Annotated in this window: 53 protein-coding genes and 2 pseudogenes (2 of these 55 only partly in view); 31 read left to right on the top strand and 24 right to left on the bottom strand. The window is 64.5% G+C overall.

The genetic code is table 11. The features are described 5' to 3' along the window. Positions 1-274 carry the start of a formyltetrahydrofolate deformylase gene (purU, locus tag AWY79_RS15365; RefSeq protein WP_066805897.1) on the bottom strand. 608 nt of this gene lie to the left of the window's left edge, so the window shows 274 of its 882 coding nt (coding positions 1-274); its start codon is at positions 272-274; its stop codon lies beyond the left edge, outside the window. 215 nt (positions 275-489) lie between these two features. Here purU and AWY79_RS15360 point away from each other — a divergent pair, with 215 nt between their 5' ends. Next, positions 490-1,113 (top strand): D-sedoheptulose 7-phosphate isomerase, encoded by a 624-nt coding sequence (locus tag AWY79_RS15360; protein WP_066805895.1) that lies wholly within the window; start codon positions 490-492, stop codon positions 1,111-1,113. A 76-nt stretch (positions 1,114-1,189) separates the two neighbouring features. Here AWY79_RS15360 and AWY79_RS15355 read toward each other — a convergent pair whose 3' ends face one another. Beyond that, the gene (locus AWY79_RS15355) at positions 1,190-1,549 is read right to left on the bottom strand and encodes a hypothetical protein (protein ID WP_233490938.1); all 360 of its coding nucleotides are present in this window, start codon (positions 1,547-1,549) and stop codon (positions 1,190-1,192) included. A gap of 167 nt (positions 1,550-1,716) precedes the next feature. Here AWY79_RS15355 and AWY79_RS15350 point away from each other — a divergent pair, with 167 nt between their 5' ends. Next, entirely contained in the window at positions 1,717-2,136 is a 420-nt protein-coding gene (locus tag AWY79_RS15350) for a hypothetical protein (protein WP_066805893.1), read from the top strand. Between the two features lie 3 nt (positions 2,137-2,139). Here the strand turns inward: AWY79_RS15350 and AWY79_RS15345 are convergent, their stop codons facing one another. The 4 genes from AWY79_RS15345 to AWY79_RS15330 form a co-directional block, all read right to left on the bottom strand. Then, positions 2,140-2,739, bottom strand: coding sequence for a hypothetical protein (locus tag AWY79_RS15345; protein ID WP_066805891.1), 600 nt, complete (start codon positions 2,737-2,739; stop codon positions 2,140-2,142). Positions 2,740-3,094: 355 nt separating this feature from the next. Then, the gene (locus AWY79_RS15340; RefSeq protein WP_066805887.1) at positions 3,095-5,155 is read right to left on the bottom strand and encodes a ribonucleoside triphosphate reductase; all 2,061 of its coding nucleotides are present in this window, start codon (positions 5,153-5,155) and stop codon (positions 3,095-3,097) included. After that, positions 5,103-5,786 carry an anaerobic ribonucleoside-triphosphate reductase activating protein gene (locus AWY79_RS15335; protein ID WP_066807300.1) on the bottom strand — a complete coding sequence of 228 codons (684 nt, stop codon included), beginning with the start codon at positions 5,784-5,786 and terminating at the stop codon, positions 5,103-5,105. Before AWY79_RS15335 ends, AWY79_RS15340 begins: the two co-directional genes overlap by 53 nt. Positions 5,787-6,396: 610 nt before the next feature. Continuing rightward, a complete protein-coding gene (locus tag AWY79_RS15330; protein ID WP_066805885.1) occupies positions 6,397-7,611 on the bottom strand; it encodes a mechanosensitive ion channel family protein in 1,215 nt (404 codons plus the stop codon). Positions 7,612-7,755: 144 nt separating this feature from the next. Here AWY79_RS15330 and AWY79_RS15325 point away from each other — a divergent pair, with 144 nt between their 5' ends. After that, positions 7,756-8,949, top strand: a complete 1,194-nt coding sequence (locus AWY79_RS15325; protein WP_066805882.1) for a metallophosphoesterase — start codon at positions 7,756-7,758, stop codon at positions 8,947-8,949. Positions 8,950-9,020: 71 nt separating this feature from the next. On the opposite strand, the gene AWY79_RS15320 is transcribed toward AWY79_RS15325, so the two are convergent. After that, the gene (locus AWY79_RS15320) at positions 9,021-10,361 is read right to left on the bottom strand and encodes an APC family permease (RefSeq protein WP_066807298.1); all 1,341 of its coding nucleotides are present in this window, start codon (positions 10,359-10,361) and stop codon (positions 9,021-9,023) included. A gap of 263 nt (positions 10,362-10,624) precedes the next feature. Between AWY79_RS15320 and AWY79_RS15315 the strand changes: the two genes are divergently transcribed. Genes AWY79_RS15315 through AWY79_RS15305 form a run of 3 tightly spaced genes read left to right on the top strand, consistent with a single transcriptional unit; the run spans position 10,625 to position 13,158 of the window. Then, on the top strand, positions 10,625-11,329 hold the full coding sequence (locus AWY79_RS15315) for a FadR/GntR family transcriptional regulator (RefSeq protein ID WP_233490937.1): 705 nt from the start codon (positions 10,625-10,627) through the stop codon (positions 11,327-11,329). A gap of 2 nt (positions 11,330-11,331) precedes the next feature. Next, positions 11,332-12,348, top strand: coding sequence for an alpha-hydroxy-acid oxidizing protein (locus tag AWY79_RS15310; protein WP_066805876.1), 1,017 nt, complete (start codon positions 11,332-11,334; stop codon positions 12,346-12,348). Positions 12,349-12,357: 9 nt separating this feature from the next. Then, positions 12,358-13,158, top strand: a complete 801-nt coding sequence (locus AWY79_RS15305) for a sulfite exporter TauE/SafE family protein (protein ID WP_066805873.1) — start codon at positions 12,358-12,360, stop codon at positions 13,156-13,158. A gap of 198 nt (positions 13,159-13,356) precedes the next feature. Here the strand turns inward: AWY79_RS15305 and AWY79_RS15300 are convergent, their stop codons facing one another. From AWY79_RS15300 to lpxB, 3 genes are read right to left on the bottom strand one after another with little or no spacing between them, the layout of a single operon-like run. Then, entirely contained in the window at positions 13,357-13,680 is a 324-nt protein-coding gene (locus tag AWY79_RS15300) for a hypothetical protein (RefSeq protein ID WP_066805870.1), read from the bottom strand. 41 nt (positions 13,681-13,721) lie between these two features. Then, positions 13,722-15,416: a glycosyltransferase family 2 protein gene (locus AWY79_RS15295; RefSeq protein WP_066805867.1), complete on the bottom strand. Its 1,695-nt coding sequence runs from the start codon at positions 15,414-15,416 to the stop codon at positions 13,722-13,724. Between the two features lie 38 nt (positions 15,417-15,454). Continuing rightward, positions 15,455-16,594 carry a lipid-A-disaccharide synthase gene (gene lpxB / locus AWY79_RS15290; RefSeq protein ID WP_066805865.1) on the bottom strand — a complete coding sequence of 380 codons (1,140 nt, stop codon included), beginning with the start codon at positions 16,592-16,594 and terminating at the stop codon, positions 15,455-15,457. A gap of 131 nt (positions 16,595-16,725) precedes the next feature. On the opposite strand from lpxB, the gene AWY79_RS15285 reads away from it, so the two are divergent. After that, positions 16,726-17,646: a Gfo/Idh/MocA family protein gene (locus AWY79_RS15285; protein ID WP_078063806.1), complete on the top strand. Its 921-nt coding sequence runs from the start codon at positions 16,726-16,728 to the stop codon at positions 17,644-17,646. 325 nt (positions 17,647-17,971) lie between these two features. Here the strand turns inward: AWY79_RS15285 and AWY79_RS15280 are convergent, their stop codons facing one another. The 5 genes from AWY79_RS15280 to AWY79_RS15260 form a co-directional block, all read right to left on the bottom strand. Next, positions 17,972-18,616 (bottom strand): BON domain-containing protein, encoded by a 645-nt coding sequence (locus AWY79_RS15280; RefSeq protein ID WP_066807294.1) that lies wholly within the window; start codon positions 18,614-18,616, stop codon positions 17,972-17,974. 65 nt (positions 18,617-18,681) lie between these two features. Next, a complete protein-coding gene (locus AWY79_RS15275; protein WP_066805862.1) occupies positions 18,682-20,301 on the bottom strand; it encodes an ArnT family glycosyltransferase in 1,620 nt (539 codons plus the stop codon). A 1-nt stretch (position 20,302) separates the two neighbouring features. Then, positions 20,303-20,923, bottom strand: coding sequence for a phosphatase PAP2 family protein (locus tag AWY79_RS15270; protein WP_066805859.1), 621 nt, complete (start codon positions 20,921-20,923; stop codon positions 20,303-20,305). Between the two features lie 49 nt (positions 20,924-20,972). Further along, entirely contained in the window at positions 20,973-21,164 is a 192-nt protein-coding gene (locus tag AWY79_RS15265) for a hypothetical protein (protein WP_066805856.1), read from the bottom strand. A gap of 95 nt (positions 21,165-21,259) precedes the next feature. Further along, on the bottom strand, positions 21,260-23,029 hold the full coding sequence (locus AWY79_RS15260; RefSeq protein ID WP_066805852.1) for a motility associated factor glycosyltransferase family protein: 1,770 nt from the start codon (positions 23,027-23,029) through the stop codon (positions 21,260-21,262). Positions 23,030-23,166: 137 nt separating this feature from the next. On the opposite strand from AWY79_RS15260, the gene AWY79_RS15255 reads away from it, so the two are divergent. Next, the gene (locus AWY79_RS15255; protein WP_066805849.1) at positions 23,167-25,446 is read left to right on the top strand and encodes a cysteine synthase; all 2,280 of its coding nucleotides are present in this window, start codon (positions 23,167-23,169) and stop codon (positions 25,444-25,446) included. A 41-nt stretch (positions 25,447-25,487) separates the two neighbouring features. Next, positions 25,488-26,123, top strand: a complete 636-nt coding sequence (locus AWY79_RS15250) for a hypothetical protein (RefSeq protein ID WP_199533823.1) — start codon at positions 25,488-25,490, stop codon at positions 26,121-26,123. Between the two features lie 25 nt (positions 26,124-26,148). On the opposite strand, the gene AWY79_RS19650 is transcribed toward AWY79_RS15250, so the two are convergent. From AWY79_RS19650 to msrB, 4 genes and pseudogenes are all read right to left on the bottom strand, one after another. After that, complete coding sequence (locus AWY79_RS19650; RefSeq protein ID WP_066805843.1) at positions 26,149-26,367, bottom strand: DUF6790 family protein; 219 nt, start codon at positions 26,365-26,367, stop codon at positions 26,149-26,151. Continuing rightward, positions 26,352-26,609 (bottom strand): annotated as a pseudogene (locus tag AWY79_RS19645) (DUF6790 family protein); the annotation flags it as partial. The gene AWY79_RS19650 and the pseudogene AWY79_RS19645, both read right to left, overlap by 16 nt. Before the next feature lie 107 nt (positions 26,610-26,716). Continuing rightward, entirely contained in the window at positions 26,717-27,472 is a 756-nt protein-coding gene (locus tag AWY79_RS15235) for a substrate-binding periplasmic protein (protein ID WP_066805834.1), read from the bottom strand. Positions 27,473-27,614: 142 nt separating this feature from the next. Continuing rightward, positions 27,615-28,658 carry a peptide-methionine (R)-S-oxide reductase MsrB gene (gene msrB, locus AWY79_RS15230; RefSeq protein WP_233490936.1) on the bottom strand — a complete coding sequence of 348 codons (1,044 nt, stop codon included), beginning with the start codon at positions 28,656-28,658 and terminating at the stop codon, positions 27,615-27,617. A gap of 352 nt (positions 28,659-29,010) precedes the next feature. Between msrB and AWY79_RS15225 the strand changes: the two genes are divergently transcribed. Next, complete coding sequence (locus AWY79_RS15225; protein WP_066805830.1) at positions 29,011-29,559, top strand: hypothetical protein; 549 nt, start codon at positions 29,011-29,013, stop codon at positions 29,557-29,559. Positions 29,560-29,743: 184 nt separating this feature from the next. On the opposite strand, the gene AWY79_RS15220 is transcribed toward AWY79_RS15225, so the two are convergent. Genes AWY79_RS15220 through AWY79_RS15205 form a run of 4 tightly spaced genes read right to left on the bottom strand, consistent with a single transcriptional unit; the run spans position 29,744 to position 34,475 of the window. Further along, positions 29,744-31,324 (bottom strand): sigma-54-dependent Fis family transcriptional regulator, encoded by a 1,581-nt coding sequence (locus tag AWY79_RS15220; protein ID WP_066805828.1) that lies wholly within the window; start codon positions 31,322-31,324, stop codon positions 29,744-29,746. A 10-nt stretch (positions 31,325-31,334) separates the two neighbouring features. Next, positions 31,335-31,931 carry an indolepyruvate oxidoreductase subunit beta gene (locus AWY79_RS15215; RefSeq protein ID WP_066805825.1) on the bottom strand — a complete coding sequence of 199 codons (597 nt, stop codon included), beginning with the start codon at positions 31,929-31,931 and terminating at the stop codon, positions 31,335-31,337. Between the two features lie 2 nt (positions 31,932-31,933). Further along, positions 31,934-33,769, bottom strand: a complete 1,836-nt coding sequence (gene iorA, locus AWY79_RS15210; RefSeq protein WP_066805822.1) for an indolepyruvate ferredoxin oxidoreductase subunit alpha — start codon at positions 33,767-33,769, stop codon at positions 31,934-31,936. Between the two features lie 52 nt (positions 33,770-33,821). Further along, positions 33,822-34,475 carry a tetratricopeptide repeat protein gene (locus tag AWY79_RS15205; RefSeq protein ID WP_078063805.1) on the bottom strand — a complete coding sequence of 218 codons (654 nt, stop codon included), beginning with the start codon at positions 34,473-34,475 and terminating at the stop codon, positions 33,822-33,824. 333 nt (positions 34,476-34,808) lie between these two features. On the opposite strand from AWY79_RS15205, the gene AWY79_RS15200 reads away from it, so the two are divergent. Both AWY79_RS15200 and nadD read left to right on the top strand, forming a co-directional pair. Beyond that, positions 34,809-36,068, top strand: coding sequence for a glutamate-5-semialdehyde dehydrogenase (locus tag AWY79_RS15200; protein WP_066805819.1), 1,260 nt, complete (start codon positions 34,809-34,811; stop codon positions 36,066-36,068). A 380-nt stretch (positions 36,069-36,448) separates the two neighbouring features. Next, a complete protein-coding gene (gene nadD / locus AWY79_RS15195) occupies positions 36,449-37,111 on the top strand; it encodes a nicotinate (nicotinamide) nucleotide adenylyltransferase (protein WP_078063804.1) in 663 nt (220 codons plus the stop codon). Positions 37,112-37,183: 72 nt separating this feature from the next. Here the strand turns inward: nadD and AWY79_RS15190 are convergent, their stop codons facing one another. Beyond that, positions 37,184-38,194 carry a glycosyltransferase family 9 protein gene (locus tag AWY79_RS15190; protein WP_066805816.1) on the bottom strand — a complete coding sequence of 337 codons (1,011 nt, stop codon included), beginning with the start codon at positions 38,192-38,194 and terminating at the stop codon, positions 37,184-37,186. A gap of 132 nt (positions 38,195-38,326) precedes the next feature. Here AWY79_RS15190 and AWY79_RS15185 point away from each other — a divergent pair, with 132 nt between their 5' ends. From AWY79_RS15185 to AWY79_RS15100, 19 genes and pseudogenes are all read left to right on the top strand, one after another. After that, positions 38,327-39,382, top strand: coding sequence for a hemolysin family protein (locus AWY79_RS15185; protein ID WP_066805813.1), 1,056 nt, complete (start codon positions 38,327-38,329; stop codon positions 39,380-39,382). A 28-nt stretch (positions 39,383-39,410) separates the two neighbouring features. Next, entirely contained in the window at positions 39,411-39,851 is a 441-nt protein-coding gene (locus tag AWY79_RS15180) for a cytochrome c maturation protein CcmE (protein WP_066805810.1), read from the top strand. A 131-nt stretch (positions 39,852-39,982) separates the two neighbouring features. After that, positions 39,983-41,881, top strand: coding sequence for a heme lyase CcmF/NrfE family subunit (locus AWY79_RS15175; protein WP_066805808.1), 1,899 nt, complete (start codon positions 39,983-39,985; stop codon positions 41,879-41,881). Continuing rightward, positions 41,882-42,547, top strand: coding sequence for an ABC transporter ATP-binding protein (locus AWY79_RS15170; protein ID WP_066805805.1), 666 nt, complete (start codon positions 41,882-41,884; stop codon positions 42,545-42,547). It abuts the gene before it with no gap. Continuing rightward, positions 42,541-43,217: pseudogene (locus tag AWY79_RS15165) on the top strand (heme exporter protein CcmB). Before AWY79_RS15170 ends, AWY79_RS15165 begins: the two are co-directional and overlap by 7 nt. 2 nt (positions 43,218-43,219) lie before the next feature. Beyond that, the gene (ccsA, locus tag AWY79_RS15160) at positions 43,220-43,882 is read left to right on the top strand and encodes a cytochrome c biogenesis protein CcsA (protein WP_066805802.1); all 663 of its coding nucleotides are present in this window, start codon (positions 43,220-43,222) and stop codon (positions 43,880-43,882) included. A 26-nt stretch (positions 43,883-43,908) separates the two neighbouring features. Next, entirely contained in the window at positions 43,909-44,055 is a 147-nt protein-coding gene (locus AWY79_RS18420; RefSeq protein ID WP_078063803.1) for a CcmD family protein, read from the top strand. Beyond that, positions 44,045-44,644: a tetratricopeptide repeat protein gene (locus tag AWY79_RS15155; protein WP_066805799.1), complete on the top strand. Its 600-nt coding sequence runs from the start codon at positions 44,045-44,047 to the stop codon at positions 44,642-44,644. The genes AWY79_RS18420 and AWY79_RS15155 overlap by 11 nt, the downstream gene beginning before the upstream one ends. A 187-nt stretch (positions 44,645-44,831) precedes the next feature. Then, positions 44,832-46,007: a branched-chain amino acid ABC transporter substrate-binding protein gene (locus AWY79_RS15150; RefSeq protein ID WP_066805796.1), complete on the top strand. Its 1,176-nt coding sequence runs from the start codon at positions 44,832-44,834 to the stop codon at positions 46,005-46,007. Between the two features lie 82 nt (positions 46,008-46,089). Next, positions 46,090-46,992, top strand: coding sequence for a branched-chain amino acid ABC transporter permease (locus AWY79_RS15145; protein WP_066805793.1), 903 nt, complete (start codon positions 46,090-46,092; stop codon positions 46,990-46,992). A 71-nt stretch (positions 46,993-47,063) separates the two neighbouring features. Further along, positions 47,064-48,332 (top strand): ABC transporter permease subunit, encoded by a 1,269-nt coding sequence (locus AWY79_RS15140; protein WP_066805790.1) that lies wholly within the window; start codon positions 47,064-47,066, stop codon positions 48,330-48,332. Beyond that, positions 48,325-49,119 carry an ABC transporter ATP-binding protein gene (locus AWY79_RS15135; protein ID WP_066805787.1) on the top strand — a complete coding sequence of 265 codons (795 nt, stop codon included), beginning with the start codon at positions 48,325-48,327 and terminating at the stop codon, positions 49,117-49,119. Before AWY79_RS15140 ends, AWY79_RS15135 begins: the two co-directional genes overlap by 8 nt. Position 49,120: 1 nt before the next feature. After that, positions 49,121-49,828, top strand: a complete 708-nt coding sequence (locus tag AWY79_RS15130; protein ID WP_066805784.1) for an ABC transporter ATP-binding protein — start codon at positions 49,121-49,123, stop codon at positions 49,826-49,828. A gap of 72 nt (positions 49,829-49,900) precedes the next feature. Next, positions 49,901-51,355: an IMP dehydrogenase gene (gene guaB / locus AWY79_RS15125; protein ID WP_066805781.1), complete on the top strand. Its 1,455-nt coding sequence runs from the start codon at positions 49,901-49,903 to the stop codon at positions 51,353-51,355. A 70-nt stretch (positions 51,356-51,425) separates the two neighbouring features. Beyond that, complete coding sequence (gene guaA, locus AWY79_RS15120; RefSeq protein ID WP_066805779.1) at positions 51,426-52,970, top strand: glutamine-hydrolyzing GMP synthase; 1,545 nt, start codon at positions 51,426-51,428, stop codon at positions 52,968-52,970. A gap of 181 nt (positions 52,971-53,151) precedes the next feature. After that, a complete protein-coding gene (gene tatB, locus AWY79_RS15115; RefSeq protein ID WP_066805777.1) occupies positions 53,152-53,502 on the top strand; it encodes a Sec-independent protein translocase protein TatB in 351 nt (116 codons plus the stop codon). A gap of 6 nt (positions 53,503-53,508) precedes the next feature. Then, entirely contained in the window at positions 53,509-54,777 is a 1,269-nt protein-coding gene (gene tatC, locus AWY79_RS15110; protein WP_066805765.1) for a twin-arginine translocase subunit TatC, read from the top strand. Positions 54,778-54,889: 112 nt separating this feature from the next. Continuing rightward, the gene (gene hisB / locus AWY79_RS15105; RefSeq protein ID WP_066805763.1) at positions 54,890-55,471 is read left to right on the top strand and encodes an imidazoleglycerol-phosphate dehydratase HisB; all 582 of its coding nucleotides are present in this window, start codon (positions 54,890-54,892) and stop codon (positions 55,469-55,471) included. Further along, on the top strand, positions 55,471-55,690 hold the 5' end (the start) of the coding sequence (locus AWY79_RS15100) for a hypothetical protein (protein WP_066805761.1). The gene runs 434 nt beyond the window's last position; the window shows 220 of its 654 coding nt (coding positions 1-220); it begins with the start codon at positions 55,471-55,473; its stop codon lies beyond the right edge, outside the window. Before hisB ends, AWY79_RS15100 begins: the two co-directional genes overlap by 1 nt.

Here is a 55,690-nt window from a genome sequence, read left to right as displayed (position 1 = left end):
AGACCGGGTTCAGGGACCAGTCCATGACGAAGCCGTTGGTGACCTCTTCGGCGAACTCGCGGCGCAGGTCATCCAGGCCGTCCATGTCCAGGCCGGGCAGGAAGAACTCGTTGCGCATGAAGAACCGGCCGCCTTCGGGGTCGGTGGAGTGCTGGTCGGAGTGGATGATGTTGGCGTTCTTGCGGTGCAGGTATCCGGAGACGGCGGCCACGATGCCCGGCTGGTCCGGGCAGGTGATCAGCAGCCTGACGGTGCTTTCCTTGGATTCGGTCATGGTCTTGTCAGCCTTGGTGCGTTCTGAATGATGTTCGGCCCGGCTCTCCCCGGCCCGTTCGCGCGTTGCGCAGAGTTGTGGCTGTAACGCAAAAGACGATCGAATAAAAGCCTTTTCCCCCGCAGCATCCCGGTAGTACTTGGCAAGCCGGTGATTCGGCATTATATGCAGCTCTGGACGACGCGTCGTCGCCAACTCGCAACAATGGGGAATACATGTCCGAAAACGCTCTGAGAAAAGTGATGGATCACGCCTCTGCCGGACTCGCGGCCCGCAAGGCGTTCTTCGATACCAAGGCGGAACTGGTGGTCGAGATCGGCCGGGCCATGGCCGTGTGCCTGGCCGGGGGCGGCAAGGTCATGTTCTGCGGCAACGGCGGTTCCGCGGCCGACAGCCAGCACCTGGCCGCCGAGTTCACCAACCGGTTCAGGATGGAGCGGCCGCCCCTGCCCGGGCTGGCCCTGACCACCGATACCTCGGCCCTGACCGCCATCGGCAACGACTACAGTTTCGACGAGGTCTTTTCCAAGCAGCTCCTGGCCCTGGGCCGACCCGGCGACATGCTGGTGGGATTTTCCACCTCCGGGACCAGCACCAACGTCATCCGCGCCATGCGCGAGGCCAAGCGCAACAACATCGTCACCGTGGGCATGACCGGACAGAGCGGAGCCGAGATGGCCGGAGTGTCCGACTTCCTGGTTACCGTGCCGTCCGGCGACACCGCGATCATCCAGGAAATCCACATCGCCGCCGGGCACATGTTCTGCCACCTGGTGGATCACTTCCTGTTCGAGGCCGTGTCGGAACTGACCCCGTACCTGCCGGTTTCCAAAGGCTAGCCTCTCCTGTCCGGCCAACGAAAAAGCCCCCGCGAGCGGTCGCGGGGGCTTTTTCGTTCATGAATCCGTTTGCGGACTAAAATTCCTCGCGCTTGATGCGGATGGTCAGCCCCTTTTCGCGCAGCTTCTGGGCCAGGATGTTGGCCCGCTGGATGGAGGGGACCGTGCTCACGACCAGCTGGGCCGTGCCGCGTTCGTCCCAGACCCAGATGTTCTCGGGCAGGACCAGCCCGGCCAGCCGGGTGGCCTGCAACAGCCGCTCCCGGGCTTTCTCCCGCTGGTCGAAGGAGTCTCCGTCGAGTTCGTCGCCGCAGGCCAGCACCCACCAGCCCCGGGGCCGCAGCTTGGGGTTGGGCTCCTCGCCGAAGCTCTTGGCTGTCAGGGCAGCCTGCTTGGCGCGGACCACGGCGGTCATGCGCAGTATGCTTTCTTCCACTTGGCTGATATTATTCGGCATCTTCGATATTCCCTCAAATTCGGCACAACGCGCCTTTGTCTCTTCATTCTTACTCCCGGCTCTGATCGATGGCAAGCGGAAGACCGTGTCGGCGGTCGATCATTCGCCCCTTGCGCGGTCGGGGACGCCGGGGTATCGTGTGCAATATGGTCTACTTGTCCGATCCACCCCGCCGCACCCCGGCCCAGCGGATGCTGCGATACCTCCTGGGTATCGGTGCTGTGGCGCTCATCGTCTGGGGACTGGCGTCGCTGCCCTACGAAATCCTTCGCGCCGAGCGGTCGCGGCTGTTCGGCGAGGAGATCACCTCCGGCCTGGTGCTCAAGGTGCGCACGGACGAGAATCCCGACCATCCCGACGCCAGCCTGGTCATCGAGTACAAGTACGTGGACCCGGACGGCTACGCCCGGCGCGCCGAGGCCCGGATGCCCGACAGCGAGTGGAGCCGATGCCGGCCCGGCGCGGTGATCACCGTGCTGCTGGTCCGGGGACGGCCCGACATGGCCCGCGTCCCGAACGAGGTGGAGCCCGCGTTTCAGGTCTGGCTCAGGGATTTGATGAACTGATCGTTACGACTTGCCGTACTGCTTGGGGAATTTCTCGCCCATGAGGTATTCCATGGCCTCGCGGTCGATGGTCTCCGAGGCGATGAAGAATTCCAGCCCCACGATCATGGGATGGTAGGCGATCCCGTGGCCCAGCTCGTCCGCCGGGCCATACAGGTACCGCTCGGCGGGAACGGCCTCGTTCACGTCCAGCAGCCCGTCGCCCGCCAGGGCCGACGGCAGGACGTGGTCCAGGATGACCCCGCCCGGCAGGGTGGTCCACAGATGATAGGACCCCAGCGCGTCCTCGCCGGACCCGGTCTCGATCATCTTCCGGAAATGCGCCGGAGTGACCGGGAACCGCATCTCGCCGTTCACGGACACGTTGCCCAGGGTCATGATGCCCCCGGGGATGTGAAATTTCTTGGCCAGCATGTGGAACATGCCGAAGTTCACGGACAGGGACTGCACCGCCCGCTGCTTGAACGGGATATGGCCGGTCTCCTCCACCGCGTTCAACACTGCCTGGTCCAGGGGCATGGGCGACTCGTTGACCGTGAAATCCCCCAGGTCCAGCTTCGCGGTCCGCGCCACAGCACTCTTGAATTCCTTGAGATACGACATGGCCGGTCATCTACCACTTCCGCCGTGCGCGGGCAAGGGGCGAGGGAGAAGAAGCCTCCGGCGGCCAGGGGAGAAGGGCCCTTTTGCAAAAGGGCCCTTCCCCCCTGGCCCCCCCATCCTCCAAAACCCTTTGGGTCGCTGCGCGAGGGTATGGGGTGAGCGTTAGTGCGTGCGGTTTGACGGGACGAATGAAGGACGGCGCCTCGCGGCGATAAAAGAGTTCGGGAAAAGGAGGGGATGGGGGCCGGGGAAGAGGAGGCTTCTTCTTCCCCAAAATGCGTAATGCCCGCTGCTTTCGCAGCGGGCATTACATTCCACTATCCTCGGGCCCCATTCCTCAAGGGGGCCTTCAGAACTATTGATCGCACAGGCAGTCGCTGAACACCAATCGGTCGGTGTATTCGGCCTGTTTGCCCTTGTTCCAGCGGGAGACGGGGCGGTAGTAGCCCACGATCCGGGTGTAGACCTCGGCTTCCTCGCCGCAGGTGGGGCATTCGAAGTGTTCGCCAAGGATGTAGCCGTGCTCCTTGCAGATGGAGAAGGTCGGCGTGATCGAGATGTACGGGATCTTGGTCTTGGTGAACGCCTTGAGGATGAAGCTCTTGAGTGACTTCGGGTCCGTGACCGCCTCGCCCAGGAAGGTGTGGAACACGGTTCCGCCGGTGTACAGGGGCTGGAGCTGGTTCTGGTGTTCCAGGGCGTAGAGCACGTCCTCGGAGATGCCCACGGGCAGGGCGGTGGAGTTGGTGTAGTACGGGGTGCCGTTGCCCTGGGTCTTGATGTCGGCGTAGAGCGCCTTGTCGATCTTGGCCAAGCGGTAGCTGGTGCCCTCGGCGGGCGTGGCTTCGAGGTTGTACAGGGAGCCGGTCTCCTCCTGGAAGCGGGAGGTCAGGCGGCGCAGGTGGTTCAGGGTGCGGCGCATGAGGCGCACGCCGCCCTCGGTCTGGATGCCCTTGCCGATGAGGTTCAGGCACGCCTCGTGCCCGCCCAGCAGGCCGATGGTGGAGAAGTGGCCTTTATAGCCGTTCTTCAGGTACCGGCGGGAGTAGGGGAACATGCCCGCGTCGAGGTTGGCGTTGATGACCTTGCGCTTGTATTCCAGGGAGTCCTTGGCCAGCTCGGCGTATTCCTCGACCAGGTCGAGGAAGTCGTCCTCGGATTGGGCCAGGTAGGCGAGCTTGGGCAGGTTCAGGGTGACCACGCCGATGGAGCCGGTCAGGTCGCCAGCGCCGAACAGGCCGCCGGTCTTGTTGCGCAGCTCGCGCAGGTCCATCTGGAGGCGGCAGCACATGGAGCGCACGTCCTCGGGGTTGAGGTCCGAGCTGATGAAGTTCTGGAAGTAGGGCACGCCGTACTTGGCGGTCAGCTTCATGAGCTGCTCGCCGATCTCGGATTCCCAGGGGAAGTCCTCGGTGACGTTGTAGGTCGGGATGGGGAAGGAGAAGATGCGATCGTTGTAGTCGCCCTCGAGCATGACCTCGATGTACGCCCGGTTGATCATGTCCATCTCTTCCTGGAAGTCCCCGTAGGTCAGCTCATCGTCGTACTTGCCGCCGATGATGATGGGCTCGGACGAGATGTGCTTGGGCGCCACCAGGTCGAAGGAGAGGTTGGTGAACGGCGACTGGCCGCCCCAGCGCGAGGTGGTGTTCAGGTTGAACACGAATTTCTGCATGCACTGGCGGACCTGCTCGTAGCTCAGGGCGTCGAAGCGCACGAACGGGGCGAGGTAGGTGTCCACGTTGTTGAACGCCTGCGCTCCGGCCCATTCGTTCTGGAGCGTGCCCAGGAAATTGTTCATCTGGCCGAGCGCGGTGTCGAAGTGCTTGGCCGGACCGGCGGAGGCGCGGTCCTTGAGGTTGAACCCTTCGAGGAGCAGGTCGCGCAGGGACCAGCCCGCGCAGTATCCGGCCAGTCCGAAGGACAGGTCGTGGATATGGAAATAGCCGTGCTCGTGGGCCAGGCGGATCTCCTCCGGGTACTTCTCAAGGGCGTAGCGGGCCTGGACCGTGCCGGAGAGGTGCAGCATGAGACCCTGGAAGGAGTGGGTCATGTTGGCGTTCTCGTTCACGCGCCAGTCGGCCTGGTCGAGATAGGTGTCGATGACGTCCTTGATGTCGAGGTACGCGGCTTTCTGGGAGCGGAGCTGACGGCGCTTCTCGCGGTACAGGATGTACTTCTTGGCGATGTCGTACTGACGCCCTTCCATGAGCACCTGCTCGACCATGTTCTGGACGTGCTCCTGCTCGGGGATGTCCATGCCGTCGAGCTTCTTCTCGACCTTGCGGGCGAGGCGTTTCGAGAGAATGGGGTCTTTGATTCCACTGGCGCTGAGCGCCTTGAAAATGGCCTGGGCGATGCGGTCAGTTGACCACGTTTCCAGCCGGCCGTCTCTCTTCATGATTTGGCTTGGCATGCTCCGGCGTCCTCCTTGGGGGCACATAATTCTGAACGGTCAATTCGTATTCCAGGGGAAGATAGTCCTGTGCGGCGGCGAGGTCCGCCTCGGTCAGGCCGGGGACCCTCGTGATGCGGAAGTAGAACGCCTCGGGCCTGGCCAGCGCCAGCTCGAAGATGCGGGTCAGGTTCGCCCTGGCCGCGATCTCGGACACCCCGTTGCCGGTCAGGGCGGGGTACTTGGCGTAGGGGCCCTTGACGTCCACGGCAAAGGTGTCCACCAGGTTGTACTGGAGGAGGTCCCGCACCACTTCGGGGCGCATGCCGTTGGTGTCCATCTTGATGGGCAGTCCGGATTTCCTGATCTCGTAGAGGAGTTCGCCGACGCCGGGCACGGTGGTGGGCTCGCCGCCGGTGATGGTCACGCCGTCCAGCCAGCCCGCCCGGTCCCGGAGGTAGGACTTGATCCGCTGCGGGTCGATGACCGGCAGGGAGTGCATGTCCCAGGCAAGCTGGTGGTTGTGACAGGTGGGGCAGTGCAGGTTGCACCCGCCCAGAAAGATGATGCAAGAGGTCCTGCCGGGCCAGTCGCACAGGCTCAAATTTTCAAAGCCCCGGACGTAGTCCCAGACCCCTGCGATATCCTTCATCCGTTCTCCTCGACGTTCGGGCGGCAATGAAGCCGTCGCACATGACTACAATTATTCGGTATGTCCTGGGACGCTGGTTGCTGTCACATATCCCGGGGCAGGCGCGGGCCGGTTTTTCAGGATGAAAAAGGCGTGAGCGCGTGATTTCGAGACTATCCCAGGGGTGGGGTTTTGTACAGGGGGGTTATTAAATTTTTTTGAGTAATCGAGCCTGTTTCGACGATTATCTGCATTTATCTGCGATTATCTCATTATTACAAAAGTTTTCCACAGTTGCGCATTTGTTTAAGTACGAATATATTTAACTTTTTTCTAGAGTAAGTTTAGAAAAAAGTTTTTTCGATTTCGGCGGGATTGGTTTTCGACAGAAGGGGGGAGAGTCGGGTCGGGCCGGAGTGGCCGCGACGTGATGAAACGTACTTACCACAAGGGCTGTCACAAGGGAACAAAAAACCTGGGGTATTCCACAACGAAATGAACAATCTAGCCGGGACTTTTTCCCGTCCGGGCCCAAACCCCCGGCCCGCAAGGGACGCCGCCTGTCAACAGGGTTATTGTCCGTTTCGGGTAACGTGCGCGCCTTTGCGGAGGGTGTTTCGGGGCGGTGCTTCTAATCCCGGTCCCGGGCGTCCACCAGGGCGTTGCGCTGGTAGGCGCGGAGGTGGAATTCCGGCAGCGCGGCCAGGAGGTGGTCCATGATGTCGGATTTGATGTCCTCGTGCAGGGCCCAGGCGGTCTCGTTGGTAAAGCAGTATATCTCGAGCGGCAGCCCGTCATCGGCCTGGGGCTGGAGCTGGCGCACGAGCAGGGTCATGTCCTGCCTGATCTTGGGGTGGGAGCGCAGGTATTCCAGGGCGTAGCGCCGGAACAGGCCGATGTTGGTCATGCGGCGGCCGTTGAGCGGGGAGGCCGGGTCCGCGTCCGACCGGGCGTTGGCCTCGTCGATCTCCTTCTGGCGCTGCTCGATGTACGGGGCCAGGTGCTGGACCTTCTTGAGCCGTTCCTTGAGGGCATCGTCCGCGAACCGGATGGACGACTGGTCGATCATGATCGCGCGCTTCACGCGGCGGCCGCCGGATTGGGCCATGCTCTCCCAGTTCTTGAACGGGGTGTCCATGAACTTGTAGGTGGGTATGGCCGTGATGGTCATGTCCCAGTTCTGGATCTTGACCGTGTTCAGGGCGATGTCCACCACGCTGCCGTCCGCGCCCATGGCGGGCATCTCGATCCAGTCCCCGGTGTGCAGCAGGTCGTTGGCGGATATCTGGATGCTGGCCACCAGGGACAGGATGGTGTCGCGGAAGACCAGCATGAGAACCGCGGTCATGGCCCCGATGCCGGAGATGAGGCCCCAGGGCGACTGGCCCAGGAGGACGGCCACCACCGAGATGGCGCCGAGGATGTAGATGAACAGCTTGACCAGCTGGACGTACCCCTTGATGGGGCGGCGGTTGGACACGTCGAAGGTTTGGTAGAGCTGCGACAGGGCGTCCAGGACCTTGGTCAGGATCATGACCACGCTCACGGCGATGTAGGCGTAGATGGCGTTGTCCAGAACCCCCTTGAGCCCGGCGAAGATCTCCAGCCCCCAGAAGAGGACGGGGGCCGGGGCGAGCAGGGCCGCCCGCGAGAACACCCCTGCCTCCATGAGCATGTCGTCGAACCCGCCCCTGGTGTGCCGGGCGAAGGCATGGGCCGCGCGGACCAGCAGCGTCCGGGTCAGGACGTAGGCGAGCAGTCCGGCCAGCAGCAGGACGCCGGTCTTGGCCGCCAGGTCGAGGACCTGGTTGGAGGGGATCAGGGTGACGGGAAGGGTGAGGTCCATGGTTGCTCCTTGGCGTGTGCTTCGAGATTGTCTATCAGATACGGGCGGGCTTGAGAACCGCCGCCAGTGGTGCATCCCCTTGCACCGGTTTGACAACGCCGACGTTGTATCCCATGCTTCCCGAATATCCTTTCAGGGGGAAGAATGGGATACTGGTTCATCATCGTCATGGCGGTCTCCAGCCTGCTGGTCCTGTACCTGGGGTGGCGGCTCATCGAGCCTTTGCCCTTGGGGCGAAAACGCAAGCTGCTGCTCTGGTTTCTGCTCGCGCTGCTCCTGTTCGGCCACCGGCTGACCTGGGTGCTCCACCGGACCAACAAGTACGAACTGACCGCCTGCGACACCATAGACTGGGTCGGGTTCACCTTTCTGGGGTTCATCTCCATCCTGGTGGTCTTCATGCTCGCCCGCGACGTGCCGAGCCTGCTGGGCAAGGTCGGGGCCCTGCTGAAGCGGCCCTTCTCGCACCGCCTGAGCCGACCGCTGTTCGCCGGGCCGGACCGCAACCGGCGGCGGTTCCTGGTCAACCTGTCCAACGGCGTGTTTCTGGCCGCGGCCGTACCCATGGCCGGGTTCGGGGTGTTCAACGCCCGGCGCACGCCCACGGTCCTGTCCAATGAAATCCCGCTTCCCGGCCTGCCCGACGGGCTGGACGGATTCACCATCGCCCAGATCTCCGACACCCACATCGGGCCGACCATCCGGGCCGAGTGGGCGCGCCGGGTGACGGACGCGGTCAATGCGCTCTCGCCCGACCTGATCGTGCACACCGGCGACCTGGTGGACGGGTCCGTGGACGGCCTCAAGACGGACATCCTCCCCCTGGGCGATCTCTCGGCCCCGCACGGCGTCTGGTTCTGCACCGGCAACCACGAGTACTATTCCGGGGTCTTCGAGTGGCTGGAGGAGGCCCGGCGGCTGGGCATGCGCCCGCTCAACAACGAGCACGCGGTCATCGACACCGGCGGGGGGCGCATCCTGCTCGGCGGGGTCACGGACCTGCGCATGGGCCACACCGTTCCCGGCCAGGCGTCCTCGCCGCGAAAGGCCATGGAGGGCGCGCCGGACCACGACGTGTCCGTGCTCCTGGCCCACGAGCCGGACTCGGTGTACGAGGCGGCCGAGGCCGGGTTCGACGTCCAGCTCTCCGGCCACACCCACGGTGGCCAGTATTTCCCGTACAACCTGGTCATCCACCTGTTCCAGACCTTCGTGCGCGGCCCCTACGTCCACCGGGGAACCCAGCTCTACGTGAACATGGGTACCGGCTACTGGGGACCGCCCATGCGCATCGGGACCGTGCCGGAGATCACCCTGCACACCCTGCGCAGGGCATAGCCCGGAGACGGGCCGTGAAAAAGGGCCGGTGCGATCCGCACCGGCCCTTTTTTTGTCGCATGGTCGGCCTGCTACCGCCGCTTGGTGTTGCGGGGCCTGCGGCCGTGCATCAGGAACACGCCCGCGCCGAGGATGAGCAGCGAGAGGATCAGGAAGTGGAGGAACATGGCCTTCTGCACCGCGCCCCAGATGATGTACACCGAGCCCGCGCCCGCCAGGCCCGGGCAGACGTAGCGGCTGAACGAGCCGAGGTCGGTGAAGGTCTTCATGACCCAGAGGTAGAGCGAGATGTAGATGACGTAGAGGAAGGCGATGGGCAGCTCGGAGATGTCCATGAAGTCGCCCCACCAGCCCGCGAAGTTGCCGTACCAGACCATGAGCCACAGGCAGGACAGCACGTAGCCCATCATGGCCGAGTGGGTGGTGCAGTTGTTCACCGGGTTGATGCGCCGGAACAGGTCGGGCCGGGGGCCGAGGTCGCGGGAGGCGATGGAGAACATGCCGCGCGCCGAGCCCATGATCAGCCCGTTCAGGGTGCCCAGGCAGGAGATGATGACGAAGACCGTCAGCAGGGTGCCGCCCAGCCGTCCGAAGATCAGGGAGATGACCCGCACCGGGGCGGCGTCGCCCTCGGCCAGGACCTGGTCGTTGGTCAGCACGCCGGAGATGCCCAGGTAATAGAGCATGTAGATGACCACCACGGCGATGGTCCCGACCACCAGTGCGCGGGGCAGGGTCCGCTTGGCGTCCTTCAGCTCCGCGTTGATGACCGTGGCGATGATCCAGCCCTCGTAGGCGAACGCCGTGGACAGGGTGGCCATGGCCAGGCCGCCCCCGCCGGACACGGTCTTGGCGGCTGTGGCGAAGTTCTCCATGGTCAGCCCGTTGGACAGGCCGGTGACCGTGCCCACGGCGGCCACCAGGATCAGGGGGATGAGCTTGACCGCGGTGGAGGTCACCTGCCAGCGCCCGGCCAGGACCGGGGAGAAGAAGTTGAGCAGGAAGAAGGCGGTCAGGTAGACGAAGGAGATGGGCCAGACCGCGTTGTCGAGGCCGAGCAGCCCCTGGGTGTAGTTGGCCGAGACCCAGGCCAGAACCGCCACCAGGGTGGGGTAGTAGATGAAGGTCATGAACCAGGCCACGTAGTAACCGGCCTTCTGCCCGTAGGCCTGTTCGAAATAGTCCACCACACCGTTGATCCGCTCCACGCGGGTGGCGATGCGCGAGAACACGTAGGCGGTCACGACCATGATCGCGCCGCCGATGAGCCAGGCCAGGAGCGCCGTGGGCAGGGAGCCGCCCGAGGCCTCCAGCACGTTGTCCGCCTTGAAGAAAACGCCCGAGCCGATGACGATGCCCACGACCATGGCGGTCGCGGTCCAGAAGCCGTATTTTTTTTGTAGGTTGTCCATGATGATATGTGTTTCGCCGTAAAATCGGCTGAATTTGAGGTGAAAACCGTATTCCGGGGACCGCAATTCCCTATTTTGCCGCAAAAAAGCATCCTCTGCGGCCCGCGTCCCCTTAACGCCGTCCAACGTCAAAAGTCCAGCCCTTTCCCGTTTTTCATGCATTCACCTTCCGGGCGTATCGAAATTTTTCGGTTGACTACCGGATCAACGTGGGCTAGTCGGGATTGGTCCAACCAATTTGCGAGGGACGGATTATGGAAGCAATGCCGATACAGAGAAAGACCATGTCCGGCGAAGTCGTCAGCCAGATCAAGGAGATGATCGAGCGCGGACGGCTGCGGCCCGGTGACCGGCTGCCCGCCGAGCGCAAGCTCGCCGAGCAGTTCGGCGTGTCCCGGACCACGGTCCGGGAGGGGATCAAGATTTTGTCCGAGTCCGGGCTGCTGGCCAGCCGCCAGGGGGCGGGGACCTTTGTCAGCGAGCGGGACGGCGGGTCCAGGGAAGGTTCCCTGATCGAGGCCGTGCTGGCGGGCAACTACGGCCTGCACGACGTGTTCGAGGTGCGCAAGATGCTGGAGCCGGAGATCGCGGCCCTGGCCGCGCGCAACGGGTCGCCCGACGCCAAGACGCGGCTGGAGGCGATCCTCATGGAGCAGGAGCAGGCCATCCTGACCGGAGGGACCGGGGCCGGATTCGACCACCAGTTCCATCAGGCCCTGGCCGAGGCGTCCGGCAATCCGGTGCTGCGCGAGATGGTCACGGCGCTGCACGAGGGCTTTTCCAGGAGCCGGGCCGAGGGGGTCCAGTCCTCCCAGCGGCAGAAGGCCTCCCTGGCCGCCCACCGGGCCATCGTGGAGGCGGTCAAGCACGGCCACGCCATGCAGGCCGAGCGCGCCATGCGGGAACATCTGGATGAAGTTGAACGAATTATATTCGATAATCAAAGAGGAATACTTTCAAGGAGATAGAGATGAAGGAAATTAAAGACAAAGCGCGTGAGATGATGAAGGGTTTCTGCCGGGTCTGCAAGGTCTGCGACGGTCGCGCCTGTGCGGGCGAAGTGCCGGGCATGGGCGGTCTGGGGACCGGCGCGTCCTTCAAGGCCAATCTGGAGGCCCTGGAGGGCTACCGGCTGAACATGCGGCTGCTCCACGACGCCGCCGAGCCGGACACCTCCGTCTCCCTGCTCGGATACGACCTCTCCATGCCGGTCCTGGCCGCGCCCATCGGCGGCGTGTCCTTCAACATGGGCGGCGGCGTGTCCGAGGAGGACTACGCCGGCGCCGTGGTCACGGGTTGCGCCAAGGCCGGTGTCATCGGCTGCACCGGCGACGGCGTGCCGCCCGTCATCCACGAGTCCGGGTTCTCGGCCATCGCCGAAAACGGCGGTCGGGGCATCCCGTTCATCAAGCCCTGGGAAGGGGCGGAGCTGGACGAGAAGCTGGAGAAGGCGCGCGCCACCGGCTGCACCGTGTTCGGCATGGACGTGGACGCCGCCGGGCTCATCACGCTGCGCCAGATGGGCCGCCCCGTGGCCCCCAAGCCCGCCGCAGAGCTGAAGAAGATCATCGACAAGGTTCACTCCTGGGACGCCAAGTTCATCCTCAAGGGGGTCATGACCCCGGATGAGGCCGAGCTGGCCGCCGAGGTGGGCGCGGACGCCATCGTGGTCTCCAACCACGGCGGGCGCGTGCTCGACCACACCCCCGGCACCGCCGAGGTCCTGCCCGAGGTCGTGGAGCACGCCCACGGCAAGATCGTCATCCTGGTGGACGGCGGCATCCGCACCGGCGCGGACGTGCTCAAGATGCTGGCGCTGGGCGCCAACGGCGTGCTCATCGGCCGCCCGGTGTCCGTGGCCGCCGTGGGCGGGCTGACAGAAGGCGTGGCCAAGTACTTCGAGACCCTCCGGGCGCAGCTCTCCGGGGCCATGGTCCTGACCGGCTGCAAGGACATCGCGTCCATCGACACCAACGTCCTGTTCTAGGAGGACTCTGTGATCACCACGTATCTTCTGTACATCGTCCTCGGCGCAGTGGCCGGGGTCCTGGCCGGTCTTCTGGGCATCGGCGGCGGACTGGTCATCGTGCCCATGCTCAACTTCGCCTTCGAGTGGCAGAACTTCCCCATGGAGCACATCCAGCATGTGGCGCTCGGCACCTCCATGGCGACCATCATCTTCACCTCCCTCTCCAGCATGCGCGCCCACCACAAGCGCGGGGCCATCAACTACACCGCCTTCTGGCGGCTGACCCCGGGCATCATCGTCGGCACCTACCTCGGCTCCTGGGTGGCGTCCCTGCTCTCCACCCTGTTCCTGAAGGTGTTCTTCGGCCTGTTCCTCTATTACGTGGCCACCCAGATGCTGCTGAACATCAAGCCCAAGGGATCCCATGAGCTGCCCGGCAATGCGGGCACCTTCGCGGCGGGCAGCGGTATCGGCATCTTCTCGGCCCTGGTCGGCATCGGCGGCGGCACCCTGACCGTGCCGTTCCTGTCCTGGTGCAACCTGACCATGCACGCGGCCATCGCCACTGCCGCCGCCGTGGGGCTGCCCATCGCCCTGGCCGGAACCGCCGGATACGTCATCAACGGCTGGTCCGTGGCCGGTATCCCCGGCCCGCACATCGGCTACGTGTATATCCCGGCCCTGCTCGGCATCATCGTCACCAGCATGCTGACAGCGCCCTACGGGGCCAAGCTGGCCCACTCCCTGCCGGTGGCGAAGCTCAAGAAGATCTTCGCCATCCTGCTCTATCTGGTCGGCACGCGCATGCTCTGGAACGCCCTTATGTAGGGTGTGCGTCGGCTTCCGATAGCGGGCCGCCTGCGCCGCTTTCGCGGTTACGCCCTGTCCTCGCCGTACTGGGGTACGGCTGCGGTAGGCGCACACCGCGAAATCGACACATTCGACCCACTCTCGAAAGCCTATTTTGGGTAAAATGAAAGGGACCGTCCTGGGACGGTCCCTTTTTTGCGGGCTTGGGGGAGAGGGCTAGAGGCCGTGGTCGCGCTGGTGGGCGTCGAGGACGTTGTCGACCTTGACGACCTTGGACTCGATCTTGCCGGGCTTGATGGTGTAGCGGGTGACCTCCCATTCCAGCTGGTCGATGAACTCCACGTGGCCGTAGCCGTTCTCTGGCAGGAGGTTGCTGACGGCCTCGATGAAGTCGTCGATGAGGATGTAGTGGCCCTCGTGATCCAGGCGCAGGACGTCGCCGTCGTAGTCCACCTGGTCAAAGGGGATCATCCCCTTGAGCTGTTCGTATATCTCCGGCGTGATGCGGTGAAAGTCGCAGTAGATGCGGACGTCTTCCATGTGCGGGCTCCCTTGTTTTCGTGAAGGGATGAAGTAGGCACTCAGCCGCGCCGGGTCAAGCCCAGGCGGTCCATGAGGAAGCGGGATTTCTCCGTCAGGTCCGTCCACAGCAGGTCGCGGTTCCCGCGCGCCAGTCGGGCCAGCTCCTCGTCGGAATACTTGGTGTCGAGCTTGAGCTTGTTGCCCATGACCTGGCCGATCTGTCCTGCGGTCCTGGACTTGGCCAGGGAGGAGTGCTGGACGTGGCGGATGGCCAGTCCCCCGACGTACAGGGCGGGCGTCCCGTTCAGCGAGGCGCGCAGGTCGCGGTCCAGGTCGTCGAATTGCGACGGGGTGTAGCGCAGGTCGAACCCGCCGGTCCGCTCGATGGAGCGCAGGTTGACCAGATGGCAGCAGCCGGACACGGACAGGCAGGGGCGGGAGTAGGTGAACAGCCCCGAGTCCAGGGCTCCGGCGCAGTTGTCGTAGACCAGCACCCGGTTGGGCAGCGCCCCCGGAGCGGTCTCCACGGGCGGGGTGGGAAAGAGGTTGTAGTCCGCGGATTGCAGCCCGTAGGGGGGCCTGGCAGCCGTGATCCGGCAGCCCACGGCCCCGATGTCGTCGCGCCCCTTCACCGGGCCGAGGAGGCGCAGGAGCCAGTCTTCGGGCAGCACGATGTCGTCGTCCAGGAAGGCCGCCCATTTTACGGCCCGAACCTCCGGAAGGGAGAGCAGCCAGTTGCGCGCGCCCGGCGCGCCCACGTTGATCGGCAGGGTCTCCACATGCATCCGGTCCGCGCCGAACCGCTGCACGGCCTCGGCCAGCACCCTCGCGGTGTGGTCCGTGGACCCGTTGTTCAGGGCGAAGACCTTTGCCGCGCCGATGTCGCTCTTGAGCAGCGAATCCAGGGTGTCGGCCAGCAGGTCCGCCTTGTTCCAGGAATAGACCAGAATGGCCGCGTCCCCGGTGTCGGCGCTGTCGGCCAGGGGCGCGGGGCGGAAAATATCGTGCACCTTCAGGGTCAGGTTGACGTGCCAGGGGATGGCCTGCCACAGCCCGGCCAGGGCCGCCTTGGCCTCGCCCCTGCGGCCCATGCGCAGGAGCGCCTCGCCCGCCGCATAGGCCCGCCACAGCCCCCAGACGTTCGGGTCCAGCCCCTCGATGGTTTCCAGCGCCTCGTCCGGCTCCAGGCAGTGAAGGGCGAACTCCGCCTCCATGCGCGTCTTGAGCGGCAGGGTGTCGCCGGTCCAGCGGACCAGGTCCAGGGCGGCCTTGGGAATCTCCGGCCTGCCCAGATGGATGAGGTCTTGCCAGACGCGGCCGAGCCAGCCCGGACCGCGCGCCGGATCGGCCAGAACCGCCGCCAGGAAGCGGAGGATCAGCCCCCGGTCGTCCTGGCGCGCCAGCTCGTACCAGGTGTCCGTGGCCTCGCCCTCCTCGGGGTGCTCCAGCTTCGAGGCCGCGACCATGAGCCGGGCCAGGGCCGTGTCCGCCTTGAGCCCCAGGTTGACGGCCTTGATCCCCCACTGAGGCATGGCGTTGGCCAGCGGGTACGCCTGCATTCCCCACAGGGCCATGCCCATGGCCGCGCTGCGGCAGCCGGGGTTCTCCTCGCTCAGCAGGAACAGGCCGGGCAACAGACCGGCAACGGCTTCGACCGAGCCCATGCCCAGGGGCCAGCCGGAAAAATGGCGCTGGAATTCGGGCAGGACGGGCGCGCAGTCCGGCAGGATATTAGGGAGGGCGAAGCGGTTCATGGCATTACCGGTTAGCAGAAATTACGGGGCCGAGCCAGTCAGCCGTTCAGGGACAGGAGGTCGTCGAGGATAATCCGCGCCGCGCGTCCGGGCGCGCCCGGCTCGCCGACCATGGACCGCAGCCCGCCGAGGCCCGCCTTGACCGCCGCGTAAGCCTTCGGGTCGTCCAGCCACTTGCGGGCGGTCGCGGCCAGGTTCTCCGGGGTGGCTTCCTTGCCGATGAATTCCGGGTACAGCTCTCGGTCCACGATGAGGTTGGGCAGGGAGATGTACTTGACGTTGACCAGCAGCCGCCCGATCAGCTCGGACAGGGGCGAGACCTTATAGGCCACGGCCACCGGGGTGCCGATGAGCGCGGTCTCCAGGGTCACGGTGCCGGACGCGGCCAGGATCAGCTTGCACGACCGGAAGGTCTCGTAGCGCGTGTCCGGCTCGACGAAGGAGACCGGGATTTCGGCGGGCCACAGCGAGCGGAGCAGGGACTCGTCCATGCCCGGCGCGCGGACCAGGACGTACTCCAGGTCCGGGTGGTCCCCGGCCAGCAGCCGGGCCGCCCGGGCAAAGACCGGGAGCAGGGCGGTGACCTCCTTTCTCCGGCTGCCGGGCAGCAGTCCGATGCGGTTTCCGTGCACCGCCATCCGGTCCAGCCGGTCCAGCGGCAGCACGTCCATGAGCGGACTGCCCACGTACTCCACGTCCATGCCGTATTTGGCGTAAAACGCCTTCTCGAACGGCAGGATGCAGATGACCTTGCGGGTGAACTCGCGCAGGAAATTGGCCCGGCCCGAGCGCCAGGCCCAGATCTGCGGGCTGATGTAGTAATAGACCGGGATGCCCAGCTTCTTGGCCATCTTCGCGATGCGGAAATTGAACTCGGGACAGTCCACCAGGATGATGGCGCGCGGCCTGATCTCGGCCAGCTCGCCCTTGATGACCCCGAGCAGCTTGAGGATGCGCGGCAGGCCGCCGAGGATTTCGGTGATCCCCACCAGGGAGATTTCGCGCATGGAGTGCCGGGATTCAAGCCCCTCACCCTCCATGGCCGGGCCGCCCATGCCGGTGAACGTCAAGGCGGGATCGGCCGCCTTGAGCGCCTTCATCAACTCCGCGCCGTGCAGGTCGCCGGAGGCCTCGCCCACGCTGAACCAGATGGGACCGGATGGATTGCCAGTGTGCATGGACAGTTAGTAGCCCATGTGCGGACCGGCGGCAAGACGCACGGCGTGAAATGGGGGCGCGGGGTTGCCATGGCCGGGTTTGCCCTGTACTAAGCAGTCGCAAACACGAACTCCAGAACGAGGGTACATATATGTTGAAAGTCGGCGTTGTCGGCCTGGGCCGCATGGGTGGAATCCATCTGCGCAACTACACCGAGATGCCCGGTGTCGAGGTGGTCGGCGTGGTCGACCCCGTGGAGCAGGCGCGCAAGGCGGCCGAGGAACGGTTCGGCATTCCCGCCTTCGCCACCCTGGACGAACTGCTGGCCCTCAAGCCGGTGGCCGTGTCCGTGTGCGTGCCCACCTTCCTGCACCACGAGGCGGGCATGCGGCTCCTGGAAAACGGGGTGAACATCGTCATCGAGAAACCGCTGGCCTCCACCTCCGCCGAGGGCGAGGCGCTGGTGGCCATGGCCCGCGACAAGGGCGCGGCACTCATGGTCGGCCACGTGGAGCGGTTCAACCCGGCCGTGGAACGGCTCAAGTCCCTGCTCGGCGACGACCTCATCTCCGTGAACATCGAGCGCGTCAGCCCCTACCCGGTGCGCATCCAGGACGTGGGCGTCATCAAGGACCTCGGGTCCCACGACCTCGACCTGCTGCGCTATCTCACGGGCTCCGATTTCGCGGACCTCCACGCCGTGGCATCCGCCACCTTCGGCGAGCACGAGGACTCGGCGGTGATCACCGCCAAGATGGAGAGCGGCGTCCTGGCCCAGATCACCACCAACTGGGTCACCCCCTACCGCGTGCGCAAGATCACCGCGGCCTGCAAGTCCCGGTTCATCGTCGCGGACCTCATCGCCCAGTCCGTGACTGAATATTCGCCCTTCTCCGAAGAGCACAAGAACTACTCCGTGCGCGAATGGCCCGTCATCGCCCGCGAGACCATCAAAGAAGAACTCACCCAGTTCCTCAAGGCCGTCACCGAACATACCCCGACGCCCATCACCGGCGAAGACGGCCTCGAAGTCCTCAAGGCCTTCGACCGCATCTTTGCGGGATTGAAGTAGGCGGCCTCCGGCGGCCAGGGGGGAAGGGGAGAGAGGGGACCCTTTGAGAAAAGGGTCCCCTCTCTCCCCTTCCCCCTGGACCCCCCAACCCCTCTCTCCCCCCGAAACTTTTTGTGTCGCTTCGCGAGGTGCGGGGCGGCTTTTTTTTTTGCGTGGTTCGGAAGGGGCTTCCGAGCGGGAGACAACTTCCCGCTTTCTCGCGGACCTGCCGAAGGCACCCAAAAAGTTTGGAAGGGGATAGGGAAGGGGGTACGGGGGAAGGGAAAGGGGAAACTTTTCTCAAAAGTTTCCCCTTTCCCTTCCCCCGATTCGTCTTTCCTCTTTTCTACTTGCTGGCCACCGCGCCGTCGTCGGGCGGTTCGGGAACGGTGATGTAGTCCACCACGTCGGCCACGCCGGAGGTCTCGGCGGCAATGGCCAGGGCGGCGGTCTTTTGGCCGTAGTCGCGCGCCCGGCCCACCAGGATGGCGTGGGCGCTGACGACTTCCACGCGCAGGTCCGCGCCGTGGAGCCGCCGGGTCTTGCCGAACCGGCCGGTCACCTCCCTGAGCAGCAGGGCGTCGTTGGCCGCGTTGCGCGCGGCGTCGTCCGGCCTTGCCTGGGGGTAGAATTTACAGGTGATGCTCTTCAGCCCCTCCACCGTAGCGGCGGTGCGCACGGCGTAGTCGGCCTGGTTGCGGTCGCTGACCTGGCCGATGAGGTACGCCTTGGCGTCGATGACGTGGGCCGAGAGATGGATGTCGTTCAGCGCCAGCCGTTCGCGCAGCCTGCGTTGCATCTGGGAGTCCGGGATCACGTCCACGGAGCCGCCTTCCACCTTGTCGCGCGGCATGTACTCGTCGGCGAGGCGGGCCGCGTCGTAGCCGGTCATGGCGCCTCCGGCCACCTGGACGGCGGGGTAGAGAGCGCATCCGGCGAGGAGCGCGGAAAGGATGGCGGCCAGGACCGCCCGGCAGGTTTTGTCGGACATCATTGACCCGAAAGTATAGTCGAGTATCTAGACTTTGTCTAATACATTCGCGTGGCTTCCGGAGGTCAACCCTTGATGACCAACAGGTGGGGAAGCCCGGCGATGGACTGGCGGTCGATGACGTGGAAGCCGGGGAGCAGCTTGGAGAGGTCCTTCCAGTGGGGTTCGCGCACGGCCAGGATGACCTTGTCGTGACCGGCCAGTTCCCGGGCCAGGGCCTCGTAGTCGTCGTATTCCGGGTATTCGTGGTCCGCATACCAGGTGTAGATGCCGGAGTAGACCCGGACCGCGTACGGCTCGTATCCCTTGGCGATGTAGTCCTTGAGGATCAGCGCCTGATGTTTGGGGCTCATGGCGTCGTCCAGGGACGGGATGGCCAGCAGCCCGACCGGGTATATCCAGACGGTCAGGGCCAGGGCGGCGGTCAGCAGCCCGGCGCGGAAGTCCTCGCCGCGCATGCGCAGGATGGCCGCGCCGCCGAGGATGAGCACGCCCGCGCAGATGCCCATGCCCCGGATGGGGACCGGCACCGGGATCAGGTCGCCGACGAGCAGCAGGGCCGCGCCCAGGACGATCCACACCCCGCCCGCCAGGGTCCACAGCCGCTTGGCGCGCGCCGGGTCCAGGGTCCGCATCCAGTCCGCGGTCAGGATGGCCAGGGGCGGGAACATGGGCAGCACGTAGATGAACACCTTGCCGCTCAGGCTGGACAGGAACGCGAAGGTGGCCGCGAACATGATCCACAGGAAGGCGCGCGGCCCGGCCTGGCGTCGCCCGCCCCACAGCTCGCCCCAGAAGGACAGGGAGAAGAGGGATTTCACGGGCGCGGCGAACAGGGTCAGGGACCACGGCAGCCACGCGATGGGGAAGGCCACGAAATACCAGTAGAACGGTTCCCGGTGGTGGAAGGTGTGCGTGGCGCGCTCCAGAATCTGGTGGCCGAGCACGGTGTTGATCAGGAAGTCCGGTCCCTCGGCCAGGATGACGCCCACGATCCAGGCGGCGAGCAGGGCGAGCATGGCCAGCAGCCCGAGCAGGGTGCGCCGGGAGAGCATGCGCCTGGCCTCGCCCTTGTAGAGCAGGAACAGGAACACGTTGACCAGCGGGAAGAGGAAGCCGAGCGGTCCCTTGATCAGGGTGGCCAGCCCGGCCAGGAGAAAGCCCCGGACGGGCCAGGTCCCCTGGTTGTCGGCGGTGTAGGCGCGGTAAAGGCAGGCGTGGGCCAGGATGATGCACGCGCCGAAGAGCAGGTCCATGCGCGAGTAATGGAACAGGGCGGCCAGCACGAAGGTGGACAGCAGGATCAGGACCCCGCCCAGCGAGGTGGTCCGGTCGAAGCGCAGCGTCCGGGCCAGGGCGTAGGCCGCGAACAGGAAGAACAGGCCGGAAAGGGCCGCGCCCAGGAAGAAGACCGCGGGCGGGTCAAACGGCGTGAGCTTGTCGAGCAGCCACAGGAACCAGAAATAGACCGGGGGCTTGTCCGGGTAGGGCTGGCCGTTCAGGGCCAGGACCATCCATTTTCCGTTCAGGGCCAGGTTGCGGTAGGCGTCGGCGTAGCGCACCTCGTCCGAGAACCACAGGGCGCGGTTGCCCAGGGTGAACCAGGTCTGGGCCAGGACGGCCACGGTCATGGTCAGCCAGGGGTGGTTTTCGAGGCGGGTCCAGAGGGAACGGAAAACGGGCATGTCAGGATCTCCTGAAAAGGGCGGACCGGGCGATGACGGTGGTGGCGATGCCGGACACGCAGCCGAGCAGCCAGCCGAAAAAGACGTCGGTCGGGTGGTGCCAGCCGAGGTAGATGCGCGAGAATCCCACCCCGGCCAGGAACAGGCCGAGCAGCAGGGACACGGCGTAGCTGCCGACCCGCAGGGCCAGGGGCAGGGTCCAGCCGGTGATCTCGGCGGTGTGGCCCGAGGGCAGGGACTGGTAGGCGGCCTTGGTGCCGATGGGCGAGAACAGCTCGCCCTCGCCGGGGCGCGGCCTGCCGATGATCATCTTGAGCAGGTGCACGGCCAGCCCGGCCACCACGGCCTGGACCGCCAGCAGGATGAGCACGAAGCGCAACCGGTCGCGGTTGCCGGAACGCCAGGCGGTGAAGAGCATGATTGCGTAGACCGCGTAGAAGAGCGGGTTGCTCCAGTCGGTCAACAGCTTCATGCCCAGCTTGAGGGCGGGATGGGCGGCCCGGTGGTCCTTGAAGAACAGGGCCACTTCCCGCTCCGACCCGAAGCCGACCCAGATGGCGATCAGGACGAGCAGCAGGGGGGCGGAAACAAGAGCCCAGTGTTTCAGGGAAAGGGTGCGCATGCGGATGTATTAAGTCATAGTGCCGACCTGAGCAAGTCAGGGGCGGGGCTTACTCGGCGTCGTCCGTGGGGTAGGGCTCGTGGGTGTACTTGGCCCAGACCTCGGGGGAAACGTTCAGCTCCTTGAGAATCTCGGTCATGGCCTTGCCTTCCTGCTTCCAGTACTTGTAGGCGTTGTCCGAACACTCGAAGGGGATGACCAGGGTGCCGTCCTCGGTCAGGAAGGGTTTGTTGTCGTCCATGGCGGGGGACTATTTCACTAAACCGCGCGGAAGACAACCCCCCGGCGCGGATGGGGAATCCGCCCGGCGCGGGGACGGGCTCGGGACGGCGGGGATCAGGCCACGGCCTGCTCGGCGCAGTCCAGGCAGACCTTGCGGTCGATCTCCCGGACCTTCCTGAGCATGCCCTTGGCGATCCGCTTGAATTCCGGCAAATCCTTGGGTTCATAGGCCGACTTGGCCTTGGTCAGCCCGGCCAGGTCCACGATCTCGTTGAACAGGTAGGGCGAGTAGAGCGGGTCCTGCTTCACGAACAGCTCCACGCGGTTCAGGGTCTCGTGGACCGCCTGCTGGTTGGTGCCCAGGTTCTTGAAGAGCTTGGCCAGGTGTTTTTCCGCGTTGCGCATGGAGGTGCTCCACATGGGAGAGCGCGGCTCAAGGCGCAGGGGCGCGGCGTTGTTGCGGCAGCGCGCGAGGTCGGACAGGAACCGTTCCACCGCGCCGGGGGCCGAGGCCAGGATGCCTTCGCGGTAGGCCTGGTCCACCTCCACGTTCTTCGTGCCTTCGATGACCGCGCCGCCGCCGTAGAGGTTGAACACCGGGAAGGACGACTGCTTGAGGTCCTCCTCCAGCTCGCGCTTGGCGGTCATGTACTGGACGGTGGTCAGGATCTCCTCGCCGTCGCGGTTTTTCGTGGTCTGGTGGTAGGAGCGCCGCACTATCTCGGTGGTGTGGTTGTGGTGGCCGCCGGAGTGGGACTTGCCGTTGATCCAGGCGTAGTCCTGGCCCGCCAGGAGCAGGTGGCTCACTCCGCAGTGGCGCAGGAAGCGGGACAGGGTGACCGAGACGTTGCCGCCCGCGTCGATGACCAGGTCGCGGTCCTTGAGCACGTAGGTGCCCATGCCGCCCACGGTCCACAGGGGCAGGGTCGGTCCGGGATAGCGCTTGAGGATCATGGGATCGATCTTGGTGGAGTAGACCAGGGGCACGTCCTGGACGAAATCCGGGTCCAGCCGCTCGAAGACCTTGAGCATGGACTTGTCGTAGTCGATGGCCGCGCAGAGGTGGGGCTTGATGCCGAGCCTCTGGAGCGAGGGGACGGTCTGGAGCGCGCAGGTGTAGAGGACGTGGCCGGTCTTCTCCTTGAGCAGCGGGGCCATGTGCTCCAGGGACGGACCAGCGCCGAGGATGACCGCGCCCACGCCCGCGCCCCTTCCCTCCATGGGTTTCAGGCTGCCGTCGCGCATGGCCTTGGAGAAGTTGTCCAGCTCGTTCCTGACCATGACGTCCTGGCGGTGGCGCAGGGTGGACAGCTCCAGGGAGAAGTTCTCCAGCTTGTTCTTGAGCCAGGTGGTCCACCGGGCGTATTCCGGCCCCAGCTGGCGGCTGGGCAGGTCCCCCTTGAGGTGGATCTGGCCGTACACGAACTGGAGGTCCAGGTTGCGGACCACCTCGGACAGGAACCGCTCGTCCGGGACCAGGAGGTGAAATTTCTTGCGTTCCAGGAACGGCCGGTAGTCGGTCTGGCTGAGGCAGGCCAGGAGCATCTCGGAGCGCGGCTCCAGGAGCATGACCTTGTGGGTGTCCGGGGTGTTGGTCAGCAGGTGGTTGATCCCGTAGCCGAGGTTGGCGCCGACCACGAAGGTGGCCGAGGTCCCGGCCTTTTCCGGGTGCAGCCAGTTGCCGTAGAGCCCCTCGGGCGGCAGGGACTCGAACATGCCCTTGCCGTCGTCCATGCGCCAGTCGTGCAGCCCGAACTCGTTGACGAACAGCCGTCCCATGAGCTTGTCCTCGTTGAACGGGCGGGTGGAGAGCCACTGGAAGATGGGATTTCCGGTGCGGCTCAGGTATTCGATGTTGTCTTTCAGGAACGGAAACGGGTTCATGGCATGCCTCTCGTGCTCAAAAAATGGACGGTCTCAGCCGTGGTTTGCACGTTGCATGCCAGTTGCGCGCCGGGGGAATTTGCCCTAGGGTGCGGGCATCGATCCCAACCCAACCCGCATGATTCCAGGGCGCTACGATGAATAAAGACCTGCTTGAACTGATCGGCAACACGCCGCTGGTGGAAATTCGCCATCTGAATCCCAATCCCGACGTCAGGATTTTGGCCAAGATCGAGTGCCAGAACCCCGGCGGCTCCATCAAGGACCGGGTGGCCGCGGCCATGATCGCGGCGGCGGAGAAATCGGGCGAGCTGACCAGGGACAAGGTCATCATCGAGGCCACCTCCGGCAACACCGGCGTGGGGCTGGCCATGGTCGCGGCCATCAAGGGGTACCGCATCAAGCTGCTCATGCCGGAGACGGCCAGCGAGGAGCGCAAGATGATCATGGCCGCCTACGGCGCGGAGCTGGAGCTGACCCCCGGCCACCTGGCCACGGACGGGGCCATCGAGCAGGCGTACCGCTACGCCCGCGAGGAACCGGACAAGTATGTGCTCATGGACCAGTACAACAATCCGGCCTCGGTCCAGGCGCACTACATGGGCACCGGGCTCGAGATCTGGAACCAGACCGGGGGCGCGGTGACCCACTGCGTCATGACGCTCGGCACCTCGGGTACGGCCATGGGCATCGCGAAAAGGCTGCACGAGATGGGCTCGGTCCACGTGGCCGCCGTGGAGCCCTACGCGGGCCACAGGATTCAGGGCCTCAAGAACATGCTCGAATCCTACCCGCCGGGCATCTACGACAAGAACGCCCTGGACGAGGTCCTGCACGTGGAGGACGAGGTCGCCTTCGAGACCTGCCGCCGGTTGGCGCGCGAAGAGGGCATCTTCGCGGGCATGAGCTCCGGCGCGGCCATGGCCGGGGCGCTGCAACTGGCCGGACGGCTGGACAGCGGCCTGGTGGTGGTCATCTTCCCGGATTCCGGCGAACGCTATCTTTCGACCCACCTCTACCGCCAGCAGGCGGGCAGCGGGGTGACGGTCTTCGACATGGCCTCGAACGCGGACAAGATGCTCAGCGCGGGCGCGGGGCTCGGCGTCTACACCATGGGGCCGAGCCTGGACAACCCGGACGGCCTGGACTCCTGGCGCAGGCTGGTGCTGCTCGACGTCCTGGTCCGCCACCTGGCCTCGCGCGGCGTGGAGGTCTCCGGCGTGGCCGGGCTGTCCGACATGGACGACCGCACCCTGGCCGCGGCCCGCGACCTGGACGGTTCCCGCGAATCCTTTGCCCGGAGCCGCCGCGAAACGATTATGGAGCGCGCGCGGGCCATGGGGCTGGCCGACTCCCTCGAATTTCCCCTGTCCACGGACAGCGACGACACCGCGCTCTCCCTGTGCCGCAAGCTCATGGGCAAGGGGCTGGCCTACGAGAAGCTCCGCTCGGTCTATTTCGACGTGTTCCGCGACAAGCGGTACGGCGAGATCGGCACCGTGGACATGGACAAGGTGTCCGGGGGCCGGACCGTGGACCTGAACGCCTACGTCAAGGACAATCCCCTCGATTTCACGCTGCTGAAGCGGGCCACGCTCCTGGACCTCAAGCGCGGCGAGGTGCTGGAGACCCAGTGGGGCAACGTGCGCCCGAGCTGGTTTTTGCAGCACGCGGCCACGGCCATGGACGCGCAGCCGCGCACGGACGTCATGATCGGCTCGGACAAGCACCGCTTCCCGCACCTGGAGAACCTGCGGGCCATCTGGTCCACGGCCGGGCGCGAGGTCCAGGCGTGGCTGGTCTGCCAGCAGACCTCGGACTGCGAGGGCGAGGATTTGTCCATTGTGGCCGAAAAGCTCGGCGGGTTCCGCGCGGCGCGGCTCTGGCTGCTCTCCGTGGCCGCCCGCAAGCCCCTCTGCGGCTCGGCGGACAACCTGGCCATGTGGGCGCGCAACTGGCGGCGCATCCAGGAGGGCGCGGTGGCCCTGACCCTGGCCCTGGACGAGCGCGGCGAGCGCGTGCCGAGCGACGTGGAGCAGGCGGTCTTCGACCTCAAGGCGGCCTTCAGGACCGCGCTGGACGACTCCCTGGCCCTGCACCGGTTCTGGCCCGCGCTGTTCAGGTTCACCAAGCTGGTCAACGGCTGGGCCGCCGAAGGCACCCTCACCGGCGCGGCGGCCAAGGCGTGCCTGGATGAACTGAAGGCCGTGGACGGAATCCTCGGCATCCTCGACCCCGCCCAGATGCCCGTCCCCCTCTCCGACCTCCCGCCCGAGGTCCAGGGCATGGTCGCCGACCGCCAGAAGGCCCGCGAGGCCAAGGACTTCGCCCAATCCGACGAATTGAGGGATAAGATCGCCGCCGCCGGTTTCAAGGTCGAAGACACCGCCGGAGTCCCGAGGGTGTTCAGGGCGTAGGGATGAGAATTAGATAGGAATTCAATGAGAGGGCCGCCCGGATGGGCGGCCCTCTTCATTTTGTTGATGTTGCTATAAAATTAATTTTTTTCTATAAAAATACAAATAACACAAAGAAGGTCTTTATGAGTACTGGCGCAGAAACGACTATATTAAGTGTAGTGACAGCTATAGGCGCAGTGTCAACTCCAATTATTGTTTTGATTTTATCCGCAGTTGGTTGGAAGTATCGGCAGTCAATTGAAAGGCGGATTAAAATGGATGAAGTGATGAGAGATGACCGAATAAGCGTCTATAATGATATATTAGATCCATTTATAATGCTTCTAATGACAGAGGAAGCTTGGCAGCGTGATAAAAAGAATAAGAATATTGATAAAGATAAACTAGCTGTTGATAGGATGTTGAGTATTGAATATCGGCGCTACTCCTTTAAGCTATCACTTGTTGGTTCTGATGGAGTAGTGCTAGCTTTTAATAATTTAATGCAATATGTTTATAATATGTCAGAAATCGAAAATGCTAAGCCGTATGACTTGATGATACTTTTAGGTTCACTGTTGCTTGAAATAAGGAAGAGTATGGGTAATGATGCTACAGTTATTGACAGTTGGGGAATGTTAGATTGGTTTATTACAGATGCAAGAAAAATAAAAAACGAGTATTTGCAGTCGTAGTTTAGTCTAGTGTAGAATTGCTTGTCTACCGCACCAAATACAGCACCCAAAGCAACGCAGGCATCCCGATGTCCGCGAAGAAGACAGGCCCGGCATTGCCGGGTTTTTTGTTGCCGTGTTCCTTGCGGTCCGTGAGGTGGACCGTGAACGCGCCGCAGAGGAAGACCGTGGCGAAGAGGATGGTGGCCAGCCAGAAGCCGTCGCGCAGGGGGTGTTGCGGAGCAGGAAGCTCAGGACGCCGCACAGGCCCAGCGCCAGGTTGGTGAAGGCGATCTCTTTTTGGAACGGGTTGCCGGGGGGCCAGCCGATGTAGGCCGCCACCTCGTCGGACTTGAAGTAGTGGCCGAGGAAGGCCCAGATAGCGCCCAGGCCCACCTGGACGCCCAGGAGCCAGGCCAGGAGGGCGTCCGCCAGGGGCGCGCCGAAGAACAGGATGTTGATCACGGCCCCGATCAAGGCCGCTGCGGCCAGATAGACGACGTACATGGTGCCCCCTGCGGATGAAGGTTCGCCGATACCGGATGGTCTGTCGGGAACGCTAGCGCGAAAACGGGGAAGCCGTCAAAAGGGGCGGCGGAAAGACGGGGCCGCGGCTAGGGCGGCGACAGGTATTTCTCGCGCAGCGACCGGTACTCCCTGGTCTGCTTGAACCGCTTCAGCTCTTCCGAGAACGCCTGCACGAAGGCGTGGTCCACCCGCGCCCTGCTGAAGGCGATGTACAGGCCGTCGCGCTTGATCTCCATGTCGGGGCGGGGCCGGGGCCTGGGAACCAGGGAGGCGGACAGGTACAGCCCGTTGCCGTACTCGGCCGCCAGCGCGTCCAACCGGCCCTCGGAGAGCTTTCGGAAGTTGATCTCGTCGGTGGGGACCCGATCCACCTCGCAGTTGGCCTCGATGAACCGCCAGAACTCCGGGGTGTAGCTGTAGCCGAGGACCACGCCGACCTTTTTGCCCTTGAGGTCGTCCAGGGTCCGGATAGGGGAAGCGATCCGAGTCCAGATGACCCAGGGGGTCTCCAGCAGCGGTTCGTCAGGATAGTCGAGATAGTTTGCGCGTTCAGGGGTCCGGTTGACCGAGAACAGCCCGTCCGAGTCGCCGAAGCGGACCATATCCATGGCGCGTTTCCAGGGCAGGGTGGAGATGGATGGGGCGGGCTGGCCCAGGCCGGCGTAGACAGCGCGGACCACATCCACGGAAAAACCCGCGTAGCCCGAACCGGTGCGCAGCTGATAGGGCGGCCAGATGTCGCAGACCAGCCGGGCCTTGGACCCGGCATCGGCGACGCCGCAGAGCAGGGCCAGCAGGATGGCCGCGAGGGCGAACCTGGCGACTGCGTGGCGCTGAAACATGGAAACCCTCCGTCATTCTGTTTATCAATGGATATCTTTGTTTGCAATGATTCTTCTCGGGGCGGCGGCGCGGCGGCGCGCAAAAGAAAGGGAGCCGCTCCCTTTGGAACGGCTCCCGAGTCATCCTGCCGCAGGGCGGCGATCATTCGAACAGGTACAGGTATTCGCCGTACCCTTCCGCCTGCATGTCGGCCTTGGGTACGAACCGCAGGGCGGCCGAGTTCATGCAGTAGCGCAGCCCGGTGGGCGCGGGGCCGTCGTCAAAGACGTGGCCCAGGTGGGAGTCCGCCTCGCGGCTGCGCACCTCGGTGCGGACCGAGAAGAGGGAGCGGTCCTCCTTCTCCACGATGTTCCCCGGCACCAGGGGCTTGGTGAAGCTCGGCCAGCCGGTGCCGGACTCGTACTTGTCCGTGCTGGAGAAGAGCACTTCGCCGCTGACCACGTCCACGTAGATGCCCTCCGCGTGATTGTCCCAATACTCGTTGTTGAAGGGCGGTTCCGTGCCTTCGTGCTGGGTCACCTTGTACTGGAGGGGCGTGAGCTGCCGCTTCAGCGTTTCGTCGTCCGGCTTGACGAAGCCGTTGCCGGCGGGCGCGGTCGCGGCCGGGCCGTGCTGCGCCGCCTCGACCACGTCGTCCGCCTCCGCGCCCCAAAGGTCGTCCACGAACCGGTCGCGGCCGGAGAAGTAGCGGTAGGTCTTGTAGCGCACCGGATTGTGCTTGTAGTAGTCCTGGTGGTAGCCCTCGGCGGGATAGAAGGTGGTGAAGGCGAGGATCGGCGTGACTACCGGCTTGTCGAAGCGGCCGGATTCGTCCAGCGCCTTCTTGGACGCCTGCGCCGTCGCCCGCTGCTCTTCGGAGTGATAGAAGATGGCCGAGGTGTACTGGAACCCCCGGTCGCCGAAGGAGCCGCCCTCGTCCGTGGGATCGAAGTGCCGCCAGTAGTGGTCAAGGACCTGGGCGTAACTGATCCGCGACGGGTCGAAGGTCACCTGGACCGACTCGCGGTGGCCCGTGGTTCCGCTCGAGACCATCTCGTAGCTCGGGTCCACTTCGGCCCCGCCCGCATAGCCCGACACGACCTTGATCACACCGGGCAGCTTTTCCATGTCCGATTCCACGCACCAGAAGCAGCCGCCCGCGAGGGTGGCCGTCTCGTACGTGGTATTGTTTGCGCTTTCCGCCATTGCCCGTTCCTTTGGCGAGGTGAACAACGTCAGCGCAAGGACCAGCGAAATCACCAATAACCCGCTCAGGGTCAGGATTGCCGGCTTGCCGTACATGTGGATCACCTCCGTTTGAAAATGAGAGTGGTTATTACATAGAAGTATGCATGGGGTGCGGGGTTGTCAATGGAGCGGGGCGTCGCCGGTGCAGGGATCGATTACGGAAAATCGTTATTTTTACCAAAAAAGGGTGGATTTTTGGCCCGTTTTGTTGCAAGTGGCATTGCTTCGCGAGGGCGGGCCGTGCATAGTACGCATGTCCAGCCGTCCGGCCGCGACCGAATTTCGCATTGAATCACACCAAGGAGAGACCATGCCCTACCAGAACCACACTCTTTTCAGCGGCGGCGCTCAGGGTGCCGAGAACCAGTTCGGCAAACTCGCCGAGTACCACGGCCTGTCCGAGGTCAACTACACCTTCGAGGGCCACAGGATCGAGCGCACCCGCGGCGTCCGCGTCCTGACCGACGAGGAGCTGACCCAGAAGGACGTCAGCCTGACCTACGTCTCCAGGCTGCTCAATCGCAAGTTTACCAACGCGGAAAAGATGCGCAAGGTCCTGCAGACCATCATGTGGCAGGTGGAATCCAGCCAGCAGATCTTCGTGGTCGGCTCCATCCTGGAGGACGGCACCGTCAAGGGCGGCACCGGCTGGGGCGCCGAGTTCGCCAAGATCTGCAACAAGGAGCTGTACGTCTTCGACCAGACCAAGTCCGCCTGGTCCAAGTGGGAACACGGCGCCTGGGTCGCGGTCGAGGCTCCGGCCATCACCGCCGCGCACTTCACCGGCACCGGCACCCGCTTCCTGGAGGAAAACGGCAAGAAGGCTCTCGAAGAGCTGTTCTCCCGTTCCTTCAAGTAGATCCAAACGCCAATAGCTGCGTTGCTGCGAAAAGCCCGAACCATCGCGTGGGTCACCACGCGTCGGCCTCGGGCTTTTCTTGCGCCTTGCCCTTGGCGTTTTTGAACGGCTTTGGGAAAATGAATTGAAAAAGGCGGCCCGGAAAATCCGGGCCGCTTTTTTTATTGTTTTGGTCGCGTCGAAGCTAGACTTCGAGCTTCTTTTTCGTCTTCTTCTTGGTCTGGGAGTACTTCTTCACGTCGATGTTGTACTTCTTCACCTTGTAGTTGACGATCCGGTAGGACACGCGCAGGTCGCGGGCGGACTGCAGCATGTTGCCGCCGGTCTTCTTGAGCGAGTCGATGAGCAGCTCCTGCTCGAACTTGGCCACGGCCTCGCCGAAGGAGAGGTTGGTGCCGGTGGCCGAGCTCTCCGCCGACTGCAGGGTCGGCGGCAGGTGGTAGGTGCGGATGACCTGCTCCTCGCAGAGCAGCACCGCGCGCTCCATGCAGTTCTTCAGCTCGCGCACGTTTCCGGGCCAGTGGTACATCACCAGCAGCTCGATGGCGGGCGTGGAGATGCGTTTGACTTCCTTGCCGTATTCGTCGGCGAAATCGGCCAGGAAGTGTTCGGCCAGGGGCAGGATGTCCTCCCGGCGCTCCTTCAGGGGCGGGATGAAGATGGGGAACACGTTGATGCGGTAGTACAGGTCCTCGCGGAACAGGCCCTTTTCCAGCAGCTCTTCCAACGGCTGGTGGGTGGCGCAGATGAGGCGCACGTCCACGGTGATGGTCTGTTCGGAGCCGACGCGCTGGATCTCCTTCTCCTGGATGGCCCGCAGCACCTTGGCCTGGGCGTCCATGGAGAGTTCGCCGATCTCGTCCAGGAACAGGGTGCCCTGGTCCGCCACCTCGAACAGGCCGCGCTTGGTCTGGAACGCGCCGGTGAACGCGCCCTTCTGGTGGCCGAACAGCTCGGACTCGATCAGCTCGCTCGGCAGGGCCGCGCAGTTCAGCTTGATGAGCGGCTTGTCCGCGCGCGGGCTGGACTGGTGGATGGCCTCGGCCAGCAGCTCCTTGCCGGTGCCGGACTCGCCGCGCAAGAGCGCCGTGGCCCGGCTGGGGGCCACCTGGCTCGACTGGCGCAGGACCAGGCGCATGGCCTTGCTGGCGGCCACGAAGTCCTTGGGCGGAACCGCTTCCGCGCCCCCGGCCATGAGGCCCTGGGAGAGCAGGTGGTTCTGGGTGGCCATCTCCTCCTGGAGCTGGGCCACGTGCCCGGCGATGATGCCCGCCACCACTTCGAGGAAGTCGCGGTGGGCGGCCATGTCGTCGGCGGGGATGAGCGGCACGTCAACGGACAGCGCGCCGATGACCTCGGTCTCGTCGGACCGCAGGTTGAGCACCGGGACGCAGATGAAGCCGAGTTTCCTGAGCTCCTCCTCGCTGCGCCCGAACGCCTTGTTCAGGAACTCCGGGTCGTCGGACATGCGCGGCACGCTGATGGACTGGCCGGAGTCGAAGACCCGCCCGATGATGCCCCGGCCCGGCGAGTAGGTGACGTCGTCGGACTGTGCGGGGCTGTAGGTCAGGGAGAGCTTCAGATTCTCGGTCTTGGGGTCCATGATGACCATGAACGCCCGGACATATTCCATGTCCAGGGCCAGGGTCTTCAGGAGCGCGTTCAAGGACTCCTCGAGCGTTGTCTCGCGCTTCAAGGTCTCCTGAATGGTCTTCAGCGTATGCAGATAGCTGAGATCGGAGTGGTCCTGGGTATTGGTTGCCATGTGGTTGTCTCTAGGAGTTCAAGGCCTTGACGCCGAGCTCCAGGGCTTTGAGGTTGACGGCCTGGATCTTGGCCGGGAGGGTCGCCTTGATGGTGGCCTCCAGGGCCTCCGGTCCGAAGGGCAGCTCGCCCGCCGCGCAGAGCGCGCCGAGCATGGCCACGTTGCCGGACTGCACCGCACCGGCCTCCAGGCCGATGGACTGGTTGGCCATGTAGTAGGCCTTGGAGGTGCAGGCGGAGACGGCCTTCTTGATGTCGTCGATGGTCGGGCAATCCATCTTGCCCATGGCCACGGACAGGGGCGGCAGATACTCGGTGGAGGAAACCACCAGGCCGCCCTGCTTCAGGTAGGGCAGAGCGCGCATGGTCTCCATGGGCTCGAATCCGAGCAGGATGTCGGCCTCGCCGAGTCCGATCTTCGGAGACTTGCAGCCGATGAGCACCGTGGACTCGACCACGCCGCCGCGCTGGGCCATGCCGTGGATCTCGCCGGAGGTCACGGGGAGCCCCTGGCTGAGCACGGTCTTGGCGAGCAGGGTGGTGGCGGTCAGGGTGCCCTGGCCGCCGACGCCGGTCATGAATATGCGGATCTTCTTGGTATCAGCCATGGCTAGCTGCCTCTCTTCTTGGCTTTGATGTGGCCGCAGACCTGCAGGCAGAGCATGCAGCCGTTGCACAGGATCGGGTTGACCGCAGCCTTGCCGCCTTCCTTGTACATGGCCGGGCAGGCCAGCTTGTCCAGGCACTCGAAACGGCCGGTGCAGGACTCGGCCACGTAGGCCACCTGCGGGGCGACCTTCTTGTAGACGCGGCGGGTGTAGAGCGGGCAGGGCTCCTTGGCGATGAGCACGCGCACGCCGGAGAGCTCCTTGAGCTCCTCCAGGGCCGCGAGGGTCTTCTTCTGGTTGAACGGGTTGACCGTGCGGATTTCGGTGACGCCCAGGCCGCGCACGGCGGACTCGATGTCCAGCGGGTGGTCGTTGTCGCCGATGACCGTGCGGTCCACGCCGGGGTTCGGCTGGTGGCCGGTCATGGCCGTGGTCCGGTTGTCCAGGATGACGATCAGCACGTCGTGGGTGTTGAAGACCGCGTTGGCCACGCCGGTCAGGCCGGAGTGGAAGAAGGTGGAGTCGCCGATGAAGGCGACCACGGTCTGGCCGGACGCCTTGGCCAGTCCGCCGCCCGCCGAGATGGAGGAACCCATGCACAGCAGGAAGTCGGCGGTCTGCAACGGGGGCAGCAGGCCGAGGGTGTAGCAGCCGATGTCCGAGGAGTAGACGGCGTCGTCGCCGAAGACCTTGCGCGCGGCGTAGTAGGTGCCGCGATGCGGGCAGCCGGCGCAGAGGTTCGGCGGACGGCCCGGCAGCTCGGGCAGGGAACATTCGCAGGTCGGGACCGGGGCCTCGCCCAGCTCGGCGCGGATGGCGTTCTCCACCAGGGTGACGGTGAACTCGCCGTTGCGCGGGAGCACGTCCTTGCCCTTGATCTCAACGGAGAGCTTGTTCTTCTGGGCCAGGACGCGGAGGTCGTTTTCCACCACCGGCTCCAGTTCCTCGACCACCAGGACCGTCTTCACGGACTTGAGGAAGTCGAGACACTTGTTCTCGGGCAGGGGATAGGAGAAGCCCAACTCCAGGATGGCGACCTTGTCGGCCAGCCCGGCGTTGTCCAGGGCATCGGCCACGTAGGCGCGGGAGATGCCGGAGCAGACGATGCCCAGATCGCCGGAGCCGGTGACCGTGTTGTACGGGGAGTTCTCGGCCTCCTCGCGCAGTGCCTCGATGCGCTCCAGCAGCCGGACGTGCATGGGCCGGGAAAAGGCCGGAATGGGCACGTACAGCGACGGGTTGCGCTTGAACCCTTCGGCCTTGCCGGGGTCCGGAACCGGGCCGAACTCCACCGGGCCGCGCAGATGGTTCACGCGGGTGGTGGTGCGCAGCAAGAGCGGCGCGCCGTGTTTCTTGGAAAGCTTCAGGCCGTCGCGGGTCATGTCCTTGGCTTCCTGGGCCGTGGCGGGCTCCAGCACCGGCATGCCCGCGATGCGGGCGTAAATGCGGTTGTCCTGCTCGTTCTGGCTGGAATGGCAGCCGGGGTCGTCGGCGGACAGCAGCACCAGGCCGCCGGGCGCGCCGACGTAGCACAGGGTCATCAGCGGGTCGGCGGCCACGTTCACGCCCACGTGTTTCATGGTGCACAGGGAGAGCGCGCCGCCCAGGGTCGCGCCACCGGCCACCTCAAGGGCGACCTTCTCGTTGACCGAGTATTCGAAGTAGTACCTGCCTTCGGGCGAGAGGCGGTAGAACGTGTCGGGCACTTCACTGGACGGGGTGCCGGGATAACAGGAAACGACCTGGATACCGGCTTCCACGGCGCCGCGAACGATGGCCTCGTTGCCGAGGAGCAGATGGGTGTCGCCGGGAGTGTCACCCAAGAGCGGATTAGCCATTTTTCTCTCCTGCGGCCGTCCCTGACCGGAACGGCCCATTATTGATGATGCGTTACTTGGATTCCAGCTGGGAAATCTTGTATTCGATGAACGGCGTGTCGCCGACCTTTTCCTCTTCCAGCTTCTTGTAGGCGGCCAGGGCCTGGGCGGTGTCGCCCGCGGCCTCGGCGGTCAGGGCCAGCTGGCGGTAGACCGGCACGGTGTAGGCGGCGGAGGCCAGGCCGACCAGCTCGTTCATTTCCTTGAGCGCGTCGGCGGCGTTGCCGGAAAGGAGCATGGCCTTGGCATTGCCGAGACGGGCCACGAACTGCATCTCGCCTTCGGTGAGGCCGACCAGGGCCTCCCAGTAACCGGCGGCCTTGGCGTAGTCGCCGAGCGTCATGGCGGTCTGGGCGGCCTCCAGGACCACGGCGGGCTTGACCGAGGACGGGGCCGTGCCGATCAAGCCGTCCAGCTTGGTCAGGGTCTCCGCGCCGGTGGTGGTCATCAGGATGTCGCCGAGTTCGGCCTGGGCGGACGCCTTGGCCTTTGCGCCGTATGCCTGAAAGCCCGCGTAGGCGGCGGCCACGACCAGGATGGCGGCCACGCCGAGGACGAGCTGCTTGCGGTAGGTGAACGCCGCTTCGAGGATGGGGTGCAGAGCTTGGGGCGTACGGGCCTCGATATCGGCCAGCGCCTCGGGTTGAGCGGGATTGGTTGCAGCCATTGGTTTTTCGTGCCTCCGTGGAAGGTGATTTTCGAGGTTTGACGGCCGGGAAGCAAGGCCCGGCAACGCAGAGGCGTTGATAAGCAAAATTGTAAAAAAGGTCAAAGCCTATTTTGGGAAAAGCGCGGAAAATCGCCAAAAACAGCGCTTGTAATCAAGCTCTTGTCGGGGCAAATAACAAAATGCGTAAATCGATCGAAATTCGGCGATCCAAAGTGTATGCGGGGGCCTGACGCGGGAATTGACTTTATCCCCCGGCGGAGGTTAGCAAATTGATCCTGGCGGAACTGAATTTCATTCGGCTTTCGCGGACGATATCTCAAGGAGCGGAAAATGGACATACGCGAACAGATGGTGGAGATGGGCAAGCGCGCCAAGGCGGCGGCCCGCAAGCTCTCGGCAGCCTCGGGCAAGGCCAAGGCGGACGCCCTGCTGATCCTGGCCGGGCTGCTGGAATCCGAGTCGGCGGCCATTGCCGAAGCCAACAAGCTGGACCTGGACGCGGCCGCCGAGCGCGGCCTGGACAAGGCGCGGGTGCAGCGGCTGACCATCAGCGAAAAGGTACTGGGTTCCATGATCCAGGGTTGCCGCGAGGTGGCGGCCATGGCCGACCCCGTGGGCGAGATCGAGTCCATGGTCAAGCGCCCCAACGGGATGCTCGTGGGCCGCATGCGCGTGCCCCTCGGCGTGGTGGCCATGATCTACGAATCCAGGCCCAACGCCACGGTGGACGCGGGCATCCTCTGCCTCAAGGCGGGCAACGCGGTCATCCTGCGCGGCGGCAGCGAGGCGTTCCACTCCAACACCTGCCTGGCCGGGCTGATGCACCGCGCCCTGGAAGAGGCCGGGCTGCCCCGCGACGCGGTCCAGGTGCCGCCCACCACGGATCGCGAGGCCGTGGCCGAGATGCTCAAGCTCGAAGAATACATCGACGTGGTCATCCCGCGCGGCGGCGAGGGGCTGATCCGCGCAGTGACCAGCCAGGCGACCATGCCCGTGCTCAAGCACTACAAGGGCGTCTGCCACATCTATGCCGATCTTTCCTGCGACCTGGACAAGGCCGTTCCCATCGTGGAGAACGCCAAGATGCAGTACCCCAGCGGCTGCAACGCCCTGGAATGCCTGCTGGTCCACCGCGACGTGGCGGGCGAGTTGCTGCCCCGGGTGGCCGAGGCCATCGGCCCCAAGGGCGTGAAGTTCAAGGCCTGCCCCCAGTCCCTGCCCCTGCTCGGGGAATACGCCGAACCCGCGTCCGACGAGGACTGGGGCTTCGAGTTCCTGGACCTGATCCTGGCGGTCAAGGTGGTGGACGGGCTGGACGAGGCCATGGACCACATCGCCCGGTACGGCTCCAACCACACCGAGTCCATCCTCAGCGAGGACTACCAGAACTGCATGCGCTTCATCCGCGAGGTGGACGCCTCCCTGGTGGTCGCCAACGCCACCACCCGGTTCAACGACGGCGGCCAGCTCGGCCTGGGCGCGGAGATCGGCATCTCCACGTCCAAGCTCCACGCCTACGGTCCCATGGGCATCAAGGAACTGACGAGCGCGAAATTCGTCCTCCTGGGCGAAGGCCAGGTCAGGGAGTAGCGGCGGCTTCCGATAGCGGCCCATCCGCACATTTTTCCCCGAGGGGTTTGATCCTCACGTAGGCCCACTACGCTGCGGTCAAACCCCTCGGGGAGAAAATGCACGGCTGAACCACTCTCGAAAGCCTCAATGCGTGCGGGTGCGGGAGTTGAAAATAGGAACGCAACCGTCCTCCGGGACGGTTTTTTTGCGCCTGTTGCCCGCCACCGCACGAACCCGAGCGAAGCGAGCGACAAAAAGTTCTGGAAGGGGGATCCAGGGGGGAAACCTCTCTCAAGAGGTTTCCCCCCTGGCCGCCGGAGGCATTCATCTTCCTTCCCCGGCCGCCTTGCGCGGGCGGGGGGGAAGGGGTATGCTGCCCCGAACAAAGGAGATCGGGCGTGAAGACAGGGATATTGGGCGGCAGTTTCAATCCGGTGCATACCGGGCACGTGCGCATGGCCATCGAGGTGCTGGAGCGGCTCGGGCTGGACCGGGTCGAGCTGGTCCCGGCGGCGGAGCCGCCGCACAAGCCGGGCGAGGGCATGCTGCCGTTCGAGCTGCGGCTGGAGCTGGTCCGGCGGGCCATCGAGGGCATTCCGGGACTGGGCGCGAATCCGCTGGAAGCGGAGCGGCCCGGCCCTTCATTCACCTGCGACACCCTGACCTGCTACCGCACGGAACAGCCCGATACGGAGATGTATTTCATCCTGGGCGCGTCCACGTTTCTGGAGCTGCACAAGTGGCGGCGGGGGCTGGAGATTCCCGAGCTCGCCTCGCTGGTGGTGGTCAACCGCTGGGAGGCCGCCGAGGCCGTGGCCGGGTTCGTGGAGTCGAGTTGGCCCGAGGCCGTTGAAGAGGAACAGGGGGAGTGGCGGCTGCCGGGCGGCAACACCATCCGGCTGGTGGACATCCCCAGGCTGGACATCAAGGGCGGGCAAATCCGCCGCCGTTGGCTGGACCGGCGCAACCTGCGGCTGCTGGTCCCGGACGGCGTGGTTGAGCTGCTGGAGGAGCGCGCCGAAACGATCGAGCGGTACTGGGGCGCGCGCGGATCCGCGTAGCCTGTCGGCACGGGCATTGGCCCCGGTTTTCCGCCGGGGCGTCGAATCACTGTATTTGAGGAACGGGACGGTTCAGCCGAGAACGGCGCGGACCGCGTCGAGGACCGCTTCGGGCCGGGTCAGGGTCATGCACTCGAACCCGCGCGTGCACTGTTTCGCGCCGTGCAGGGAGCAGGGGCGGCAGGCCAGGGCGTGCTCCAGGACCGTGTCGCGCGGCCCGGCGGGGTAGAATCCCCAGGCGCGGGCCGTGGGCCCGAACAGGGCGACCACGGGCGTGCCCACCCCGGCGGCCAGGTGCATGGGGCCGGAATCGCCGGTGACCAGCAGGTCCGCCCGGCCGAGGAGCGCGCAGGTGGCGCGCAGGCCGGTGGCGTTGGTCAGGTCACGGCCATGGTCCGGCAGGAGCGGGGCCTGGTTTCGGCCCACCACGAACCAGTCGAACCCGGCGCCGTCGAGCAGCCCGGTCAGGGCGGTCCAGCTTTCCATGGGCCACTGCTTGGACGGGTGGGTGGCGTAGGGGTGCAGGGCGACCAGGGGGTTGTCGCCGGACAGCGGAGCGAGGCGCGTCGCGGCTTCGGCCTGTTCCGTTTCGGTCAGATGGACGGTCGGCAGCAGGGCTTCGCGGGGCGGCGGGGCGTCGTCCCGGGCCAGGGCGTAGCGCTGCGGCACGTTCAGGGCTTCGAGCTTCGCGCGGAACCGGTCGGACCGGGTGCGCTCGAAGAGTCGGCGGGTGATGCCGAACTTGGGGTAGCGGCGGACCTCGCCCTTCCAGCGCAGGGCGAGCATGCGCGAACGCAGGGTGCCGTGCAGGTCGTAGAGGGGCGCGCCCGCGAACCGGCGGGCCAACTCGCCGGTCTTGCGCAGCCAGCCGGAGTCGGTCAGGTCCTGGTCGGTCAGTCCCACGGTCCCGGCCACGGCGGGGTGGTTTTCAAGCAGCGGCAGGTTGCCCTCGCGGGTCACGACCACGAAGGTCTCGCCGTGGGTCCGGTGCCAGTGGGACAGGACACCGGTGATCAGGGCCACGTCGCCCATGTGTCCCAGTCGGAAGACCACGGGGGTGCGCTCGGCTGCGGTCGGATTCATGCCCGTCCTGTTGACCCCGATCGCCCTGGAAGTCAAGCCTGTTGCGTGTTGCGCCGGTTCATGGCATCTGCTACATCCATAACCTGATGCAACGCATTAGTCCGGACCGTTTCCAGGAAGTGACAGGAACCAATGATTGAACTCATTCTCGCCGTCGGCGTGGCCGTCTTCGTGTCCATGTTCTGTTCTGTGGCCGAAGCGGCCCTCTATTCCATGAGCTGGGCCGACATCCAGAAGCTCAAGGATAGCGGGCGCAAGTCCGCGGCTTTGCTCCACAAGCTCCGCACAAGAATCGATGAGCCCATCACCGCCATCCTGACCCTGAACACCTGCGCCCACACCGCCGGAGCGGCCGTGGCGGGCTGGGCCTGGGCCAAACTTTACGGTGAAGACACCCTCTGGCTCTTTACAGTGGTCTTTACAGTAATTATTCTCATCTTCACCGAGATCATGCCCAAGACCATCGGCGTGCTCTACTCGGACGTCATCGCCCCGCCGCTGGCGAGGCCGCTTCGGGGCATGGTCTGGCTGTTCAAGCCGGTGATCGCCGTCATGGGCCTGTTGTCCAAGGCGGTGAACAGCCGCGAGGCCAAACCGGACCACACGGAGGACGACATTCGGGCCATCGTCAGCCTGACCCGGCGGTCGGGCGTGATCAAGCCCTACGAGGAGACGTCCATCCGCAACATCCTCTCCCTGGACTGCAAGAGCGTGGAGGGGATCATGACGCCGAGGACCGTGGTCTTCTCGCTGCCCGCGGACATGACCGTGGCCGAGGCGCGGGAGTCGCATCCGGAGTGGCCCCACAGCCGCATCCCGGTATACGACGAGGACCCGGAGGACATCGTGGGCGTGGTCTACCGGCGGGTGGTGCTCGAAGCGCTGGCCGACGACCGCGACGACATGAAGCTGTCGGACATCATGCGGCCCGTCCGGTTCGTGCTGGAGACCATCACCCTGGACAAGCTCCTGGTGCAGTTCCTGGGCAGCCGGATGCACTTGGCCGTGGTCCTGGACGAGTACGGCGGGGTGGCCGGGGTGGTCACCCTGGAGGACGTCCTGGAAGAGATTTTGGGCAGTGAAATAGTTGACGAGACCGATCAGGTGGTGGATATGCGGGAGCTCGCGCGCACCCAGCGCGATGAACTGACCCGCGACCGCAACGGCTCGGTCCGAAAGGGAAAATAGCAGGCGTTTTGCGCGCCAAGGAACATTAATGGCCAAAAATTCCAATAAGATCGTGTATGCAGTCGCCCTGGTGTTGTTTCTGGGCGGCCTCTCCTACCTCATATTCTCCGGACTGACCCAGGATTCGGTCTACTTCCTCAACGTGACCGAGGCCTTGGCCCAGGACCGCGCGGAGATCGGCAACGCCCGGCTGTTCGGCAAGGTCTCGCCCGCCAACCTGACCGTTGCCGACGGCAAGCTCGGCGCGGACTTCGACCTGGTGGACAAGATGGAGACGGACAAGACCCTGCGCGTGCAGTTCAAGGGCGCGCTGCCCGACACCTTCAAGGAGGACGTCGAGGTCATCGTGGAAGGGCGGTTCACTCCCGACGGGCAGGTTTTCGTGGCCAAGACCCTGGTCACGAAGTGTCCTTCCAAGTATGAGGAGCAGAGCAAGCAGATGGAGCAGGGAAAGAACCAGAAGGGCTAGTGAAATCTTTTTCACATGGTTGCGGTCCGATATTTTTCCCTCTATCGCCTTCAAACCCGCTGATCGGCATCGCGGGTCCGGGGCCTGAGCGCCCCATCGTTCGCTGGTCGATTTCGTTCTAAGGAGCCTGTATGCATCTGACCGGATACGTCGGTTTACTCTTTTCCCTGCTCGCCTTCCTCTTTCTCGCCGGGTTCGCCGGCTATGCCGCCTGGTCGCGGAAGGGCGAGACCCTGACCCTGCTGGAACGGGGCCAGATGCTGGCCGCCGGCGGGGTGATCTTCTCCACCCTGTTGCTCCTGGTCGGACTGACCTCGCGCGACTACTCCTTCCGCTACGTCTACGACAACGTGGACAACGCCCTGTCCTTCGTCTACACCCTGACCGCCCTGTGGGGCGGCCGCGAGGGGTCGCTCCTGTTCTGGGAACTGATCATCGCCGTGTCCGGCATGATCTTCGTGGCCACGCCCGGCTACAAATCCTTCAGCGACGGGACCAAGCTCTTTTTCTGGATGTTCTTCCTGACCGTGCAGGCGTTCTTCCTGCTCCTGCTCACCGGCTGGTCGAACCCGTTCATCGAGATCATCCCGGCCCCGGCGGACGGGCGCGGCCTGAACCCGCTGCTCCGCAACCCCGGCATGATCTTCCATCCGCCGCTGCTCTTCCTGGGCTTCGCCCTGTACACCATCCCCGCCTGCTCGGCCCTGGCCGCATCCATCGCGGGCGAGAAGAAATCGTGGATCGCCGTGGTCCGCAACTGGAACATCCTGTCCTGGATCTTCCTGACCGCGGGCATCATCCTCGGCGGCTGGTGGTCCTACATGGAGCTGGGCTGGGGCGGCTACTGGGCCTGGGACCCGGTGGAGAACGCCTCCCTGATCCCCTGGTTCGCGGGCACGGCGGTGCTGCACACCGCGATCATCGAGTCCCGGCGCAACGCGCTGCAGCGGACCAACGTGTTTCTCATGTCCCTGACCTTCGTCCTGTGCATCTTCTCCACCTACCTGACCCGCTCCGGGGTCATCGACTCCCTGCACACCTTCGGGGCGTCCGGGGTGGCCAAGCCGCTGTTCTGGTCCATGGTCGTGTTCATGGGGTTGACCGTGATGGTCACCTTCCTGTCCGAGCGGCTGACCCACCGCTCCCTGTCCGACTTTCTGAGCCGACAGGGCATGCTGGTCATCGCGGCCTGGGTGCTGCTGGCGCTCGGCATGGTCGTCACCCTCGGCACCATGTGGCCGGTCATCAGCCAGCTCTGGACCCACTCGCCCATGGGGCTGGACGCCAACTTCTACAACCGCGTCTGCCTGCCGTTCATGGCGCTTCTGGTGCTCATCTTCTGCGTCTGTCCGTGGCTCGGCTGGAAGGGCGGGGTGCGCAACGTCATGGGATTGTCCATCGTGGGCGGCGTGCTCGTGGTCTCCTTCGGCGTCCTGTACTTCACCGGCATGACCAACGTGCTGGCGGCCCTGACCGCCGCGGCCAGCGTGGCCGCCATCGTCGGCATCGGCCTGCTCTTCGCCCTGTATCCGGCCATGCGCGCCATGCGCCAGTCCTGGGGCGCCTACGGCATCCACCTCGGCCTGGTGCTGCTGGCGCTGGGCATCGCCTTCTCCGGCCCCTACAAGGTGGAGCGCGAAGTGATCCTGGCCCAGGGCGAGACCGCGCAGATCGCGGAGTTCACCGTGACCTTCACCGGCCTGCACGAGGACCGCAACATCGGGGACATCGACGTGCGCGCCACCGCCACCCTGGCCGTGACCAAGGACGGCCGCGACGTGGGCGTGCTCCGGCCCGACAAGCGCATCTACAAGAATTTCCCGAACCAGCAGTTCGCCGAGGTGGGCACCATCCCGAGCTTCGGCGACGAGCTCTACGCCACGCTCCTCGGCCTGACCGAGGACAACAAGGCGAGCTTCAAGATCAGCGTCAACCCGCTGGTCAACTGGATCTGGATCGGCGGCACCCTCATGTGCGTGGTGGCCTTCCTGCTGCTCAGGCGCATGCCCAGGCCGGGCGAGGTCCGGTAGATGGGCGACTCCGGCAAAGCGCTGCTCACGGTCCGGCGGGCCGCCAAGTTCTTCGGCAACAAGCTCGTCTTCAAGGAGGTCTCCTGCGAGGTCCTCCCGGGCCGGATCATGCTCGTGGCCGGTCCCAACGGCGCGGGCAAATCCACGCTCATGCGGATCATGGCCGGGCTGGCCAAGCCCTCGGCGGGCGAGGTCGTGCTGCACGCGGACCCGGCGAAATGCGCCTATCTCGGTCACGCCACCTTCATCTATCCGGGGCTGTCCGCCCTGGAAAACCTGAAATTCTGGGGCAGCATGTACGGGCTGTCCCCGACCCGCGACCAGCTCATGGAGCTGCTCAGGCGGGTGGGGCTGGAGCGGGCGGCCGAGGAAAAGGCCGGATCGTTCTCGCGCGGCATGGCCCAGCGCCTCAACCTGGCCCGCATCTACCAGGCGGACCCGGAACTCATCTTTCTGGACGAGCCCGGCACCGGGCTCGACCCGGCCTCCCTCGGCAGACTGCGCACCGAGATCACCGGGCTGCGCGACCGGGGCGTGAGCGTGGTCTGGATCAGCCACCACGTGGCCGAGGATTCGGCGTTGGCCGACACGGTCCTGGCCCTGGGCGGGCGCAGGGTGGAGTACTTCGGCCCGGCCTCCGGCTTCACCCCGGAGGGCGCATGCTGAAGCGTTCCCAGGTCATCGCGAGGAAAGACCTCAAGCTCTCCCTGTCCGGGGGCAGGGGCTGGTCCAGGCGGTCCTGCTCGGCCTGCTGCTGATCTTCCTGTTCTCCCTGTCCAAGCCGCTGGGCGGCGAGATCACGCCCCAGGCCGCCGGGGCCATCTTCTGGCTCGCCTCGGTCTTCGGCCTGGTCCTGGTCTTCAACGACCTGTTCGCCATCGAGGAGGCCAACGGGGCGCGCATCGGCATCCTCAGCTCGCCCGCGCCGGTCCACGCGGTCTGGCTGGGCAAGGGTGCGGCGGGCTTCGGCCTGCTGCTCGTGTCGCAGCTCGTGTTTCTCCCGGCCACGGCGGCCTTCCTGGGCCAGTCCGTGCACGGCCCCTGGTGGCTGCTCGCGGTCACGCTGCTCGGCGCGGACCTCGGGCTGGTCATCATCGGCGCCCTGCTCGGCGCGCTGTCCCAGGGGCAGGCGGCCCGCGAGTCGCTGCTCTCGGTCATCGTGTTTCCGCTGCTGCTGCCCGTGCTGCTGTCCGGCATCACCCTGTTCGGCCTGTGCTTCTCGCCGGAGCACACCATGGGTTACGACAAGTGGCTGGGCCTGATTTTCGCATTCGATTGTCTGTTCGGCGGGGCGGGACTGTTCCTATTCCCGTTCGTCTACAGTGGGGAAGAATAGTCATGAAAGTTTCCATCCTGGCCGTGCTGGCCGGTCTCGCGCTGGCGGCGCAACAGGCCATGATCTGGTTTTACGCGCCCGTGGCCCAGTCCGGACCCGTGCAGAAAATCTTCTACATGCACCTGCCGTGCTCCTGGTGGGCGCTGGTCTCCTTCTTCGTGGTCTTCGTGGCCTCCATCCTCTACCTGTTCGGGCGCAAGGACGTGTTCGACCGGGTGGCGGGCGCGGCCGCCGAGCTGGGCGTGCTCTTCGCCTCGCTGGCGCTGGTCACCGGGTCCACCTGGGCCAGGGCGGAGTGGGGCCACTGGTGGCTCTGGGACCCGAAGCTGACCACCGCGCTGATCATGTGGTACGTGTACGCGGGCTACCTGGTCCTCCGGAACACGCCCATGGGCCGCGACCGCAAGGCGCTGGTCTGTGCCGTGCTCGGCATCGTCGCCTTCCTGGACGTGCCGCTGGTCTTTTTCGCGGCCAAGCTGTGGGGCTCGGCCCATCCCGACGGGCTGGCCCGCCAGGGATCGGGCATGGAAATCCGCATGTGGCACACCGTGTTCGCCGGGCTCGTCGCCTTCGGCCTGCTGTGGGGAGCCATGCTCGTGGCCCGCATCCGGCAGCTGGGCCAGGCCGCCCGTCTCGAAGCCATGCTCGTCTGGGACGAGGAATAGCATCACCAAACATCGAGGGTAACAATATGTCCGCAACAACCTACATCTTCATCGCCAACGTGGCTGTCTGGCTCGGCGTGGCCGGATACCTGGCCTTGCTGGGCTCCCGGTCCGCGACCCTGGAAAAGCGCATCCGCCAGATCGAACTCCTGGGAGACGGCCATGACGGATAGCCGCGTCCTGTTCGGCCGCAAGGCCGTGATCCTGGCCGTGTTCGTGTCCCTGGCCGCCATGTTCGTGACCAGCTTCGTCTACCGGCTGGAGAACCCGAATCTGTTCGTCAAGGCCAAGCAGCAGAGCTTTTCCCAGGCCGGGGAGAGCGGCGCGCCCGAAGGCATGGGCGGGGCCATGAACGGGGCCATGTCCCGGGTCCGCGAGTTCATGGACCGCGTCAAGGAACACCCGGACGACGTGGAGGCGCTGGTCGGGCTGGGCAACTCCTTCCTGATGATGCGCGCCTGGGACCGCGCCCTGGAGCCGCTCGAAAAGGCCCGCGCCCTGGCCCCGCAGGACGCCACGGTGCTCAAGGCCGTGGGCATCGCCTATTTCAACAAGGGCGATTACGCCAAGGCCACGGAGTGCTACGAGGGAGTCCTGAAGATCGACCCGAACGACACCCTGGCCCTTTTCAATTTGGGCGTGATTTACAAGCATTATTCCCAAAAACCCGACGAGGCCGGAACTTACTTCGAAAAGGTCCTGGAATTGGAAAAAGAAGATGCGGAAATGATAAAGCTCGCCCGGGAAGAGCTTGGGAAATAAAATCCGTTTGAAAAACGGTCGGTTGTCATCCCATCGGGGGAGCCGGATATGATTGACAAGAGGCTGAAAATAACTACAATGTCACATTCCGTCGAGGTTCCCGCCGGGGGGCGGGTTTTTCGATGCGTGACAGTCTGATGCATATGTACGTGGTTAGGAACCCTTATACATTTTTAGGAGAGGAAGCATGAAAGTCAAACTGAGTCTGATTGCTCTTTGCCTTGTCCTGGCAGCCATGCTGGCGGCCTGCGGCGGTGAAGCGAAGAAGGATGAACAGAAGGACGAGCAGGGTGATGTGAAAACCGGCGAGATCGCCGCTCCCGCGAAAGTCGTTCTCGGCGTGGCCGGCGCCCATTCCGGCGACCTGGCCTCCTACGGCCTGCCCACCGTCAACGCCGCCAAGCTGGTGGCCAAGAAGATCAACGCCGAGGGCGGCATCAACGGCGCCATGGTCGAAGTCGTCGCTCAGGACGATCAGTGCAAGCCCGAGCTGGCCACCAACGCCGCCACCAAGATGCTGTCCGACGGCGTGAAGATCGTCCTCGGCCACATCTGCTCCGGCGCCACCAAGGCCGCGCTGCCCATCTATCTGGACGGCAAGATCGTGGTCATGTCTCCCTCCGCCACCAACCCGCCGCTGACCCAGTCCGGCGAGTACCCGAACTTTTTCCGCACCATCGCCCCGGATGACGCCCAGGCCGCTCTCGAAGTGTCCTTCGCCAAGTCCCTGGGCCTCAAGAAGGTCGCCGTCATCCACGACAAGGGCGACTACGGCAAGGGCTTCGCCACCTTCTGCCAGCAGTTCATCGACGCCGATCCCGAGATCGAGGTCGTGCTGTTCGAAGGCGTGACCCCCGGCGCCGTGGACTACTCCGCGGTCGTCCAGAAGATCAAGAGCTCCGGTGCGGAAGGCGTCATCTTCGGCGGCTACCATCCCGAGGCCTCCAAGATCGTCACCGGCATGCGCAAGAAGGACATGGACATGCCCTTCCTGTCCGACGACGGCGTGAAGGACGAGACCTTCATCAAGGTCGCCGGCAAGTACGCCGAGGGCGTCTACGCCACCGGCCCCATGGACTTCTCCTCCAACACCATCTACCAGGAAGCCGTTGCGGCCCACAAGGCCGAGTTCAACGCCGATCCCGGCCCGTTCTTCCCCGAGGCCTACTCCGCGGCCCTGGCCCTGCTGAACGCGGTCAAGGTTGCCGGCGGCACCGATTACGACAAGCTGATCGATGCCCTGCACAACTCCTACGTGGAGACCGCTGTGGGCAAGATCAAGTTCGACGCCAAGGGCGATGCTGAGGGCGTTGGCTTTGCCGTGTACCAGGTGAAAGACGGCAAGTACCAGGAAGTCAAGTAATTATAGACTTCCGACAGGATTAGACCAGGGGACGGGCCAAAGCCCGTCCCCTGGATTTATTTAATGAACAGGGATCACTACAATGGATTATTTCCTTGAGCTGTTCATGGGTGGCCTTACCCGCGGCAGCATCTATGCTCTGATCGCCCTTGGCTACACCATGGTCTACGGCATCATCGAGCTGATCAACTTCGCCCACGGCGAGATATACATGATCGGCGCGTTCACCGGCCTCATCGTCGCCGGCCTGCTGACCATGCTGGGCTTCCCCGGCGCGTCAATCCTGGTCATCGCCATCGTCTGCGCGGTGATTTGGGCGGCGGCCTACGGGTACACCCTGGAGAAAGTGGCCTACAAGCCCCTGCGCAACGCGCCCAGGCTGTCGCCCCTGATCTCCGCAATCGGCATGTCGATCTTCTTGCAGAACTACGTCATGCTCGCCCAAACCTCCGATTTTCTTCCCTTCCCTGAACTCATCCCCCATTTCGCCTTCCTGGAGAACCTGGGGACCATCATGAGCTCGGCCGAGCTGGTCATCATCCTGGCCACCGTGGCATCCTGCGTGGGGCTGACGCTGTTCATCAAGTTCACCAAGCTGGGCAAGGCCATGCGCGCCACGGCCCAGAACCGCAAGATGGCCATGCTGGTCGGCATCAACGTGGATATGGTCATCTCGGCGACCTTCGTCATCGGGTCCAGCCTGGCCGCCGTGGGCGGCGTGCTCATCGCCTCGCACATCGGCCAGATCAACTACTTCATCGGCTTCATCGCGGGCATCAAGGCGTTCACCGCCGCCGTGCTCGGCGGCATCGGCTCCCTGCCCGGGGCCATGCTCGGAGCCCTGGTTCTCGGCCTGACCGAGGCGTTCGCCACCGGCTACGTCTCCTCGGACTACGAGGACGTCTTCGCCTTCATGCTGCTCGTCCTCATCCTGATCTTCAGGCCGTCGGGCATCATGGGCAAGGAAAAGGCCCAGAAGGTCTAACTTTAGGAATTACGGCGGCTTCGAGCCGCTCATCCCGCAAGGATCATACAGTGAGCAACGCAACAAACACCATGAACCAGGGGTTCTTCAGGTTCTTCCTGACCGCGGGCAGCGACAGCTTCGCCCACGCGGTCACGAAGTCTCTGGTGGCGGCCGTCTGGTTCGTTTTCCTGACCTTTCCGATCATGGTCATCCGGGTGAACACCATCGAGAAGACCGTGGTCTGGCATTGGGAGAGGATGGGCTACGTCGCCGCGGCCGTCTTCTTCGGTTCCTTCATCTGGCGCTGGCTGCTGGCCCGCAAGGAACTCAAGAAGGACGACTCCCGGGGCGAAACCAAGGTCGAGTCCTGGCTGACCCGGCTCCAGTCCATCCCGGCTTTGAAATACTCCGCGCTGGCCCTGCTGGCCGCCGTGGCCGTGGCCTATCCTCAGGTCATGGATCTCTACCAGACCAACATCATGATCTCCTGTCTGGTCTACGTCGTGCTCGGCCTGGGGCTGAACATCGTCGTCGGCCTGGCCGGGCTGCTCGACCTGGGCTACGTGGCCTTCTACGCCGTGGGCGCCTATGCCTACGCCCTGTGCAACATGCACTGGGACATCGGCTTCTGGTACATGCTGCCCGTGGGCGCCGTCCTGGGGGCGATCCTCGGCATCCTGCTCGGCTTCCCGGTGCTCAGGCTGCGCGGCGACTACCTGGCCATCGTCACCCTGGGCTTCGGCGAGATCATCCGCCTGGTCCTGGAGAACTGGGGCGACGTCACCATGGGGCCCTCCGGCATCTCCTCCATCGCCCGTCCCAGCCTGTTCGGAATCAAGTTCGGCGTCATCGCCTCCACCCAATACATGTTCTACATCATGGTCGGTCTGGTGGTCTTCACCATCTTCTGCGTCAACCGGCTGCAGAACTCCCGCATCGGTCGGGCGTGGCTGGCCCTGCGCGAGGACGAGATCGCCTGCCAGGCCATGGGCATCGACAAGATGAAGACCAAGCTCATGGCCTTTGCCCTGGGCGCCACCTGGGCGGGCATGGCCGGCGTCGTCTTCGCCGCCAAGACCACCTTCATCAACCCCGCCTCGTTCACCTTCTGGGAATCGGCCATCATCCTCTCCATCGTCGTCATCGGCGGCATGGGCTCCATCCGGGGCGTGATCGCGGGCGCGATCATCCTCATCCTGGTTCCGGAGTTCCTGCGCGATTTCGCCGAGTTCAGGATGCTCCTGTTCGGGGCCATCATGGTCCTGGTCATGGTCTTCCGTCCCCAGGGGCTGATCAGCGCCAAGCGCAAGATCTACGAGTACAAAGCAACCAACGCGGCGGGGGCGGCCAATGAGTAATCCGGTCCTCAACGTCAGCGCCGTGAGCAAGGACTTCGGGGGCATCCGCGCCCTGGACGACGTCGATCTCGTGGTGCACGACAAGGAAATCGTGGCCCTCATCGGGCCCAACGGCGCGGGCAAGACCACCTTCTTCAACTGCATCACCGGCATCTACACGCCCACCAGCGGCGACGTGCTCATCGACCCCAAGGGGCAGGGGACCACGCGCCGGATCAACGGCAAGAAGCCCAACGTGGTCACCGAACTGGGCATGGCGCGGACCTTCCAGAACATCCGCCTGTTCCCGTCCATGACCGCGCTTGAGAACGTCATGATCGGCACCCACTGCCGCACCAAGTCCTCCATCTGGGGGGCCATCTCCCGCAACCGGGCCACCCGCCGCGAAGAGCGCGATGTGGTCCAGCGGTCCTACGAGCTCCTGGAGCTGGTGGGGCTGGCCGAGTTCGTCAACGAGCTGGCCACGAACATGCCCTACGGCAAGCAGCGCAGGCTGGAGATAGCCCGCGCCCTGGCCACCGATCCCTTCCTCCTGCTCCTGGACGAGCCCGCCGCGGGCATGAACCCCCAGGAGACCAGGGAGCTCGAGGACCTCATCGTCGGCATCCGTGAACGGTTCAACATCTCCATCATGCTCATCGAGCACGACATGAAGATGGTCATGTCCATGTCCGACCGGATTTACGTCCTGGACTACGGGCGCATGATCGCGGACGGCACGCCCGCCGAGATCGCGGCGAATCCGGAGGTCATCAAGGCCTACCTCGGGGAGGAACACGATGACTAGGATGCTCGAACTCAAGCACGTCAACAGCTTTTACGGCAACATCCAGGCCCTGTACGACGTCAACCTGCACATCGACCGGGGCGAGATCATCACCCTGATCGGGGCCAACGGCGCGGGCAAGTCCACCACGCTGATGACCGTGTGCGGCGTGGTCCAGGCGCGCGAAGGCCAGGTCCTGTACCAGGACGAGGAAATCACCAGGGAGTCGCCGAACCACATCGTCCACAAGGGTATCTGCCAGGTCCCCGAGGGGCGGTTGATCTTCCCGGAGCTGACCGTTCAGGAGAACCTGGACATGGGCGCGTTCATGCGCACCAACAAGGCGGAGATCAAGCGGGACATCGAGTACTGCTTCGACCTCTTCCCCATCCTGGCCCAACGGCGCAGGCAGCAGGGCGGCACCCTGTCCGGCGGCGAGCAGCAGATGCTGGCCATCGGCCGCGCGCTCATGGCCCGGCCCGCGCTGCTCCTCCTGGACGAGCCGTCCATGGGGCTGGCCCCGCTGGTGGTCAAGCAGATCTTCGAGATCATCAAAAAGGTCAACAGCGAAAACAACACGACCATCTTCCTGGTGGAGCAGAACGCCAACCTGGCGCTCAAGATAGGCCACCGGGGGTATGTAATGGAAAACGGGAGGGTGGTGCTCTCCGACACCTGCGACAAGTTGCTGGTCAACGAGCAGGTGAAACGGGCCTACCTGGGTCTATAATGGAAAACACCGAGGCCGGGCGCTAAGCTCGGCCTTGTCATATACGTCATCAAAACGCTCTGGAGGAATGACATGAGCAAAATTCTCGATAAGGCCCTGACCTTTGACGATGTCCTGCTGTTGCCGGGCTATTCCAACGTCCTGCCCGACGCCGTCGACGTGTCCACATACCTGACCCCGGAGATCAAACTGAACATTCCGCTGCTCTCCGCGGCCATGGATACCGTCACCGAGTCGCGCATGGCCATTTCCATGGCCCGGCACGGCGGCGTGGGCGTGATCCACAAGAACATGTCCGTGCGCGAGCAGGCGCGCGAGATCGACCGCGTCAAGAAGTCCGAGTCCGGCATGATCTCCGACCCCATCACCGTCCATCCGGACGACGACCTGGGCAAGGTCAAATCGATCATGAGCGAGTACCGCATCTCCGGTCTGCCCGTGGTCAAGGGCGACCACCTGGTCGGCATCATCACCAACCGCGACATCCGCTTCGTCAACGACGACAAGGCCCTGGTGTCCGAGCTGATGACCTCCCGCGACCTGGTCACCGTGCCCGAGGGCATCGACACCGACGAGGCCAAGCGCAAGCTGCATCAGCACCGCATCGAGAAGCTGCTGGTGGTGGACGAGGAGAACCGCCTCAAGGGGCTGATCACCATCAAGGACATCAACAAGCACAAGAAGTATCCCGACGCGGTCAAGGACGGCCGTGGACGGCTGCTGGTCGGCGCGGCCATCGGCGTGGGCAAGGACTGCCTGACCCGTTCCGAGGCGCTGCTGCACGCCGGTGCCGACTTCCTGGTCCTGGACTCCGCGCACGGCCACTCCGAAAACATCCTGAAGTCCGCCCGCGACCTGCGCGCCGCCTTCCCCCAGCTCCAGCTGGTGGGCGGCAACATCGCCACCTACGAGGGCGCCAAGGCGCTCATCGAGGCGGGCGTGGACACGGTCAAGGTCGGCATCGGTCCCGGCTCCATCTGCACCACCCGCGTCGTCGCAGGCGTGGGCGTGCCGCAGATCACGGCCATCATGGAGGCCAGCCGCGCCGCGCGCGAGGCGGACAAGTGCATCATCGCCGACGGCGGCATCAAATATTCCGGCGACGTGGTCAAGGCCCTGGCCGTGGGCGCGAACTCCTGCATGATGGGTTCCGTCCTGGCGGGCACGGACGAGTCCCCGGGCGAGACCATCCTGTACCAGGGCCGCACCTACAAGCAGTACCGGGGCATGGGTTCCATCGACGCCATGAAGAAGGGCAGCTCCGACCGCTACTTCCAGGAGAAGTCCAAGAAGCTGGTGCCCGAGGGCATCGTGGGCCGCGTCCCGTACCGGGGCAAGGTCGGCGAGTCCCTGTACCAGTTCATCGGCGGTCTCCGTTCCGGCATGGGCTACACCGGCTCCGCCACCATCGGGGACCTCTTCGAGAAGTCGAAGCTGGTGCAGATATCCTCGGCCGGCCTGCGCGAGTCCCACGTCCACGACGTGACCATCACCAAGGAGTCCCCGAACTATCGCGGGGACGGCTAGCCCTTGGTGCGCGGACGCGGAGAGTTAATTCGTCTTTTCATTTGTCCCATTGTGAATTAGAGAGAAACACATGCACGACAACAGAGTACTTATCCTCGATTTTGGCAGTCAATTCACCCAGCTGATCGCGCGCCGCGTGCGCGAGGCAGGGGTGTATTCCGAAATTCACCCCTGCAACGTCGATCCCGAACGGGTGAAGGCGTTCAAGCCCTCCGCCCTGATCCTCTCGGGCGGCCCGTCCAGCGTGCTGGAGGGCGGCTGCCCCGAGCTGAACATGGACTACCTGGCCATGGGCATCCCGGTGCTCGGCATCTGCTACGGCATGCAGCTCCTGGCCCACAATCTCGGCGGCAGGGTGGTCGCGTCCACCGATCGCGAGTACGGCCGGGCGCAGTTCTCCGCCCAGAACGACTGCGTCCTGTTCGACGGCATCGAGGACAAGGACGACCTGACCGTCTGGATGTCCCACGGCGACCGCGTGGAGCAGCTGCCCGAGGGGTTCGTCCCCATGGGCAAGACCGACTCCATCGAGTTCGGCGCCATGGGCCACGTCGAGAAAAAGATCTACGCCCTGCAGTTCCACCCGGAGGTGGCCCACACCACCGACGGTTCGATGATCATCCAGAACTTCCTGTTCAAGGTGGCGAACCTGGAACCCTCCTGGTCCATGGCCTCCTTCGTTGACACCACCATCGAGGCCCTCAAGGAGCAGGTGGGCGACGCCAAGGTGGTCCTCGGACTGTCCGGCGGCATCGACTCCACCGTGGCCGCGGTCATGCTGCACAAGGCCATCGGCAAAAACCTGCACTGCATCTTCGTGGACAACGGGCTGTTGCGCATGGGCGAGCGGGAGGAGGTCATCGGTTTCCTGGCCGAGCACTTCGACCTGAACGTCAAGATGGTGGACGCCTCCGCCGAGTTCCTGGCTGACTTGAAGGGCGTGGAAGACCCGGAGAAGAAGCGCAAGCTCATCGGCTACAAGTTCATCGAGGTCTTCGACCGCGAGGCCAAGGCCATCGAGGGCGTGAAGTTCCTGGGCCAGGGCACCCTGTACCCGGACGTCATCGAGTCCGAATCCTTCAAGGGCCCCTCGGCGGTCATCAAGTCCCACCACAATGTGGGCGGCCTGCCCGAGAAGATGAACCTCAAGCTGGTGGAACCCCTGCGCGAGCTGTTCAAGGACGAGGTGCGCCGCGCGGCCTACGAGCTGGGTCTGCCCGAGCACATCATCTGGCGCCAGCCGTTCCCCGGCCCCGGCCTGTCCATCCGCATCATCGGCGAGGTCACCGAGGAGCGTCTCCAGATCCTGCGCCTGGCCGACCGCATCGTGCAGAACGAGATGGTCGCCTCGGACTGGTATCGCAAGGTCTGGCAGGGATTCGCCGTGCTGCTTCCGCTGAAGACCGTGGGCGTCATGGGCGACGACCGCACCTACGAGAATGTCATCGCCCTGCGCATCGTGGATTCGCTCGACGCCATGACCGCGGACTGGTCCCGGCTCCCCTCGGAGCTGCTGGCCCGCATGTCCAACCGGATCATCCGGGAGGTCAAGGGCGTGAACCGGGTGGTTCTGGATATCTCCTCCAAGCCGCCGTCCACCATCGAGTGGGAATAATTCGCTAGCAGATCGTAGAAAAGTCAAAATCGGAGGCTGTTCGGAAATGGTGAGATGCGAAGCGCGGAAAGAGTTCAAGGTCGACGCGTAGTTCCCGTACGCGAGCGTGAGAACTCCTTGCACAACGCCCGGATCGCCGTTTTCAACAGCCTCCCAGATCAAACCGGATTCAGGTGACCACATGTTTGGAATAGGCGGACCCGAATTACTGATTATCTGCGTGGTGGCGCTCATCGTCATCGGCCCCCAGAAACTGCCGGATCTGCTCCGGTCGCTGGGCAAGGGCGTTGCCGAGTTCAAGCGCGTGGGCAACGAGGTCAAGTCGACTCTGGACGACGAGGTCGGCAAGGCCGAGGCCGCTGCCCGGAAGAAGGAAGTGGACGCCGAGATGGCCCGCCGCAAGGCCGAGAAGGCCAAGCAGGAGGCCGCCGAGGCCGAAGCTGCCAAGGAGCCCGCACCCGCTGCCGAGGCTCCCGCCGAACCGGCTGCCGAGACCGTTGCGGAAGCGGCCACCGAAGAGAAAAAGGCCTAAGTTCGAATGACTTCCGATAAAGACGATGTCAAAGTCACCGAAGAGGAAGCAGTGGCCGGGACCCCGACCGATCCCGCCGAAGACCCGTCCCTGATGGACGCCGGGGCGGACGCCTCCACCGAATCCGGGGAAGGTCCGGAGGACGGCGACGGCGCTGGCGACGGCGCTCCCGTCATCTCCGACGAGGCCCTGGAAGAGGCGGGCAAGGCCCTGGCCGGTGCGGGCGGCGGCGACGCCGGAACCCCCGGCGACGGCGACTCGACCGCTTCCGAAGACGACGAGGACGGCGAGGACGACGAAGAGGGCGAGGACGGCGAGGGCGCGCAGATGTCCCTGCTGGACCACCTGGGCGAGCTGCGCGTGCGGCTGACCCGCGCCTTCATCGCCATCGGCGTGGGCATGGTCGCGTGCTACTCCTTTGCCGAGCAGATGTTCGACATCCTCATGAAGCCCATGGTCGACGTGTTCCAGGCCCAGGCCGCCAAGAACCCGCTGCTGACGCCCGAGTTCTACCAGGACTTCGGCGTTGTCCTGAAAAAGGTCCTGGTGGACAACGGGTTCCAGCATTCCGAGCAGATGCAGGTCTTCATGGACGCTTTGCAGAAGTCCCTGATGCTCGTGGCCCGGGAAGGACACTTCCAGTACACCTACCCGGCCGAGGCGTTCTTCGCGCACATCAAGATCTCCATCGTGGCCGGGCTGTTCCTGGTCAGTCCCTACGTCTTTGCCCAGATCTGGGGCTTCATCGCCCCCGGCCTGTACGCCCACGAACGCAAGTGGATGGTGCCCATGGCGCTGTTCTCCGGCGCGTTCTTCACCGGCGGCGCGCTGTTCGGGTATTTCCAGGTCTTCCCTTACGCCTTCGACTTCTTCGCGGGCTTTTCCAACGAGGGCATCCAGTTCGTCCCCAAGCTGAACGAGTACCTGAGCTTCTGTCTGAAGCTGCTCTTCGCCTTCGGCCTGGTCTTCGAGCTGCCGCTGTTCATCTTTTTCCTGGCCCGGCTGGGCATGGTCTCCTCCACGGGACTGCGCAAGAAGCGCAAGTACGCCATCCTGTGCGCCTTCGTGCTGTCGGCCGTCCTGACCCCGCCCGATCCCTTTACCCAGTGCCTCATGGCCGGGCCGCTTATCGTGCTCTACGAGGTCGGCATCTGGGTGGCGTTCTTCTTCGGCAAGAAGGAGAAGCGGCACCTCAAGAAGCAGGCCGAGGCCGAGGCCAAGGCCCAGGCCGATCTGGACAAGGCCGCCGCCGGGGATGGGGAAGAGAAAGAGTAATCAACCGCATGGGCGGGCATCGCGAAAGGCGGTGCCTGCCCTGTTTCTTTTTCTAGACTTTTCCTATATGTAAGGGGATGAATCGCAATTCAACCCGTGAAAGGAGTGCTCCATGCGCCAGGCCACGGTGGAACGGACCACCAAGGAAACGGACATAAGGTTGACCCTGAACCTCGACGGGGAGGGGGCGGTCAAGGTGGACACCGGCATCGGGTTCGCGGACCACATGCTCACCCTGTGCGCCTTCTGGGCCGGGTTCGACCTGGAACTGACCTGCAAGGGCGATCTGGAAATCGATGCCCACCACAGCCTTGAGGACATCGGGTTGTGTCTCGGCCAGGCGTTGGCCGAGGCGTTGGGCGACAAGCGGGGCATCAACCGCGTGGCCTCGGCCAAGGTTCCCATGGACGAAGCGTTGGCCGAAGTGGTCCTGGACCTCTCCGGCAGGCCCTACATCGTCTATGACGATGCGTTGTTGCCGGACATCATCGCCGGTGACGAGAAGGATGTCTGGCGCGAATTTCTGAAATCCTTCGCCTACAAGGCGGGGATGAACCTGCACGTTAAATACGAGCACGGCCTCAACGGCCATCACCTGCTGGAAGCCGCCTTCAAGGGGCTCGGACTGGCCCTGGCCCATGCGGTCACCGTGGGGCGCAAGGGCGTCTCCAGCACCAAAGGGAGTCTCGACTGATGAAACGCAATGCCGTCTTTTTCGAAGTGGCCGCTTTGTGTCTTTCCCTGCTGATCCTGGCCGGTTGCGGCAAGACCACCCGTACCGCCGCCGTGCCGCGTCCCGAAGGCAAGCTCGCCGTGGCCGGGTTCACCAACCCGGTCTACAACTGGGAACTGCTGGCCGGTTACCTGGAGCAGGAAGGCAAGCCCGCGCCCGAGGGGACCATGGAGACCCTGG

Source organism: Pseudodesulfovibrio indicus, assembly GCF_001563225.1.
In the GTDB taxonomy this organism is placed as follows: Bacteria; Desulfobacterota; Desulfovibrionia; order Desulfovibrionales; family Desulfovibrionaceae; genus Pseudodesulfovibrio; species Pseudodesulfovibrio indicus.
The sequence above is the reverse complement of the archived record's forward strand: the minus strand, read 5'-3'. Positions and strand labels throughout refer to the sequence as shown.

Bases quoted from the DNA above. Each gene is read 5' to 3' on its own strand.
- AWY79_RS15295 (WP_066805867.1), bottom strand. From the start codon at position 15,416: ATGAACCGCTTCGCCCTCCCTAATATCCTGCCGGACTGCGCGCCCGTC.
- AWY79_RS15280 (WP_066807294.1), bottom strand. From the start codon at position 18,616: ATGTCCGACAAAACCTGCCGGGCGGTCCTGGCCGCCATCCTTTCCGCG.
- AWY79_RS15360 (WP_066805895.1), top strand. From the start codon at position 490: ATGTCCGAAAACGCTCTGAGAAAAGTGATGGATCACGCCTCTGCCGGA.
- tatC (WP_066805765.1), top strand. From the start codon at position 53,509: ATGACTTCCGATAAAGACGATGTCAAAGTCACCGAAGAGGAAGCAGTG.
- AWY79_RS15260 (WP_066805852.1), bottom strand. From the start codon at position 23,029: ATGAACCCGTTTCCGTTCCTGAAAGACAACATCGAATACCTGAGCCGC.
- AWY79_RS15330 (WP_066805885.1), bottom strand. From the start codon at position 7,611: ATGGACCTCACCCTTCCCGTCACCCTGATCCCCTCCAACCAGGTCCTC.
- msrB (WP_233490936.1), bottom strand. From the start codon at position 28,658: ATGGCGGAAAGCGCAAACAATACCACGTACGAGACGGCCACCCTCGCG.
- AWY79_RS15325 (WP_066805882.1), top strand. From the start codon at position 7,756: ATGGGATACTGGTTCATCATCGTCATGGCGGTCTCCAGCCTGCTGGTC.
- AWY79_RS15310 (WP_066805876.1), top strand. From the start codon at position 11,332: ATGAAGGAAATTAAAGACAAAGCGCGTGAGATGATGAAGGGTTTCTGC.
- AWY79_RS15335 (WP_066807300.1), bottom strand. From the start codon at position 5,786: ATGAAGGATATCGCAGGGGTCTGGGACTACGTCCGGGGCTTTGAAAAT.
- AWY79_RS15130 (WP_066805784.1), top strand. From the start codon at position 49,121: ATGCTCGAACTCAAGCACGTCAACAGCTTTTACGGCAACATCCAGGCC.
- AWY79_RS15235 (WP_066805834.1), bottom strand. From the start codon at position 27,472: ATGTTTCAGCGCCACGCAGTCGCCAGGTTCGCCCTCGCGGCCATCCTG.
- AWY79_RS15140 (WP_066805790.1), top strand. From the start codon at position 47,064: ATGAACCAGGGGTTCTTCAGGTTCTTCCTGACCGCGGGCAGCGACAGC.
- AWY79_RS15185 (WP_066805813.1), top strand. From the start codon at position 38,327: ATGATTGAACTCATTCTCGCCGTCGGCGTGGCCGTCTTCGTGTCCATG.
- AWY79_RS15175 (WP_066805808.1), top strand. From the start codon at position 39,983: ATGCATCTGACCGGATACGTCGGTTTACTCTTTTCCCTGCTCGCCTTC.
- AWY79_RS18420 (WP_078063803.1), top strand. From the start codon at position 43,909: ATGTCCGCAACAACCTACATCTTCATCGCCAACGTGGCTGTCTGGCTC.
- AWY79_RS15205 (WP_078063805.1), bottom strand. From the start codon at position 34,475: ATGGCTGCAACCAATCCCGCTCAACCCGAGGCGCTGGCCGATATCGAG.
- AWY79_RS15250 (WP_199533823.1), top strand. From the start codon at position 25,488: ATGGGCGGCCCTCTTCATTTTGTTGATGTTGCTATAAAATTAATTTTT.
- AWY79_RS15190 (WP_066805816.1), bottom strand. From the start codon at position 38,194: ATGAATCCGACCGCAGCCGAGCGCACCCCCGTGGTCTTCCGACTGGGA.
- AWY79_RS15150 (WP_066805796.1), top strand. From the start codon at position 44,832: ATGAAAGTCAAACTGAGTCTGATTGCTCTTTGCCTTGTCCTGGCAGCC.
- AWY79_RS15155 (WP_066805799.1), top strand. From the start codon at position 44,045: ATGACGGATAGCCGCGTCCTGTTCGGCCGCAAGGCCGTGATCCTGGCC.
- AWY79_RS15350 (WP_066805893.1), top strand. From the start codon at position 1,717: ATGGTCTACTTGTCCGATCCACCCCGCCGCACCCCGGCCCAGCGGATG.
- guaA (WP_066805779.1), top strand. From the start codon at position 51,426: ATGCACGACAACAGAGTACTTATCCTCGATTTTGGCAGTCAATTCACC.
- AWY79_RS15180 (WP_066805810.1), top strand. From the start codon at position 39,411: ATGGCCAAAAATTCCAATAAGATCGTGTATGCAGTCGCCCTGGTGTTG.
- AWY79_RS15270 (WP_066805859.1), bottom strand. From the start codon at position 20,923: ATGCGCACCCTTTCCCTGAAACACTGGGCTCTTGTTTCCGCCCCCCTG.
- AWY79_RS15265 (WP_066805856.1), bottom strand. From the start codon at position 21,164: ATGGACGACAACAAACCCTTCCTGACCGAGGACGGCACCCTGGTCATC.
- AWY79_RS15345 (WP_066805891.1), bottom strand. From the start codon at position 2,739: ATGTCGTATCTCAAGGAATTCAAGAGTGCTGTGGCGCGGACCGCGAAG.
- AWY79_RS15275 (WP_066805862.1), bottom strand. From the start codon at position 20,301: ATGCCCGTTTTCCGTTCCCTCTGGACCCGCCTCGAAAACCACCCCTGG.
- hisB (WP_066805763.1), top strand. From the start codon at position 54,890: ATGCGCCAGGCCACGGTGGAACGGACCACCAAGGAAACGGACATAAGG.
- lpxB (WP_066805865.1), bottom strand. From the start codon at position 16,594: ATGCACACTGGCAATCCATCCGGTCCCATCTGGTTCAGCGTGGGCGAG.
- guaB (WP_066805781.1), top strand. From the start codon at position 49,901: ATGAGCAAAATTCTCGATAAGGCCCTGACCTTTGACGATGTCCTGCTG.
- AWY79_RS15225 (WP_066805830.1), top strand. From the start codon at position 29,011: ATGCCCTACCAGAACCACACTCTTTTCAGCGGCGGCGCTCAGGGTGCC.
- iorA (WP_066805822.1), bottom strand. From the start codon at position 33,769: ATGGCTAATCCGCTCTTGGGTGACACTCCCGGCGACACCCATCTGCTC.
- AWY79_RS15340 (WP_066805887.1), bottom strand. From the start codon at position 5,155: ATGCCAAGCCAAATCATGAAGAGAGACGGCCGGCTGGAAACGTGGTCA.
- AWY79_RS15320 (WP_066807298.1), bottom strand. From the start codon at position 10,361: ATGGACAACCTACAAAAAAAATACGGCTTCTGGACCGCGACCGCCATG.
- AWY79_RS15285 (WP_078063806.1), top strand. From the start codon at position 16,726: ATGTTGAAAGTCGGCGTTGTCGGCCTGGGCCGCATGGGTGGAATCCAT.
- AWY79_RS15200 (WP_066805819.1), top strand. From the start codon at position 34,809: ATGGACATACGCGAACAGATGGTGGAGATGGGCAAGCGCGCCAAGGCG.
- ccsA (WP_066805802.1), top strand. From the start codon at position 43,220: ATGAAAGTTTCCATCCTGGCCGTGCTGGCCGGTCTCGCGCTGGCGGCG.
- AWY79_RS15215 (WP_066805825.1), bottom strand. From the start codon at position 31,931: ATGGCTGATACCAAGAAGATCCGCATATTCATGACCGGCGTCGGCGGC.
- AWY79_RS15300 (WP_066805870.1), bottom strand. From the start codon at position 13,680: ATGGAAGACGTCCGCATCTACTGCGACTTTCACCGCATCACGCCGGAG.
- AWY79_RS15135 (WP_066805787.1), top strand. From the start codon at position 48,325: ATGAGTAATCCGGTCCTCAACGTCAGCGCCGTGAGCAAGGACTTCGGG.
- AWY79_RS15255 (WP_066805849.1), top strand. From the start codon at position 23,167: ATGAATAAAGACCTGCTTGAACTGATCGGCAACACGCCGCTGGTGGAA.
- AWY79_RS15220 (WP_066805828.1), bottom strand. From the start codon at position 31,324: ATGGCAACCAATACCCAGGACCACTCCGATCTCAGCTATCTGCATACG.
- AWY79_RS15170 (WP_066805805.1), top strand. From the start codon at position 41,882: ATGGGCGACTCCGGCAAAGCGCTGCTCACGGTCCGGCGGGCCGCCAAG.
- AWY79_RS15145 (WP_066805793.1), top strand. From the start codon at position 46,090: ATGGATTATTTCCTTGAGCTGTTCATGGGTGGCCTTACCCGCGGCAGC.
- AWY79_RS15315 (WP_233490937.1), top strand. From the start codon at position 10,625: ATGCCGATACAGAGAAAGACCATGTCCGGCGAAGTCGTCAGCCAGATC.
- tatB (WP_066805777.1), top strand. From the start codon at position 53,152: ATGTTTGGAATAGGCGGACCCGAATTACTGATTATCTGCGTGGTGGCG.